General features: G+C 69.7%; 55 protein-coding genes (2 of these 55 running past the window's edge). 35 read left to right on the plus strand and 20 right to left on the minus strand.

Annotated elements, in window-relative coordinates:
* Window positions 1-623, minus strand: partial view of a 2-amino-3,7-dideoxy-D-threo-hept-6-ulosonate synthase gene (locus tag NZH93_RS24450; RefSeq protein WP_259625520.1) — the 5' portion only. The gene continues 190 nt to the left of window position 1, outside the view; only the first 623 of its 813 coding nucleotides appear in the window; it begins with the start codon at window positions 621-623; its stop codon lies off the left edge, out of view.
* 293 nt (window positions 624-916) lie between these two features.
* Here NZH93_RS24450 and NZH93_RS24455 point away from each other — a divergent pair, with 293 nt between their 5' ends.
* The 3 genes from NZH93_RS24455 to NZH93_RS24465 are packed head-to-tail and all read left to right on the plus strand — an operon-like array spanning window position 917 to window position 3,994.
* Window positions 917-1,516 (plus strand): flavodoxin family protein, encoded by a 600-nt coding sequence (locus NZH93_RS24455; RefSeq protein WP_259625729.1) that lies wholly within the window; start codon window positions 917-919, stop codon window positions 1,514-1,516.
* Entirely contained in the window at window positions 1,513-3,036 is a 1,524-nt protein-coding gene (locus NZH93_RS24460; protein WP_259625521.1) for an MFS transporter, read from the plus strand. The genes NZH93_RS24455 and NZH93_RS24460 overlap by 4 nt, the downstream gene beginning before the upstream one ends.
* A gap of 7 nt (window positions 3,037-3,043) precedes the next feature.
* Window positions 3,044-3,994 (plus strand): LysR family transcriptional regulator, encoded by a 951-nt coding sequence (locus tag NZH93_RS24465; RefSeq protein WP_259625522.1) that lies wholly within the window; start codon window positions 3,044-3,046, stop codon window positions 3,992-3,994.
* Here the strand turns inward: NZH93_RS24465 and NZH93_RS24470 are convergent.
* From NZH93_RS24470 to NZH93_RS24485, 4 genes are all read right to left on the minus strand, one after another.
* Entirely contained in the window at window positions 3,976-5,280 is a 1,305-nt protein-coding gene (locus NZH93_RS24470) for a sensor histidine kinase (RefSeq protein WP_259625523.1), read from the minus strand. The two genes, NZH93_RS24465 and NZH93_RS24470, sit on opposite strands and share 19 nt — an antisense overlap.
* Window positions 5,280-5,960 carry a response regulator transcription factor gene (locus NZH93_RS24475; protein WP_308214235.1) on the minus strand — a complete coding sequence of 227 codons (681 nt, stop codon included), beginning with the start codon at window positions 5,958-5,960 and terminating at the stop codon, window positions 5,280-5,282. Before NZH93_RS24475 ends, NZH93_RS24470 begins: the two co-directional genes overlap by 1 nt.
* Before the next feature lie 96 nt (window positions 5,961-6,056).
* Window positions 6,057-6,563, minus strand: coding sequence for a GNAT family N-acetyltransferase (locus tag NZH93_RS24480; RefSeq protein ID WP_259625524.1), 507 nt, complete (start codon window positions 6,561-6,563; stop codon window positions 6,057-6,059).
* On the minus strand, window positions 6,560-7,096 hold the full coding sequence (locus tag NZH93_RS24485; RefSeq protein WP_259625525.1) for an NUDIX domain-containing protein: 537 nt from the start codon (window positions 7,094-7,096) through the stop codon (window positions 6,560-6,562). Before NZH93_RS24485 ends, NZH93_RS24480 begins: the two co-directional genes overlap by 4 nt.
* A gap of 163 nt (window positions 7,097-7,259) precedes the next feature.
* Here NZH93_RS24485 and nucS point away from each other — a divergent pair, with 163 nt between their 5' ends.
* A complete protein-coding gene (gene nucS, locus NZH93_RS24490) occupies window positions 7,260-7,919 on the plus strand; it encodes an endonuclease NucS (protein WP_259625526.1) in 660 nt (219 codons plus the stop codon).
* Window positions 7,920-7,967: 48 nt separating this feature from the next.
* On the opposite strand, the gene NZH93_RS24495 is transcribed toward nucS, so the two are convergent.
* The 3 genes from NZH93_RS24495 to NZH93_RS24505 form a co-directional block, all read right to left on the minus strand.
* Window positions 7,968-8,636 carry a TetR/AcrR family transcriptional regulator gene (locus tag NZH93_RS24495; RefSeq protein WP_259625527.1) on the minus strand — a complete coding sequence of 223 codons (669 nt, stop codon included), beginning with the start codon at window positions 8,634-8,636 and terminating at the stop codon, window positions 7,968-7,970.
* Between the two features lie 152 nt (window positions 8,637-8,788).
* A complete protein-coding gene (locus NZH93_RS24500; RefSeq protein ID WP_259625528.1) occupies window positions 8,789-8,992 on the minus strand; it encodes a hypothetical protein in 204 nt (67 codons plus the stop codon).
* Window positions 8,993-9,040: 48 nt separating this feature from the next.
* Complete coding sequence (locus tag NZH93_RS24505) at window positions 9,041-10,090, minus strand: hypothetical protein (protein WP_259625529.1); 1,050 nt, start codon at window positions 10,088-10,090, stop codon at window positions 9,041-9,043.
* Between the two features lie 221 nt (window positions 10,091-10,311).
* On the opposite strand from NZH93_RS24505, the gene NZH93_RS24510 reads away from it, so the two are divergent.
* The 4 genes from NZH93_RS24510 (at window position 10,312) to NZH93_RS24525 (ending at window position 15,230) form a co-directional block, all read left to right on the plus strand.
* Window positions 10,312-12,003, plus strand: coding sequence for a sodium:solute symporter family protein (locus tag NZH93_RS24510; RefSeq protein ID WP_259625530.1), 1,692 nt, complete (start codon window positions 10,312-10,314; stop codon window positions 12,001-12,003).
* Between the two features lie 14 nt (window positions 12,004-12,017).
* A complete protein-coding gene (locus NZH93_RS24515) occupies window positions 12,018-12,290 on the plus strand; it encodes a hypothetical protein (RefSeq protein ID WP_259625531.1) in 273 nt (90 codons plus the stop codon).
* A 344-nt stretch (window positions 12,291-12,634) separates the two neighbouring features.
* Window positions 12,635-13,645 (plus strand): DUF3558 family protein, encoded by a 1,011-nt coding sequence (locus NZH93_RS24520; RefSeq protein WP_259625532.1) that lies wholly within the window; start codon window positions 12,635-12,637, stop codon window positions 13,643-13,645.
* 76 nt (window positions 13,646-13,721) lie between these two features.
* Window positions 13,722-15,230: an aldehyde dehydrogenase family protein gene (locus tag NZH93_RS24525; RefSeq protein WP_259625533.1), complete on the plus strand. Its 1,509-nt coding sequence runs from the start codon at window positions 13,722-13,724 to the stop codon at window positions 15,228-15,230.
* A gap of 75 nt (window positions 15,231-15,305) precedes the next feature.
* Here NZH93_RS24525 and NZH93_RS24530 read toward each other — a convergent pair whose 3' ends face one another.
* Window positions 15,306-16,316: an ABC transporter substrate-binding protein gene (locus NZH93_RS24530; RefSeq protein WP_259625534.1), complete on the minus strand. Its 1,011-nt coding sequence runs from the start codon at window positions 16,314-16,316 to the stop codon at window positions 15,306-15,308.
* A 141-nt stretch (window positions 16,317-16,457) separates the two neighbouring features.
* Between NZH93_RS24530 and dhaK the strand changes: the two genes are divergently transcribed.
* The 5 genes from dhaK (at window position 16,458) to NZH93_RS24555 (ending at window position 21,402) form a co-directional block, all read left to right on the plus strand.
* Complete coding sequence (gene dhaK / locus NZH93_RS24535; RefSeq protein WP_259625535.1) at window positions 16,458-17,459, plus strand: dihydroxyacetone kinase subunit DhaK; 1,002 nt, start codon at window positions 16,458-16,460, stop codon at window positions 17,457-17,459.
* A 5-nt stretch (window positions 17,460-17,464) separates the two neighbouring features.
* Window positions 17,465-18,103 carry a dihydroxyacetone kinase subunit DhaL gene (gene dhaL, locus NZH93_RS24540; RefSeq protein WP_259625731.1) on the plus strand — a complete coding sequence of 213 codons (639 nt, stop codon included), beginning with the start codon at window positions 17,465-17,467 and terminating at the stop codon, window positions 18,101-18,103.
* Window positions 18,100-18,798 (plus strand): dihydroxyacetone kinase phosphoryl donor subunit DhaM, encoded by a 699-nt coding sequence (dhaM, locus tag NZH93_RS24545; protein WP_259625536.1) that lies wholly within the window; start codon window positions 18,100-18,102, stop codon window positions 18,796-18,798. The genes dhaL and dhaM overlap by 4 nt, the downstream gene beginning before the upstream one ends.
* Before the next feature lie 103 nt (window positions 18,799-18,901).
* Window positions 18,902-20,677, plus strand: coding sequence for a 3-hydroxyacyl-CoA dehydrogenase family protein (locus NZH93_RS24550; RefSeq protein ID WP_259625537.1), 1,776 nt, complete (start codon window positions 18,902-18,904; stop codon window positions 20,675-20,677).
* Window positions 20,678-20,769: 92 nt separating this feature from the next.
* Complete coding sequence (locus tag NZH93_RS24555) at window positions 20,770-21,402, plus strand: DUF3558 family protein (RefSeq protein WP_259625538.1); 633 nt, start codon at window positions 20,770-20,772, stop codon at window positions 21,400-21,402.
* Here the strand turns inward: NZH93_RS24555 and NZH93_RS24560 are convergent.
* Window positions 21,399-21,605 carry an FmdB family zinc ribbon protein gene (locus NZH93_RS24560; RefSeq protein WP_259625539.1) on the minus strand — a complete coding sequence of 69 codons (207 nt, stop codon included), beginning with the start codon at window positions 21,603-21,605 and terminating at the stop codon, window positions 21,399-21,401. The genes NZH93_RS24555 and NZH93_RS24560 overlap by 4 nt on opposite strands.
* Before the next feature lie 37 nt (window positions 21,606-21,642).
* On the opposite strand from NZH93_RS24560, the gene NZH93_RS24565 reads away from it, so the two are divergent.
* Both NZH93_RS24565 and NZH93_RS24570 read left to right on the plus strand, forming a co-directional pair.
* On the plus strand, window positions 21,643-21,939 hold the full coding sequence (locus tag NZH93_RS24565) for an Rv1322 family protein (protein WP_259625540.1): 297 nt from the start codon (window positions 21,643-21,645) through the stop codon (window positions 21,937-21,939).
* Window positions 21,940-23,257: 1,318 nt separating this feature from the next.
* Window positions 23,258-23,695 carry an alpha/beta hydrolase gene (locus NZH93_RS24570; RefSeq protein ID WP_372506776.1) on the plus strand — a complete coding sequence of 146 codons (438 nt, stop codon included), beginning with the start codon at window positions 23,258-23,260 and terminating at the stop codon, window positions 23,693-23,695.
* Here NZH93_RS24570 and NZH93_RS24575 read toward each other — a convergent pair.
* From NZH93_RS24575 to ccrA, 3 genes are read right to left on the minus strand one after another with little or no spacing between them, the layout of a single operon-like run.
* Window positions 23,671-24,189 carry a GNAT family N-acetyltransferase gene (locus NZH93_RS24575; protein WP_259625541.1) on the minus strand — a complete coding sequence of 173 codons (519 nt, stop codon included), beginning with the start codon at window positions 24,187-24,189 and terminating at the stop codon, window positions 23,671-23,673. The genes NZH93_RS24570 and NZH93_RS24575 overlap by 25 nt on opposite strands.
* A gap of 29 nt (window positions 24,190-24,218) precedes the next feature.
* A complete protein-coding gene (locus tag NZH93_RS24580) occupies window positions 24,219-25,451 on the minus strand; it encodes a coiled-coil domain-containing protein (RefSeq protein WP_259625542.1) in 1,233 nt (410 codons plus the stop codon).
* A 54-nt stretch (window positions 25,452-25,505) separates the two neighbouring features.
* A complete protein-coding gene (gene ccrA / locus NZH93_RS24585) occupies window positions 25,506-26,852 on the minus strand; it encodes a crotonyl-CoA carboxylase/reductase (RefSeq protein ID WP_259625543.1) in 1,347 nt (448 codons plus the stop codon).
* 168 nt (window positions 26,853-27,020) lie between these two features.
* On the opposite strand from ccrA, the gene NZH93_RS24590 reads away from it, so the two are divergent.
* Both NZH93_RS24590 and NZH93_RS24595 read left to right on the plus strand, forming a co-directional pair.
* Window positions 27,021-27,389: an SPW repeat protein gene (locus NZH93_RS24590; RefSeq protein WP_259625544.1), complete on the plus strand. Its 369-nt coding sequence runs from the start codon at window positions 27,021-27,023 to the stop codon at window positions 27,387-27,389.
* A gap of 66 nt (window positions 27,390-27,455) precedes the next feature.
* Window positions 27,456-28,010: a TetR/AcrR family transcriptional regulator gene (locus NZH93_RS24595; protein WP_259625545.1), complete on the plus strand. Its 555-nt coding sequence runs from the start codon at window positions 27,456-27,458 to the stop codon at window positions 28,008-28,010.
* A gap of 101 nt (window positions 28,011-28,111) precedes the next feature.
* Here NZH93_RS24595 and mce read toward each other — a convergent pair whose 3' ends face one another.
* Window positions 28,112-28,561 (minus strand): methylmalonyl-CoA epimerase, encoded by a 450-nt coding sequence (gene mce / locus NZH93_RS24600; RefSeq protein ID WP_259625546.1) that lies wholly within the window; start codon window positions 28,559-28,561, stop codon window positions 28,112-28,114.
* A gap of 130 nt (window positions 28,562-28,691) precedes the next feature.
* On the opposite strand from mce, the gene NZH93_RS24605 reads away from it, so the two are divergent.
* The 6 genes from NZH93_RS24605 to NZH93_RS24635 all read left to right on the plus strand — a co-directional run bounded on the left by NZH93_RS24605 (window position 28,692) and on the right by NZH93_RS24635 (window position 36,982).
* Window positions 28,692-29,879, plus strand: coding sequence for an acetyl-CoA C-acetyltransferase (locus tag NZH93_RS24605; protein WP_259625547.1), 1,188 nt, complete (start codon window positions 28,692-28,694; stop codon window positions 29,877-29,879).
* A 3-nt stretch (window positions 29,880-29,882) separates the two neighbouring features.
* Window positions 29,883-30,848, plus strand: a complete 966-nt coding sequence (meaB, locus tag NZH93_RS24610) for a methylmalonyl Co-A mutase-associated GTPase MeaB (RefSeq protein ID WP_259625548.1) — start codon at window positions 29,883-29,885, stop codon at window positions 30,846-30,848.
* An 84-nt stretch (window positions 30,849-30,932) separates the two neighbouring features.
* Entirely contained in the window at window positions 30,933-31,358 is a 426-nt protein-coding gene (locus NZH93_RS24615; RefSeq protein ID WP_259625549.1) for a pyridoxamine 5'-phosphate oxidase family protein, read from the plus strand.
* Between the two features lie 97 nt (window positions 31,359-31,455).
* Window positions 31,456-33,129, plus strand: coding sequence for a GAF domain-containing sensor histidine kinase (locus NZH93_RS24620; RefSeq protein ID WP_308214236.1), 1,674 nt, complete (start codon window positions 31,456-31,458; stop codon window positions 33,127-33,129).
* 10 nt (window positions 33,130-33,139) lie between these two features.
* Window positions 33,140-33,796 (plus strand): response regulator, encoded by a 657-nt coding sequence (locus tag NZH93_RS24630; RefSeq protein WP_259625550.1) that lies wholly within the window; start codon window positions 33,140-33,142, stop codon window positions 33,794-33,796.
* Between the two features lie 78 nt (window positions 33,797-33,874).
* A complete protein-coding gene (locus NZH93_RS24635; RefSeq protein WP_259625551.1) occupies window positions 33,875-36,982 on the plus strand; it encodes an amidohydrolase family protein in 3,108 nt (1,035 codons plus the stop codon).
* A 42-nt stretch (window positions 36,983-37,024) separates the two neighbouring features.
* Here the strand turns inward: NZH93_RS24635 and NZH93_RS24640 are convergent, their stop codons facing one another.
* On the minus strand, window positions 37,025-38,608 hold the full coding sequence (locus NZH93_RS24640) for an alpha/beta hydrolase (RefSeq protein ID WP_259625552.1): 1,584 nt from the start codon (window positions 38,606-38,608) through the stop codon (window positions 37,025-37,027).
* Between the two features lie 206 nt (window positions 38,609-38,814).
* Here NZH93_RS24640 and NZH93_RS24645 point away from each other — a divergent pair, with 206 nt between their 5' ends.
* Entirely contained in the window at window positions 38,815-39,804 is a 990-nt protein-coding gene (locus NZH93_RS24645; protein ID WP_259625553.1) for a hypothetical protein, read from the plus strand.
* 271 nt (window positions 39,805-40,075) lie between these two features.
* Here the strand turns inward: NZH93_RS24645 and NZH93_RS24650 are convergent, their stop codons facing one another.
* Window positions 40,076-42,493 (minus strand): GH92 family glycosyl hydrolase, encoded by a 2,418-nt coding sequence (locus tag NZH93_RS24650; RefSeq protein ID WP_259625554.1) that lies wholly within the window; start codon window positions 42,491-42,493, stop codon window positions 40,076-40,078.
* A gap of 37 nt (window positions 42,494-42,530) precedes the next feature.
* On the opposite strand from NZH93_RS24650, the gene NZH93_RS24655 reads away from it, so the two are divergent.
* From NZH93_RS24655 to NZH93_RS24690, 8 genes are all read left to right on the plus strand, one after another.
* Window positions 42,531-43,514 (plus strand): LacI family DNA-binding transcriptional regulator, encoded by a 984-nt coding sequence (locus NZH93_RS24655; protein ID WP_259625555.1) that lies wholly within the window; start codon window positions 42,531-42,533, stop codon window positions 43,512-43,514.
* Entirely contained in the window at window positions 43,511-44,518 is a 1,008-nt protein-coding gene (locus tag NZH93_RS24660; RefSeq protein WP_259625556.1) for a class I mannose-6-phosphate isomerase, read from the plus strand. The genes NZH93_RS24655 and NZH93_RS24660 overlap by 4 nt, the downstream gene beginning before the upstream one ends.
* 11 nt (window positions 44,519-44,529) lie before the next feature.
* Window positions 44,530-45,291 carry an ATP-binding cassette domain-containing protein gene (locus NZH93_RS24665; RefSeq protein ID WP_259625557.1) on the plus strand — a complete coding sequence of 254 codons (762 nt, stop codon included), beginning with the start codon at window positions 44,530-44,532 and terminating at the stop codon, window positions 45,289-45,291.
* Entirely contained in the window at window positions 45,291-46,295 is a 1,005-nt protein-coding gene (locus tag NZH93_RS24670; protein WP_259625558.1) for an ABC transporter permease, read from the plus strand. Before NZH93_RS24665 ends, NZH93_RS24670 begins: the two co-directional genes overlap by 1 nt.
* Window positions 46,296-46,304: 9 nt before the next feature.
* Window positions 46,305-47,288, plus strand: a complete 984-nt coding sequence (locus tag NZH93_RS24675) for an ABC transporter substrate-binding protein (RefSeq protein WP_259625559.1) — start codon at window positions 46,305-46,307, stop codon at window positions 47,286-47,288.
* 117 nt (window positions 47,289-47,405) lie between these two features.
* Window positions 47,406-48,308, plus strand: a complete 903-nt coding sequence (locus tag NZH93_RS24680) for an ABC transporter ATP-binding protein (protein ID WP_259625560.1) — start codon at window positions 47,406-47,408, stop codon at window positions 48,306-48,308.
* Entirely contained in the window at window positions 48,305-49,354 is a 1,050-nt protein-coding gene (locus NZH93_RS24685; RefSeq protein WP_259625561.1) for an ABC transporter permease, read from the plus strand. The genes NZH93_RS24680 and NZH93_RS24685 overlap by 4 nt, the downstream gene beginning before the upstream one ends.
* 46 nt (window positions 49,355-49,400) lie before the next feature.
* Complete coding sequence (locus tag NZH93_RS24690) at window positions 49,401-49,718, plus strand: DUF3817 domain-containing protein (RefSeq protein ID WP_259625562.1); 318 nt, start codon at window positions 49,401-49,403, stop codon at window positions 49,716-49,718.
* Here the strand turns inward: NZH93_RS24690 and NZH93_RS24695 are convergent.
* Together NZH93_RS24695 and NZH93_RS24700 are read right to left on the minus strand one after the other, a co-directional pair.
* Window positions 49,700-50,791: an aminoglycoside phosphotransferase family protein gene (locus NZH93_RS24695; protein WP_259625563.1), complete on the minus strand. Its 1,092-nt coding sequence runs from the start codon at window positions 50,789-50,791 to the stop codon at window positions 49,700-49,702. The two genes, NZH93_RS24690 and NZH93_RS24695, sit on opposite strands and share 19 nt — an antisense overlap.
* A 41-nt stretch (window positions 50,792-50,832) precedes the next feature.
* Window positions 50,833-51,336, minus strand: a complete 504-nt coding sequence (locus NZH93_RS24700; protein WP_259625564.1) for a MarR family winged helix-turn-helix transcriptional regulator — start codon at window positions 51,334-51,336, stop codon at window positions 50,833-50,835.
* 48 nt (window positions 51,337-51,384) lie between these two features.
* Here NZH93_RS24700 and NZH93_RS24705 point away from each other — a divergent pair, with 48 nt between their 5' ends.
* Both NZH93_RS24705 and icmA read left to right on the plus strand, forming a co-directional pair.
* Window positions 51,385-51,684, plus strand: a complete 300-nt coding sequence (locus NZH93_RS24705; RefSeq protein WP_259625565.1) for an MTH1187 family thiamine-binding protein — start codon at window positions 51,385-51,387, stop codon at window positions 51,682-51,684.
* Window positions 51,685-51,755: 71 nt separating this feature from the next.
* Complete coding sequence (gene icmA, locus NZH93_RS24710; protein ID WP_259625566.1) at window positions 51,756-53,489, plus strand: coenzyme B12-dependent isobutyryl-CoA mutase large subunit; 1,734 nt, start codon at window positions 51,756-51,758, stop codon at window positions 53,487-53,489.
* A gap of 67 nt (window positions 53,490-53,556) precedes the next feature.
* Here icmA and NZH93_RS24715 read toward each other — a convergent pair whose 3' ends face one another.
* The gene (locus NZH93_RS24715; RefSeq protein WP_259625567.1) at window positions 53,557-54,318 is read right to left on the minus strand and encodes a hypothetical protein; all 762 of its coding nucleotides are present in this window, start codon (window positions 54,316-54,318) and stop codon (window positions 53,557-53,559) included.
* A gap of 419 nt (window positions 54,319-54,737) precedes the next feature.
* Here NZH93_RS24715 and NZH93_RS24720 point away from each other — a divergent pair, with 419 nt between their 5' ends.
* Complete coding sequence (locus NZH93_RS24720) at window positions 54,738-55,703, plus strand: tetratricopeptide repeat protein (protein ID WP_372506778.1); 966 nt, start codon at window positions 54,738-54,740, stop codon at window positions 55,701-55,703.
* Window positions 55,704-55,744: 41 nt separating this feature from the next.
* Here NZH93_RS24720 and NZH93_RS24725 read toward each other — a convergent pair whose 3' ends face one another.
* Window positions 55,745-56,087, minus strand: partial view of a neutral zinc metallopeptidase gene (locus tag NZH93_RS24725; RefSeq protein WP_259625569.1) — the 3' portion only. Its footprint extends 1,094 nt past the window's final position; only the last 343 of its 1,437 coding nucleotides appear in the window; its start codon lies beyond the right edge, outside the window; its stop codon occupies window positions 55,745-55,747.

Genomic DNA, 56,087 nt, shown 5'->3' on the forward strand with positions numbered 1-56,087 from the left:
CCGTCGGTCGGGCCGCCTGCCGCGAGCACCGGGACCGGTGAGTTCGCCACGACCTCCGCCATCCGCCGCACGGGCAGGGTCACCGACGTCTTCACGAGGTCCGCGCCGAGGTCGGCGGCGATGTTGACGACGTGCGCGAGCAGCGCCGGGTCGTGCGGGTCGACGATCCGCGGGCCGCGCGGGTAGATCATCGCGATCAGCGGGAGCCCCCAGGCCTCGCACGCGGTGGCCACCGCGCCGAGGTCGGCCAGTTGCCGCTCCTCGGTGTCGGACCCGATGTTCACGTGCACGCTGACGGCGTCTGCGCCCAGCCGCAGGGCGTCCTCGGCGTCGCCGACGAGCACCTTGGCGTTGGTGTCCGCGGCGTGGGCGGTGCCCGCGCTGAGGTGCACCACGAGCGCGCACGACGCCAGGATCGCGGGCGGCACCAGCCGCGCTCGTCCTTTGTGGACGATGATCGCGTCGGCGCCTCCCTCCACCAGGTCGCGGAGCAGGTCGTGCCACCGGTCGTGGGGCACGACCGGTCCGTCGGACACGCTGTGGTCCAGCGGGACGAACAGGTGCTTCCCGTCGTTCGCCGAGGACAACCGGCGCATCCGGAATAGCTTCCCGGTATTCGTCATGCCGTCTACACCTCCTTTTCAAAAACTGGATCAGCGAAGGAAGTGAATGGAATCGCTTGGTTCGCAAGGCTAGTCACGGCCGTTGGCGGCGGACAAATAACTCTTGCCGATAACTCGTCAGTTATGCCGGTTCACCCGAAACGACCCCTGTTTACGCCCGACGGGCGGCCGCGGGCTCCGTACCGCCATTCGGCGGGTTCACGACCATGTCGGAGTTCTAAGAAGTTTCTCATTTTCTGCTGGCAGATTCACGGTGTTCCCAAGTCTCGACGGAGCGGGAGAGTGCCTTGAGCGTGTCGACGGGTCCGGTGCACCTGGTCGTGGCGTGCCACGACGGGCGCGGCCACACGGGGAAGCTCGCCGCCGCCGTGCGGCGGGGCGCCAGTGAGGTCGCCGACACCGACGTCGTGTCCATCGCGGTGGACGAAATCACCCCTGAGCAGTGGTTCCAGCTCGACGACGCGGACGCGGTCATCTTCGGCGCCCCGACGTACATGGGGTCGGCGTCGGCCGCGTTCCACCAGTTCGCGGAGGCCAGCAGCAGGCGCTGGCTGACCCGGCGCTGGCAGGACAAGCTGGCGGCGGGGTTCACGAACTCGGGCGCGAAGGCGGGCGACAAGTCCGGGACGCTCGGATACTTCACCACCTTCGCCGCCCAGCACGGAATGGTGTGGGTGAACCTCGGTCTGCGTTCCGGGTGGAACTCCGCCAAAGGCAGCGAGAACGACCTGAACCGGCTGGGCTTCTCCCACGGCGTCGCCGCGCAGTCCAACATCGACGAAGGACCCGAACTGATGCACAAGGCCGATCTCGACACCGCCGAATACCTGGGCCGAAGAGTGGCGACCTACGCGCGGATCGTCGTCGAGGGCAAGAGGGCGCTAGCACGGTGAAAAGGGTTTCCGATGTCGCCGCGGAAGGGCGGCGGGTCACGCGGACGTGGGCGGTCGTGGCCGTCGCCGTCGCAGCCAACACGCTCCTGTGGCTCGACAACTCCATCCTCAACATCGCGCTGGAGACGCTCGCCGACCCGGTGCGCGGACTCGGCGCGAACGCGGGTGAACTGGCCTGGGCGGGCAGTTCGTACTCGCTGGTGCTCGCCTCGGCGATGTTCGCGGGCGGCGCGCTCGGCGACCGCTACGGCCCGCGCGCCACCCTGTTCGCCGGTCTGCTGCTGTTCTCGGCGGCGTCGGCGCTCGCGGCGTTCAGCACCAGCGCCGTCGAGCTGATCGTGACGCGCGGCCTGATGGGGCTGGGCAGCGCGCTGCTCATGCCCGCCACGCTGTCGATCATCGTCCGCACCACGTCGGAGGCCCAGCGGGCCAGGGCCATCGCGCTGTGGGCGTCGGCCAGCGGCATCGGCGTCGCGCTGGGGCCGGTGCTGGGCGGTGCGCTGCTGGCCCGGTACTGGTGGGGCTCGGTGTTCCTGGTCAACGTCCCGATCGTGCTGGCGTGCCTGATCGGTGTGGTGCTGTTCGTGCCCCGGCTGCGCTTCGCCGACCGGCGACCGCTGGACCCGCTCGGCCTGGTGCTCTCCGTGCTGGGACTGGGGAGCCTCGTCTACGGGATCATCGAGGGCGGTCAGCGCGCGGACTGGCTCGGCGTCGGCGTCCTGGTCCCGCTGGTGCTGGGCGTCCTGCTGCTGGTGTGGTTCGTGCTGGTGCAGCGGTCGGCCGAGCACCCGAGCTTCGACGTCAAGCTGTTCGCCGTGCGGCAGTTCTCCGGCGGCAGCATCGCGCTGCTGTTCACGTTCTTCGGCCTCACCGGCCAGCTCTTCGCCACCGCGTTCTACCTCCAGGGCATCCGGGGGCTCACGCCGCTGGGCGCGGGCCTGGTGATGGTCGCCGCCGCCGTCGGGATCGTGGTCGGCAACCTGGTGTCGCCCAGGCTCACCGGCGTCCTCACGGTCCGCTGGACGGTCGTCGGCGGGATGCTGCTGTCCATCGCCACGTTCGCGAGCTACCTGACGTTCGACCGGGGCACGCCGATCCCGCTGCTGGTGGTGCTGCTGCTGTTCCAGGGCTTCGGCATGGGCATGATCAGCGCGCCGATCACCACGGCGATGATGGCCGTCCTGCCGCCGCGGGTCAGCGGCGCGGGCGCGGCCATCAACAGCGCCATGCGGCAGGTCGGCGGCGCGCTCGGCACCGCCGTGCTCGGCTCGGTGCTGATCGCGAGCTACCACCGGCTGATCGCGCCGTCGCTGCCGCGGCTGCCGGAAGCCCTGCGCGAGCAGGCCGCGGAATCGGCGCAGGGAGCCAGGGCCGTGGCCGCCGCCGCGGGCGAGCCGTGGCTCGTCGACGCCGCGGACCACGCGTTCCTGCAAGCGATGTACACCTCCTCGATCTGGGCGACGCTGCTGTCGCTGGTCGGGGTCGCGTTCGTCATCAGGTGTTTCCGACCGGACAGGTGAGGGCGTCATGGAGTTGGGACTTCGGCACTTGCAGGTCGTCGTCGCCGTGGCGGAGGCGGGCAGCATCAGCCGGGCCGCCGCCGAACTGCGGATCGCCCAGTCCGGCCTCACCGCGCAGCTCGGCCGGATCGAGCGCGAACTGGGCGCGCCGCTGTTCATCCGCCGCCCGCACGGGGTCGAGCCGACCGAGCTGGGCACCCACGTCCTGCTCGGGGCGCGGGTGCTGATCGCGGGGTTCGACGACCTCATCGCGTCGGCCAGGACCCGCGCGCACAGCGGCGGCTCCGGCACGGCGGTCCGGTTGGGCGGCGTGGACAGCCCGTGGATCTCCACGGTCGCGGCCGCGCTGCGCGGACTGCTCCCGGACCACGAGCAGGTCACCTACGTCGAGGAGAACTCCGACTCCGTCGTGGACCTGGTGCGCACGGCCAGGCTCGACCTCGCGGTGATCACCGAGTACCCGGACGCCCCGGCGCCACGTCCGCACCGGCTCGTCGTCCGCGACCTCGGCGTCGAGCCGCTGCTGGTCGGCCTGCACGCCGACCACCCGGAAGCGGGCCGCGACCGGCTCCGGCTCGCGCACCTCGCCGACTACGACTGGATCGCGCCGACCGACAAGGCGGGCGGGCTCCGGCACAGCCTGCGCACGGCGTGCGAACGGGCCGGGTTCGCGCCGCGGTTCCGCCACTTCGGCGCCGACCACGGCACCGCCGCCACCATCGTCGGCTCCGGCACGACCGTCGGCCTGTTCCCGACCACCACCGGTCCGGTGCCCGGCGTCGTGTTCCGGCACCTGACCGACGAACCGCTGTGGTGCCGGACGATGCTGGTCTGGCAGCAGGGGTCGCCGCTGGCCGCCATCGCCGCCGAACTCGTCACCTCGGCGTCGGACGAGCGCTTCCGCACCCGGCGGCCGGTGACCCCGTTCCACGTCGTCGACTACCGCCGCGCTATGTGAACCCCGGCACCCCTGGCCCAGTAGAGCGCGGCCCGCGCCACCGACGCGGACTCGGCGCGCGGCAACGGGATCGCGGGTTCCACGGCGGGCAGGTCCACGGTGAACACCGCGCCCGCGCCCGGCACGCCCTCGGCGGACACCGTGCCGCGGTGGGCTTCCACGACCTCGCGCACCAGCGACAGGCCGATGCCGAACCGCTGGCCGCGCCCGTTCGAGCCGCGGCTGAAGCGCTCGAACAGCGACCGCCCGTCCGCCTGGTCGAACCCGACCCCGCTGTCGCGGACCGACAGCCGGACCGTTCCCGGAGCGGGCGCCTCCAGCTCGACGACGACCGTGCCGCCCGCGGGCGTGTGGCCGATCGCGTTGTCCACCAACGCGGTCACCACGCGGCGCAGCGCCGATTCCGCGCCGGGCACCAGGAACTGGCCCGGCTCGCGCAGCACCTCCAGCACCAGTCCCGTTTCGACGGCTCGCGCGTCCTCGGCCCTGACCACCTCGTCGGCCAGCCCGGCCAGGTCGACCACCTCCGTCCGCGGCTGCTCGCCGGAGATCGCCGAGCGCAGGAGGTCGTCGACCACGTCGCCGAGCTGCCGCGTCCCGTTGACCAGCCTGCGCATCTCGGCGGACAGGACCTCCGGGCACTCCATCGCGTCCGCCTTGCGCGCCAGCAGTTGCGCCCGCGTGTGGAGCTGGGTCAGCGGCGCGCGCAGCTCGTGGCTCGCGTCGGCGACGAACCGCCGCTGCCGTGTCAGCGCGTCGTTCAGCGGCGCGATGGCCTTCTCGCAGAGGAAGCGGCTCGCCATCGCGACGACGACGGCGACCGTGAGCGCCGTCAGCAGCAGCGCGAGCGCGAAAGCGAACAGCAGGTTCTCCCGTTCCATCAGGTGGAACCGCTCGTCGTAGACGACCTGCACGACCTCGTCGCCGCGCCGCTGCGTGAGGACGCTGTAGACCTGCCCGTCGCGGTGGACCTCCTCGAACTTCGGTCCGTCGGCGGTCCGCAGGCTCTCGGTCAGCGGGAAACCCGCGGGGAGACCGGGCGTCCCGGCGGCCACGCCGTCGCGTTCGACGACCAGCCAGGTGCACGCGGGCGGGCTGGAGATCGACGAGTGCGCCACCGTCCACAGCAGGTCCCGGCGGGTGTCGTTCTCGCGCATGTTCGCGGTGATGAGGTAGATGAGGCACTCGATGAGCAGCACGATCACCGTGGTCAGCAGCGTGAGCCGAGCGGTGATGGACCAGCGGGCCCTGCCGAGCGCGGCGCGTTCGGGCGCGATCACGGACATCAGACGCTCCCCGCCCGGTAGCCGAGACCGTGCACGGTCCGGATGGCCTCGCGCCCGAGCTTGCGGCGCAGGTAGTGCACATATGTGTCCACTATGGACTCCGAGGTGGCTTCCGGGAACACCTGCGTGCGCAGGTCGGTCCGGCGGCAGATGGCGTTGGGGGCGACGGCGAGCGTGCGGAGCAGGTCGCACTCGCGGGCGGACAGCTTGACCACGCCACCCGTCGACGTCAGGACTTCGCGGTGCCGAAGGTCGAGGTGGCCCTGGCCGAGCGGGAGGAGGTCGGTGTGCTCCAGGTGCCTGCGGTGCAGCGCCCGCACCCTGGCGATCAGCTCGTCCAGGTCGAACGGCTTGCCGAGGTAGTCGTCCGCCCCGGCGTTCAGCCCCTGCACCCGGTCGCCGACGGCACCGCGACCGGTCAGCACCAGGATCTTCGCGGTCACGCCGACCCGCCGCAACCGGACCATCAGGTCCAGTCCGTCGAGCGCGGGCAGACCCCGGTCCAGCACCATGATGTCCGGCTTGCGGCTCAGCGCGAGGTGCAGCCCCTGCTGCCCGTCCAGCGCCACGTCGACCTCGTAGCCCTCGCTCGCGAACAGTTCGGCCAGCATCGCCGCCGTCTCCTGGTCGTCCTCGACGACGAGCAGTCGAATGGGTTCCGGCGCCTCGGGGTTTGGCACGCTGACCACTGTGGCAGTTCCGCGCCTTGCCCACAGCCCCTATCTCACTCGGCGTCGCGGTGGTAATACGGACCGCTACGACCCTCGGACCTGCGCTTACCCGGTGACCACCCGGTACAGGACCGTAGTGGGCGCGAGTTTCCCTTCGGGATCGAGCGCGTAGTCCGGGATCACCCCTGCCGCCGTCCAGCCCAGGGACGTGTAGATCCCCTCGGCCGGGCTGCCCGTCTCGGTGTCCAGGACCAAAAGAGACGCTCCGGCCTCGGCCGCCCCGCGTTCGGCCGTGCGCACCAGTTCGCGGCCGATACCCCGGCCGCGGGCGGAGCGGTGCACGAGCAGCTTCGCCAGTTCCGCGCGGTGGCGGGCGTTCGGCGGGGTCGCCCGTCTCACCTGGACCGTGCCGACCACCCGGCCGTCCACCTCCGCGACCCACAGCAGCAGCGTGCCGTCCACGACGGCCGGTTCCAGGCGCGACCACCACTCCACGGCCTCGGCGCGCTCCAGGCCCGCCAGGAAGCCCACGGACGCGCCGCTCTCGACCGCGTCCACGAGCACGTCCGCGAGGTCCTCGGCGGGCACCGCCGTCGTCACCCGCCGGATCACGGCTGCGCGTGCTCGTGCAGCAGGAGCATCGTGTACGCGGCGATCGACTGCGCGTCGGTGATCTCGCCGCGGGTGATCATCGCCTCGAACTCGCCGCGCGGGAACCACGCCGAGCGCATGTCCTGCTCCTCGTGCTCCCGCTCGTGGAAGCCCTCGACGAGCCGCGTGGCGAGGAACACCCTGCCGCGCTGGCTCGTCATGCCCGGAGCCACGTCCAGCACGCCGAGCTCGACCAGCTTCCCGGCCCGCAGACCGGTCTCCTCGCGCAGCTCCCGCTCGGCCAGCACGGCGGGCGTCTCCTCGGCCCGGTCCGGTGCCGTGCCCTGCGGGAACTCCCACCGGCGCATCCCGATCGGGTACCGGTACTGCTCCACCAGCCGCATCCGCTCCCCGTCCAACGGGATGACCAGCGCGAAGTCCGGCTTGTCCACCACGCCGTAGATGCCGGTGCTGCCGTCCGCGCGGCGGATCGGGTCCTCCCGCACGGTCATCCACGCGTTCGCGTACACCTGACGCGATCCGAGCGAGTCCACGTTCACACTCCCCTTGCCGACGCCGACCGCCGACGCCCGTAGCCGAAGTACACCACCGGACCCGCGTTCCACGGCCTGGTGCGCGACAGCGGTTCGAGGACCGGCACGGCGAGCGACGGTACCTGGCTGTGGATCTCCCGTGGCACCCCGTAGCCTGTCGCGGGTGCGTCTCGTCATCGCTCGCTGCCAAGTCGACTACGTCGGCAGGCTCACCGCCCACCTGCCGATGGCCAACCGGCTCCTGCTGATCAAGGCGGACGGGTCGGTGTCCATCCACTCGGACGACCGGGCCTTCAAGCCGCTGAACTGGATGAGCCCGCCGTGCTGGCTCATCGAGGACCCCGGCATGTGGATCGTCCAGAACAAGGCGGGCGAGAAGCTGATCATCACCTTGGAAGAGGTGATGCACGACTCGAAGCACGAACTCGGCCCGGAGCCCGGTCTCGTCAAGGACGGCGTCGAGTCGGACCTCCAGAAGCTGCTCGCCGAGCACGTCCACACGCTCGGCGAGGGCTGGTCGCTGGTCCGCCGCGAGTTCCCCACCGCCATCGGTCCCGTGGACCTGATGTGCCGGGACGAGCAGGGCGTGTCCGTCGCCGTCGAGATCAAGCGGCGCGGCGAGATCGACGGCGTCGAGCAGTTGACGAGGTACCTGGAACTGCTGAACCGGGATCCGCTGCTGGCGCCGGTGCGCGGGATCTTCGCGGCGCAGCAGATCAAGCCGCAGGCACGGGTCCTGGCGGAGGACCGCGGGATCCGGTGCGTGATCCTGGACTACGACGCGCTGCGCGGCATCGAGTCGGACGAGTTCCGGCTGTTCTGACGAACGGCGAGGCCGATCCCCGCGCGGGGATCGGCCTCCGCGGTCAGCTCATCGCCGGTACCCGTTCCACGCCGTCCTGACGTCCACCGCCTGCTGGTAACCGGGCGGGGTCGGCTTCGGGGTCGCGGCGGGTGGCGCCCAGGCGGGCGTCGAGCGGATCGGGGTGGGCTCCGGGGGCGGGGTCGGTTCCGGCCGCGCGGTCGACGTCTGGGCCTTGATCAGCACCGTGAGCTGGGTGCGCACGTCGTCCAGTGGGCGCGTCGACGCCGCCGCCCGTGACAGCACGATGGCGCCCTCCAGTGCGCTGAGGGTGATCGTGGCCAGCGACGTCGCGGCGGACTGGGCCACGCCCGCGCGGACCAGGACGCCGGTGAAGCGGTTCTCCCACGCGGAGAACGCGCGGCCCGCGGCGGGCGACGGGGCCAGCGCGGCCGCGACCACGGGGCAGCCCGAGGTGTAGTCGGTGGAGCCCAGCTCCTGCTCCCACCAGGCGATCAGACCGTCGACCATGCTGATCGGGTCGTCGTCGAAGGTGTCCAGCAGTGCCACCATCTGCCGTCCTGCCTCCTTGGTGGCCTGTTCGACCAGTTCCGCCTTGCCACCGGGGAAGTGCTGGTAGATGGACTGCCGCGCGGTGGAGCTGTGGCTCAGGAGGTCGGTCAGGCCGGTGGCGTGGACACCTCTTCTGCGGATCAGGGCGATGGTGCTGTCGATCAAGCGCTCTCGTGGGCCTGCCGTCATGTCCCGTCCAAACTGTCGGCCGGTTCGGTCCTCCGGTGCTGGGTGGTGCTGGGGGAGGGGCTTGTCCTGGACAGGCGTCCGGATGTGCAGCATCGCGGTCGACGACCTCCGTTCCTCGTTCGGGTGGTTCAACTCGCTCTGGCTCGCTGTTGTCGCGGGTCCACCAGGTAGCGGTGGACCGGTAGGGGGCGCAGCCACTTCCCGATGGACTTGCGGACCCTGGCCACGGTGCGGCGGCGTATCCGTCTTCGGTGCAGTCGGCGGCTCAGCGCCGCTGCCGCCGCTGCCGCCGCCGCGACCAGCAGCGCGGAGATCACCCAGGAAGCCGTCATGGCGCCTCACCTCGTCGAGTGCCCCGACTCGAATGGCCTCTCCCGCGTTCAGGACGCCTGCCCGGACAGGTCGTCGGCCGCCGCGTGCGACGGCGTGCGCGCGTGCTTCATGACGCGCACCGTCGACGGCTGGTACAGCTCCTCCAGGACCCGGTAGACGGTGTCGCGCCCCAGGTCCAGGTGCAGGGACAGGTGGTCGGCCAGGTCGCCGAGGTCCGACGTCGTCGGCGAGCCGAGCCGGGACGCGAGCATCGCCGTCTCCTCGTCGGTGAGGTCCAGGCCGCCATCCCGCATGGCCAGCCTGGTCAGCACCCCGCCGATGACGTCGAGCTTGTGGTCGATGCCCGCGAGCCGCTGCTCGTGGTGCTCGAACTGGCGGCCGTTGAAGCTCTCACCGGCCACGCCCGCGCTCATCGACATGATCCGGTCGTACATGCGCTCCTGCTGCCACGGCTCCAAGCCCATGAGGAAGTCGTCTCCTTCGAAGGCGTCGAGATCGACGTACGCCTTGAGCAGGTCGGCCTCGATCCGGCCGGGGAAGATGCGCTCGCCGTCGGAGCGGTGGAACGCGATGCCGTCGCGCACACCGGTTTCCGGGCCACGCAGCACGAACCCCGCGGCAGCCCCGATGTCCTGGGCGACGTGCACGAGGTCGGCGTAGCCGGAGCACCAGGTGCGGTCGAAGCCGATGACGTCGGCGACGCCGTCGAGGTAGGAGAGCGCGGTGGACAGGGGGATCTCGTCGCGGTCGACCTCGTCGAGCCTGCGGTCGCAGGTGAAGATCAGGGGCAGGTTCTCGGGGTAGCCCTCGATGCGCGCGTCGGCGAGCGCGGCACGGGCGTGGGCCTGGCCCGCGTCCCAGCCGCCCGCGAAGTCGTCGGTGCCGACGCGGTGCCTCAACAGCACGATCCGGCCCGCCGCGCGGTGGCGGTCGAGCGAGCCGGGGTAGTGGCTGACGCACTTCGGGCTGGCGGGGTAGCCGATGCCGCGGATCAGGAAGCGGACGTCGTAGCCACCGCCCCTCGTGTACTCGTCCAACTCCCACGGGGTCAGTTCCCGTGCCGAGTACGCGGCACCGTTCGCGGTCAGGAGGGGCACACCGATCACCTCACGTCACTGTGGCGTTGGCTATGACCGGAAGTACGGGGATGTGCGGTGTCGCGTTCAAATCCCGACTCGGCGATCACTGATCAGCGCGCAGGTCCGGGGTGAACTAGCGTCCGGTCGAGGCGGTGGTGGCGCTCTGAGGTAGCGTCCACTCCTGATGTTTCTTGTTTGAGTTTGTTGGTTTGGTTGGCTCGTTTGGGAGGTGGGCGCTGGTGCCCGTACTGGCTCAGGCGGATCTTCGGCTGGACGCGAATCCGCTCGACTACATCCTGCTGGTCATCTACTTCGCGGTGGTCCTGGGCATCGGTGTGATGGCGAGACGCTCCGTCTCGACGAGCCTGGACTTCCTGCTGTCCGGACGATCACTCCCGGCCTGGGTGACGGGCCTGGCGTTCATCTCCGCGAACCTCGGCGCCATCGAACTGCTGGGCATGGCGGCGAACGGCGCCCAGTACGGCCTGCCGACCGTGCACTACTACTGGATCGGCGCGATCCCGGCCATGGTGTTCCTCGGCCTGGTGATGATGCCGTTCTACTACGGCTCGAAGGTCCGGAGCGTCCCCGAGTTCCTGCGCCGCCGCTTCGGCACCGGCGCCCACCTCGTCAACGCGCTGAGCTTCGCCCTCGCCCAGGTGCTGATCGCGGGCGTCAACCTCTACGCGCTGGCGCTGCTGCTGAACCTGCTGCTCGGCTGGCCGATCCCGCTGTCGATCGTCATCGCGGCGCTGGTCGTGCTGACCTACACCACCCTCGGCGGTCTGTCGGCCGCGATCTACAACGAGGTGCTCCAGTTCTTCGTGATCGTCGCGGCCCTGCTGCCGCTGACGATCGTCGGCCTGCACAAGGTCGGCGGCTGGAACGGGCTGGTCGACAAGCTGACCGCGAAGGGCGCGGGCGAGGAGCTGGGCGCCTGGCCCGCGACCGAGCTGACCGGCATCGCGAACCCGGTGCTCAGCGTGATCGGCATCGTGTTCGGCCTCGGCTTCGTGCTCTCGTTCGGGTACTGGACGACGAACTTCGCCGAGGTCCAGCGGGCCCTGTCGGCGAAGAGCATGTCCGCCGCCCGGCGCACGCCCATCATCGGCGCGTTCCCCAAGGCACTCATCCCGTTCATCATCATCATCCCCGGCATGATCGCCGCCGTGGTGATCCCGCAGGTCCAAGCCCTCAACGAGGGCGGCGACTCCGGTGGCATCACCTACAACGAGACGCTGCCGCTGCTCATCCGCGAGCTGCTGCCCAACGGAATGCTCGGCATCGCGATCACCGGCCTGCTGGCGTCGTTCATGGCCGGTGTGGCGGCGAACGTCAGCTCGTTCAACACGGTCTTCACCTACGACCTGTGGCAGGACTACGTCAAGAAGGACCGGCCGGACGAGTACTACCTGAGGGTCGGCAGGCTGGCCACGATCGGCGGCACGATCATCGCGATCGGCACGGCGTTCATCGCGTCGGGCTACGGCAACATCATGGACTACATCCAGGCGCTGTTCTCGTTCTTCAACGCGCCGCTGTTCGCCACGTTCATCCTCGGCATGTTCTGGAAGAGGATGTCCGCGGCGGCGGGCTGGATCGGCCTCGTGGCGGGCACGCTCGGCGCGGTCGCGGTCTTCGTCATGGCTGACCCGAAGCTGCTCGGCGTGCTCGACCTGCCGGGCCAGGGCGCCAGCTTCGTCGGCGCGAGCGTGGCGTTCGTGCTGGACATCGTGGTCAGCGTGGTCGTGACGATGTTCACCAAGCCGGTGCCGGAGAAGCAGTTGGGCGGGCTGGTCTACAGCCTCACGCCCAAGGCCGACCGCACGCACTCCACCACCGGTGACGACGCGGGCTGGTACCGCTCGCCCGCGCTGCTCGGCGGCGGGGTGCTCGTCCTGACCACCGCGCTCTACATCATCTTCGGCTGAGGGAGGTCGTGAACATGGCTGGGAAGAGCCACAGGGCGGGTCTGTTCGACCTCCGCCTGATCATCGCCGTGCTCTTCGGGATCTACGGCGTGGTGCTGACGATCGTGGGGTTCGGGTTCACCAGCGACGAGGACCTGGCCAAGGCGGACGGGTTGAACATCAACCTCTGGTCCGGGCTCGGGATGCTCGTGCTGGCCGCGTTCTTCGGCGTGTGGACGTTCACGAAGCCGCTGATCGTGCCGGATGAGGTTTCCGCGGAGGAGGAGCCCGCCGGGGGAGCGCACTGAGCCCTGGCGACGCTGCCAGACTCGTGACCGGTCGGGACCCCGGTGGTCCCGGCCGGTCTACCTGCGCTTGTGGTGCGGGTAAATCGGGTTGAAGGCCTCGACGGTCCAGTCGTCGATCCAGCGGACCGCGCGGCCGAAGGTGCGGCCGATCATCGAACGCGTGCTCCTGTGCTTGCCCAAGGTGTTCCTCTCGATCGGGATTTCCTGTCACCAAGTACATCGAGACGATCTTCTGAATCGTTCCCGAACCCGTTCGTGACCTCGCCCACGCCGTCCGTGTCCGGTTGGTATCGAAGTGCCGGTTCAGTCTGTACACGTCGGCGGCGCTCGCTACCGTGCACCTCGTGCCCCGTCTCGCCCGCCCCGTCCCCGCGGTCGCCGCCGCCCTCAGCGCGCTCGCCCTGCTCGTTGCGGGCTGCGGGTCGAACGCGCTCGCGAAGCAGCCGCCGTTCCCGCGCAGCACCATCCAGGCGAACGCGGCCGACCCGTCGGAGAAACCCATCACCGGGTCCCCCACCACGGGCGACCCGGTCGACCCGGCGTTCGCCGTGGACAAGCTGCGGCTGCTCGACCCGTGCAAGCTCCTGGACGACGACGCGCTCAAGGAGCTGGGCAAGCCGGACGACGCCGTGCCCGGCGGCTTCAGCCGCTGCTCCAACTTCATGAAGGACAAGGACGGCAAGGACCTCTCGATCACCGTCGAGGTCGGCCAGACCGTGACCAGCGAGATCAAGAAGGCGGACAAGAAGATCGCCGGGTACCGCAGCTACGAGCAGGTGCTCGAAGGCAGCGCGTGCTTCGTCTCGGTGATCACCCAGGACGAGCCGGGCCTCGCGTTCACCGTGCAGATCGGCTACAAGGACGGCGACGGCTGCGTGCCGGGCCGCAAGGTCGCCGAGTCCGTCGTGGCGCTGGCCAAGGGCAAGAACGCCTCCCGGACCGCCGCCAAGGGCTCGGTGATCACGGTCGACCCGTGCGCGCTGCCGTCGGACGCCGCCGTGCTCGAGGCGACGGACAAGTCCCCGCGCGTCTACCCGTACGGCCTGCACAACTGCTCGTGGGTCGGCGACGACGCCGAGATGACCCTCGACTTCCGCGGCGGGTTCGTCCCGAAGGACGACAAGTTCGACTCCAAGCAGACCGAGATCGACCTCGGAGGGGTGAAGGCGTACCAGGTCCAGACCACCACCTCGTTCCCGTCGTGCACGATCAAGTGGGTCCAGTTGAGGGGTGAGGACAACGACGGCGAGGTGGTCGAGGTGAAGTCCGCGGGACCGAAGAAGGCGGAGTTCGACCGCTGCGCCAAGGCCCAGTCGTTCGCCAAGGCGCTGCTCCCGAAGCTCCCGAGGGCCTGACGGGGGCTTACGGCGGCGCCGAATTCCCCTACTCTTGGGTAACCAGCCGCACCGCCGCAGCACCTCTGGAGGGCTCATGACGCAGACCGCCCCGGCCGAGTCCGCCGAAGCGGACGGCGAGCAGACGCGGTTCGCCTCACTGGACCCGCGCACGGGCGAGGTCGTCGGCCACCACCCGGTGCACACCGCCGCCGACGTCGAGGCCGCCGTGCTGCGCGCCCGCACGGCCGCCGCGGAGTGGGCCGCGCTGGGCTTCGACGGCAGGCGTGCGCGGATCACCGAGTGGCGCAAGCTCCTGGTCCGCAAGCTGGACGAGTTCCAGTCGCTGATCAGCAACGAGACCGGCAAGTCGGCCGACGACGCCCGTACCGAGCTGGCGCTGGTCATCGACCACCTGCACTGGGCGGGCAAGAACGCCAGCAGGGTGCTCGGCAAGCGCCGCGTGTCGCCCGGGATGCTCATGTACAACCACTCCGCGAGCATCGAGTACAAGCCGCTCGGCGTGGTCGGCGTGATCGGCCCGTGGAACTACCCGGCGTTCACGCCGATGGGGTCGATCGCGTACGCGATCGCCGCGGGCAACGCCGTGGTGTTCAAGCCCAGCGAGTACACGCCCGGCGTCGGCGAGTTCCTCGCCAGGACGTTCGCCGAGGCCTCACCCGAGCACGCCGCCCTGTTCCAGGTCGTGACGGGCTTCGGCGAGACCGGCGCGGCGCTGTGCCGGGCCGGGGTCGACAAGGTCGCGTTCACCGGGTCCACGCCGACCGGCAAGCGCGTCATGGCGGCCTGCGCCGAGACGCTGACGCCGGTGCTGGTGGAGTGCGGAGGCAAGGACGCGCTGATCGTCGCGGACGACGCGGACGTGAAGGCCGCCGCCGCGGCGGCGGTGTGGGGCGGGATCTTCAACTCCGGCCAGACCTGCGCGGGCGTGGAACGCGTCTACGTGGCCGAGGCCGTGGCCGACCAGTTCATCGAGCTGGTCACCAAGCAGGCGTCGAAGCTGCGGCCCGGTGGCGAGCCGAACGCCCCGTTCGGGCCGATCACCATGCCGCGCCAGGTCGAGGTCATCCAGGCGCACGTGCGGGACGCGCTGGACCGCGGCGGGCGGGCCGTCGTCGGCGGGCTGGACTCGATCCGGCCGCCGTACGTGGCGCCGATCGTGCTCGTGGACGTGCCGGAGGAGTCCACGGCCGTGACCGAGGAGACGTTCGGGCCGACGCTGGTGATCACCAGGGTGGCGGACGCGGACGAGGGCGTCCGGCTGGCCAACGCGCTGCGCTACGGGCTCGGCGGCTCGGTGTTCTCCCGCGGTCGCGGCGAGGAGTTGGCCCGCAAGATGCGCTGCGGCATGGTGTCGGTGAACGCCGTGCTGGCGTTCGCGGCGATCCCCGGCCTGCCGTTCGGCGGCGTCGGCGACTCCGGGTTCGGCCGCATCCACGGCGAGGACGGCCTGCGCGAGTTCGCCAGCCCGCAGTCCGTGACCCGGCTGCGCTTCCGGGCGATGCTGAACCCGATGACCTACGAGCGGGGCTCGCGCACCGTGCGCCACGTCGTCCGGCTCACCAGGATGCTCTACGGCCGCTGACCGGGGTGGCGCGACCACGCCACCCCGGAGCGGGGTGCCGGGCCCGGTGCGGAGACCTCCGCGCCGGGCCCCGGCTCACTTGGCGACCTGCTTCTCCAGGTCGGTCAGCACGGCCTCGGCGCCGATGACGCCCAGCCCGAGGAACCAGGTCTCGTCCGCGACCGGCTTCGCGTGACCCGCCTTCACCGCGGTCAGGCCCGCCCACAGCGGCCCGGCGAGGATCTCCTGCTGCGCGGTCTTCGACGCGTCGCCGTAGGTGGCGTAGAGGATCCAGTCGGCGTCGGCCTTGCCGATCTGCTCGGTGCTGACCTCCACCGCGAGGTCGTCGACCTGCTGGCTCTCCGGCTGCGGCAGCTTCGCGTCGATCAGGATCGTGCCGATGAACGACTTCTTGGCGTACAGCCGGGTCTTGCCCGCGAGGAAGCGGACCATGGAGATGGTGGGGCGCTTGCCGAACTGCTGCTCGATCTTGGCGCCGACGTCCTCGGCGTGCTTCGCGTAGTCGGCGAGCATCTGCTGGGCGTCCGCGACGCGGTCGAGCGCGGCGGAGTTGAGCCGGAAGTTCTCCTTCCACGGGTAGCCGGGGCGGATCGCGAACACGGTCGGCGCGATGGCGGAGAGCTTGGCGTACTGGGCTTCCGCGCGCAGTTGCGATCCGAGGATGAGGTCCGGCTGGAGCTTGGCGATGGCCTCCAGGTTGAGCGCGCTGATCGAGCCGACGTTCTCCGGCGTGCCCGCCCGGTCGCCGATGTAGGGCGGCATCGTCGGAGCGCCGTCGGGGAACGCGACGCCGACGGGCTTGATGCCGAGCGCGACGACGTTGTCCAGTTCGCCGCCGTCGAGCACGACGACCCGCTCCGGCTTCTTCTCCAGCTTCGTCTCGCCCATCGCGTGGCGGATCGTCCGGGGGAACTCGCCGGGCTTGGCGTCGGTGCCGAACGTCTTGCTCTTGTCGCCCGCCTGGCCGAACTCCGCTCCGCCCTGCGCCACGGCGGGCTGCCCGGCGGGTTGGGCCGTCTGGCCGCACGCGGTCAGGGTGAGCGCGCAGGCGACGGCCGCCGCCCACAGGGTCCTTCGCTTCGACACTGGGCGAATCCTTCGCTACTCAAGGTCACTGAACTGCGATTATTAGGTTCGCCTAACCCTAGTCGAGGTATTTGTGCCGTTACGACCGCTCGTGACGTGGGGTACTAATGGCATCGGTCAGCGGCGATCGGGAGGGCAACGATGAAGAAGATCATCAACGATCCGTCCACAGTGGTCGAGGAGTCCCTGAAGGGGATGGCCTCGGCGCACCCGGACCTCATCGAGGTCCAGCTCGACCCGGCGGTGGTCGTGCGGGCGGACGCCCCCGTGCCCGGCAAGGTGGCGATCATCTCCGGCGGCGGCGCGGGCCACGAACCCCTGCACGGCGGCTTCGTCGGCCGGGGGATGCTCGACGCCGCCTGTCCCGGCCACGTGTTCACCTCGCCCACCCCTGACCAGGTCCAGGCCGCCGTGCAGAAGACCGACGGCGGCGCGGGCGCCCTCCTCATCGTGAAGAACTACACCGGCGACGTGCTCAACTTCGAGACCGCCGCCGAGCTGGCCGAGGCCGACGGCGTTGCGGTCCGCAGCGTCGTGATCGACGACGACGTGGCCGTCACCGACTCGCTCTACACGGCGGGCAGGCGCGGGGTCGGCGGGACGCTGCTGCTGGAGAAGGTCGTCGGGGCCGCCGCCGAGCGCGGTGCCGACCTCGACGGCTGCGAGGCGTTGGCGCGCAAGGTGATCGGCCAGGTCCGGTCGATGGGCCTCGCGCTCGCGGCGGGCACCGTGCCGCACGCGGGCGAGCCCGGCTTCACCCTGGCCGACGACGAGATCGAGCTGGGCATCGGCATCCACGGCGAGCCGGGCAGGCGCCGGGTGAAGATCGGCACCGCCGACGAGATGGTCAAGAGCCTGCTGGACCCGATCCTGGACGACCTGCCCTTCGCGGCGGGCGACCGGGTCCTGCTGTTCACCAACGGGATGGGCGGGACCCCGCTCATCGAGCTCTACTTGGCGCACGGCATCGCGGAGCGGTTGCTGGCGGAACGGGGAATCGTGGTGGAACGGCGGTTGGTCGGTCCCTTCGTCACCAGTCTGGAGATGCAGGGCATGAGCCTCACCCTGCTGAAGCTGGACGACGAGCTGGTCGAGCTGTGGGACGCGCCCGTCCACACAGCCGCCCTCCGCTGGGGGGTCTGACCGTGGTGGCGTGTTCGGGGCACGGGGTGGCCGTCGCGATGCGGACGGCGGCCAAGGTGCTGGAGGAGCACCGCGACGAGCTGAGCAGGCTCGACCGCGAGATCGGCGACGGCGACCACGGCGAGAACATGCACCGCGGCTTCGCGGCGCTCGTGACGGCGATGGAGCGCGACGCCCCGGACTCACCCGGCGGGGTGCTGAAACTGGTCGCGATGACGCTGATCTCCAAGGTCGGCGGCGCGGCCGGGCCGCTCTACGGCACGGCGTTCCTGCGGGCCGCGACGGCGGTCAAGGACACCGGTGAACTGGACGCGCCCACCGTGGCGGTCGCCCTGCGCGCGGCGCTGGACGGCGTGGTCGCCCGCGGCAAGGCGGAGCGCGGCGACAAGACGATGGTGGACGCGCTGCTGCCTGCCGTGCTGGCCGCCGAGTCCGCTGCCGAACGCGGCGAGGACGTCCCCGCGCTGCTGCGGGCCGCGGCCGACGCGGCGGCCGAGGGCGCGGACTCCACCGTGCTCGTGCTGGCCCGCAAGGGGCGCGCGTCGTACCTGGGCGAGCGCAGCGTCGGGCACATGGACCCCGGAGCCCGCTCCACGGCGCTCCTGCTGCGCACCTTCGCCGACGTGGCGAGCGGCCACCGATGACCGCTCTCGCGCACCTGGTCGGGATGGTCGTCGTGTCGCACAGCCGGAAGCTGGCCGAGGGCGTCGCGGAACTGGCCGGGCAGATGGCCCCGGACGTCGTCGTGCTGCCCGCGGGCGGGGACGGCGAGGGCGGGCTGGGCACGGACTACGCCGCCGTCTCCGTCGCCATGGCCGAAGCGGACTCCGGCGCGGGCGTGGTCGTGCTCTACGACCTGGGCAGCGCCAAGATGGTCGCCGAGATGGCGGTGGAGGAGAACGACGACGGGCGGGTGCTCGTGGTCGACGCGCCGCTCGTGGAGGGCGCGGTGGCCGCCGCCGTGGCCGCACAGGGCGGCGCGTCGATGGCGGAGGTGGCCGTGGCGGCGGCGAGCGCAACGCCCGGAGCGCCGCCACCCGCCGCGCGCCGCCCGTCGCTGCGGCTGGTGACGAACGCGGCGAGCCTGGACGTGGTGCTGACCAACGAGGTCGGGCTGCACGCGCGGCCGTCGGCGCTGCTGGCCCGCACGGTCGCCGGGCTGGACGCGGACGTGCTCGTGCGGTTCGGCGGCGACGAGGCCGACGCGAAGAGCGTGCTGGCGCTGATGGGCCTCGGAGCGCCGGGCGGCGCGCGGATCGAGGTCGTGGCCAGCGGCGTGGACGCCGAGGAGGCGTTGCGGCGCATCGAGGAGCTGGCGGAGCGCGGTTTCGACGAGTGAACCGGTAACTTGCACGATCCCGATGGTGAACGTCACCCGGCAGAACACCCGGTCCGTGGCATAGTCGCCACAAGTTACCGTTCGGTAGCACCGGGAGGTCGTCGTGGCGCGCCAGTTCAGCACGGTCGGAGTGGTCGGACTCGGCACGATGGGCGCGGGCATCGCCGAGGTGTTCGCCCGCACCGGGCTCACCGTGATCGCGGTGGACGTGGACGACGAGGGTCTCGAACGCGGTCGCGGCCACCTGGAGCACTCGACCGCGCGGGCCGTCGAGCGCGGCAAGCTGGACGCGGCGGGCAAGGCCGAACTGCTCGGCCGGATCAGCACCGGCACGTCGCTCGGGGACCTCGCGGGCTGCGACCTCGTGGTCGAGGCCGTGCCCGAGCGCATGGACCTCAAGGCGTCCGTGCTCGCCGAACTCGACCGGATCTGCCCGCCCGACACCGTTTTCGCGTCCAACACGTCATCGCTGTCGATCACCGAGATCGGTGTCCACACCGGACGCCCCGGCAAGGTCGTCGGCCTGCACTTCTTCAACCCGACCCAGGTGCTCAAGCTGGTCGAGGTCATCCGGTCCGTGGTCACCGAACCCGACGTCGTCGCGGACGTCGTGGCGCTGGTGGAACGGCTCGGCAAGACCCCCGTCGTGATCGGCGACCGGGCCGGGTTCATCGCCAACGCGCTGCTGTTCGGCTACCTCAACCACGCCGTGCGGATGTACGAATCCCGTTACGCCACAAGGGAAGACCTCGACGCCGCCATGCGCTACGGCTGCGGCTACCCGATGGGCCCGCTGGCGCTGCTCGACCTCATCGGTCTCGACACGGCCTACGAGATCCTCGACACGATGTACCACCAGTCCCGCAACCGGTTGCACGCCCCGGCCCCGGTGCTCAAGCAGATGATCACCGCCGGGCTGCTCGGCCGGAAGTCCGGCCGCGGTTTCTACACCTACGACGCCCCCGACTCGTCCACCGTCGTCCCGGACGTGCACACGCCCGCGGCGGCCTCCGACGCGGTCCCGACGCGCGAGGTCCAGCGGGTCGGGGTCATCGGCACCGGCACGATGGCCACCGGCATCGTCGAGGTGTTCGCCAAGCGCGGCTACGACGTCGTGCTGCGCGCCCGCACGGTCGAGAAGGCCGAAAGCGCGCTGGCGAAGGTCCGCAAGTCGCTGGAGCGGGCCGTGTCGAAGGGGCGACTGTCCGAAGTGGACGCCGCAGCCGTGCTGGGCCGCGTCTCGCCCGCCGTGGAGTTCGAGGAGCTGGCCGACTGCGACCTGCTGGTCGAGGCCGTCGCCGAGGATCTGGCCGTCAAGAAGTCCGTGTTCCAGGCGTTGGACGAGGTCTGCAAGCCCGGCGCGATCCTCGCGACCACCACGTCGTCGCTGCCGGTCATCGAGTGCGCCGCGGCCACCGGCAGGCCCGGCGACGTCGTCGGCCTGCACTTCTTCAACCCCGCCCAGGTGATGAAGCTGGTCGAGGTCGTCGACACCATCTCGACGTCGGCCGACGTCGTCGCCACCGCGCGCCGGGTGTGCCTCGACCTCGGCAAGCAGCCGGTGCACTGCGGCGACCGGGCCGGGTTCATCGTCAACGCGCTGCTGTTCCCGTACCTCAACGACGCCGTCAAGATGCTCGAGGCCCACTACGCCGACGCCGACGACATCGACAACGCCATGAAGGTCGGCTGCGGCCTGCCGATGGGCCCGTTCGAGCTGCTCGACGTCGTCGGCCTCGACGTGTCGCTCGCGATCGAACGCACCCTGTACCTGGAGTTCCGCGAAGCGGGCTTCGCCCCGGCCCCGCTCCTCGAGCACCTCGTCACCGCGGGGCGACTCGGCCGGAAGACCGGCAAGGGTTTCCGCGACTACTCCTGATCTGCGGCTATGAGCTGGGGAGATGGGTCGGCGGCCACCGGTAACCAGTGGCCGCCGCACACGGGGGCGCCAACGTTTGGCATGGTGGTGGCATGCGGCGCGCGGTGATCTCGCTCTTGGTGGTGTTGCTCGGGTTGACGAGCGGATGTGCGTACTCGGTACGCGGCGCGGCAGTGGCGGAACCGGAACTCACCATCGACTCGCCGTTCTCACCGGGCGGCGAGTCCACCGACCCCTCCGTGGACCCGTCCGACGACCCCGACCCGTCGACCTCCGGCTCGCCCCCCACGTCGACGTCGGCCGACCCCGAGGCCGACCCGGTCAAGAACCTGTGCGGCCTGATGGGCTGGGCGGACCTCCCGTACACCGGCACCGACAAGACCGCCGCCCCCACCGCCCGCGACTACGACCCGACCTACGACCAGTCGTGCAAGTGGCAGACCAAGGCGGGCGAACTCGACGTCGGCGTCACCCTCCGGTACCGCGCGGGCAAACCCGTCGCGCTCCAGGAGAACTCCGGCGAGTACGACCTCAACGGCCGCAAGGTCACCTACCTGGACCGCACCACCGACACCGAGGTCCAGCCGTCCTGCGTGCTGGTGCTCGACTACGCGGGCGGCGGGCTGGGCATCATCGTGATCGACGGCTCGAACAAGTTCGGCACCATCTGCGACCAGGGCAAGCACCTGGCCGAAGTGCTGCTGGCGAAGGAACCCAAGAGCTAACCGCAACACCCTCCACCACAACACCCGCCACCCTGCGGCGCCTCCGCCGCGGCACCGGCCGTCGCCACCCCGACCACGGACAGCAACTTCACCGTGTCGGAGTGACCTTCAGGGCAGTCGGCGGGCTCGGACGACGCACTCATCGGCCGCTTGACGTCGAACGTCGAACCGCAAGCCTTGCAGCGAAACTCATAGGTGGGCACCAGACCATTCTCCCCACCCCCGGTAGCCTGGTCCCTCGTGCCACGCCGCAACCACCCCAAACGACCAGCGTCGGACGACGACCGACCACTGGGCGGCGGCCACGGCTGGGCCCGGACCGAGTCGGCCAGCGACGGCGAGTGGCTGGTGCGGAACGTGGCGGGGGCGCAGACGACGAAGTACTACCGGTGTCCTGGGTGTGATCATGAGATCCAGCCTGGGACGCCGCACGTGGTGGCTTGGCCTGCGGCGGATTACGGGTCGGTGGAGGAGCGGAGGCACTGGCACCAGGGGTGCTGGGGGTCTCGCACTCGGAGGCCTCGGAGGGGGTATTGAGGGGCGGGGGCCTGGGTGGGGTCCTGGTTGGTGGGGGTGGGGTTTTGGGTTGGGGGCCTGGTCTTTGTTCGGGGCTGGGGTTTTGGGTTGGTCGGGGGCGGTCTTTGTTCGGGCCGGGGTTTGGGTTGGTCTTGTGGCGGCTTGGGTTGGCCGAGGAGCCGGTCTTTGTTCGGGGCGGGGGTTTTGCCGGGCTGGGGGGCTTTGCGGCTGGGTGGTTCGCTCTGACTTGAGCTTGTCCGCTTCACGGGACCTGGCCGCCAGCCGTCCTTTGCCTTGACCTTGGCCGCACTCCACTTGACCTGGCCACCCACAACGCAACCCACGTGAGAAGCCAGCACCATCCCCAGCAGTACCCGACCACGACGGCACAGTTACCGCCTCACGAACCCGCACGAGCCCACACCCCGCCCTTGCCCCCGATCCCAAGCGCCTTCATGCCCGCTTTGCTTTGTCAAGGCATCTTTCCCGCCTTGACAAAGCAAAGCGGGCATGGAAACAATTGAGCGAGCGGGGGGAGGCTCCAAAGGTCAAACCAAACCTAAAACAGGCGTCCCCCATCGTGCAGGACCCCCCGACACATACGCTACGGCAGGCCACCGACAAAACCGGATCGTCGCAGCTCAAAGTCGCCGCAAACGTCGCCACAAGCATCACCGCAAAGCCAAAGATATCGTTGGAAGCTCTCAGGGTTCCCGCCTCCCCCCGCTCGCTAATTATTTCAATGTTTCGTTTAGCTTGTCAAGGCGGGAAAGATTCCTTGACAAGCTAAACGAAACACGAAGGCGCTCGGGATCGGGGGCAGGGGAGGGGAATGGGCTCGCCGGGGGGCCGCAGGCTTGGTGGTCCTGTTTGTTGTGTTCGGGCAAGCTAGTGCGGTGTGCCGGTTCGCTAGCTCGCTGGTGGCTCAGAAAGTCAGCAAGTCAGCGAGTCAACAAGTCGACATGAACAAAACAACAACAAAAACCCAACAACCCGGCGAAAAGGAGTAGCGACTGTGGCTGGGGAAGTCGTGAAGATCACTGCCAACACCGTCTTGCCCGCTGTTCGTGAGGCTGTCGTGTTGCGCACGTCCGACGGGTTGGACCTGGTCGGGGAGCTTGCCCTTCCTGTCGACCAGGTGCCGCGTGCCACGTTGGTCCTCCTCCACCCCCTCCCCACCCACGGCGGGATGATGGACTCGCACCTCTACCGCAAAGTTGCCTGGCGTCTCCCCGCCCTGGCCGGGGTCGCTGTTCTCCGGTTCAACACCCGTGGCACCGCCAGTGAAGCCGGTCGTAGCCAAGGGGTCTTCGACAGTGCTGTCGGTGAGCGGTTCGACGTGGCTGCCGCTCTCGACTTCGTCGGCTCGCGCGGTTTGCCGAACGTGTGGCTGGTCGGTTGGTCGTTCGGTACCGACCTGGCGCTCATGCACGGGTGCGCCCCGTCCGTCCAAGGCGCCGTGTTGATCTCCCCGCCGTTGCGCTGGAGTGCGCCCGAGCAGCTCCGTGCCTGGCAGACGTCCGGCAAGTCGGTCATCTGCCTGGTGCCCGAGTTCGACGACTACCTGGCGCCCGCTCAAGCGCGTGAGCGGTTCGGGGCGGATCTGCCCAGTGCTGAGGTGGTCACGTTCGAGAACGCGCGGCACCTGATGGTGGGGCAGACGGACGCGGTGCTGAACGCGATCGTGGAGGCCGTCGCGCCGGAGGTGTCCACGCCGCTGCCGCGCACCTGGGACGGGGCGTGGGAGAAGCGTCAGGTGACGATCGTCGAGTCGTGAACCCGGCGGTAGACGTGCATGGTGTCGTGGTCGGTGGTGCCGGTGCGGACGAAGCCCAGTTTTTCCGCTACGCGTTGGGACGGCTTGTTGTCCAGGCCCGTCAAGATCACCACGGGGCGGTCGGGGCGGGCGCTGGTGGCCCACGTGATCGCCGCGTCGGCCATTTCGGTGGCGTAGCCGAAGCCCCAGTGGGCGGGTGTGAAGCGGTAGAACAGGTTGAGGGTGGGTTCGCCGTCCAGGCCGTACGTGCGCAGGCCGCCGAAGCCGATGACCCGGCCGCGCAGTTCCACGGCCCAGTAACCGATGCCGTCCTCGGCCCAGTGGCGCAGCCACTCGGCCAACTGCACGGCTGTCCGCTCCGGTGTCGGGGTGCCGTCCGGGTTGTGGTGGTTCGTCTCGGGGTCGCTCATGATCGCCAGCGCCGCCGGCAGGTCCTCGGCCACGACCCTGCGCAGCCTGAGGCGTTCGGTGTGCACTTCGTCCGGTGGCGTCATGCCCCGACGGTAGCGCCGGGGTACGACGCTCAGCGCTTGGCCGCGGGAGCCTTCTGGGCCGGGCCGGGTTTCGCCAGGTCCACGGTCTCGCCGACGGGGGTCGGCTTGTCGGCGGGCACGGGTGCGGTGATCTTGGTGGTCGCCGCGGCCGAAGCCTGGGCGGCCTGCGCCTGAGGCGCCGAAGCCTGGGGAGCCTGCGCCTGGACAGCCTGAGGCGCCGGGGTGTGAACGGTCGGGGCCGCGTGCGGGGCCGCGGCTTCCTTCTCCACCTCCAGCGGCTCCAGCAGCGGGGCGATGTCGTGCAGCGCCGTGCGGGCGCTGCGGAGCTGCTGCGCCAGGCCGTTGCGCAGCTTGGCCAGCGCGTCGACCTGCTGCGTGGCCGCCGACACCCGGCGGTTCGACTCCTCGGTCGCCTCGCGCACGCGCCGGTTCGACTCGTCCGTCGCCTCCTGCACGCGAGCGGTGGCCTCGCTGATGGAGTCGTGCCGCCTGCGGTTCGCCTCCTCGGTCGCCTCGCGCACCAGGCGCTGGGCCTCGGCGTTGCTGGCGGCCTGCTCCTGCGAGATCTGCGAGCGGATCCGGTTCGCCTCGTCCTGCGACTCTCGCAGCCTGCGGTCCGCCTCGGCCTTGCTGGCGGCCTCCGCCTCCGCGAGGGTCTTCATCGACTCGACCCGGCGCGCGGCCATCGCGATCTCGAAGTCCTCCTCGACGGTGAGGCGGCGCTGCTCGGCCTCCTGCACCACGACGGCCGCCGCGGCCTTCGCGTCCTCGATGACCTTCTCGGCGTCGGCGCGCGCCTTCTCCAGCACGCCCCGGTGCTCGGCCTCCAGGTCGGCGCGCCGCTGGTCGAGTTCCGCGATCAGCTTCTCGTAGCGGGTGCGGAGCACACCCGCCTCGCCCTCGGCCTTGGTGCGGATGTGCCCGCCCTCGGCCTCGGCGCGCGACTTGATCTCGGTCGCCTCTTCCTGGGCGAGGCGCAGCATGCGCTGCAACCGTTCGCTCAGGCCTTCCAGCGTGGTCGGCGGCATGGAGAGCCGTTCGACCTGGCCCCGCATCTCCGCGATCTCGGACCGAGCGGCTTCGAGCTGGCGCGCGAGGTCGTTGGTCTGGGACACCGCGGCGTCACGGTCGGCAGCCAGCAGGCGGAGGTCCGAGTCGAGCCGTTCGAGGTGGTCCTCGACCTGGCCCTTGTCGTACCCCCGCTTGGCGATGTCGAAGCCGGATCCCAGCGGGACGAGGTCACGATCGTCGGCGAGGCCCATGCCCCCCACGCTACCCGTTCGTGGTGAACGCGGGGCACCCCGCTGTGGACTTCCCTACACGCCGCGGAAGCGGTTGATGCCGCTCAGGTGTGCTGCCCGCAGGGCGTGGTCGCGGACGCCGAGTCCTTCGGACGGAGCCAGGCACAGCACGCCGACCTTGCCCTGGTGGGCGTTGCGGTGGACGTCGTGCGCGGCCTGCCCGGTGTCCGCCAACGAGTACACCTTGGACACCGTGGGGTGAATCTTCCCCTTGGCGACCAAACGGTTCGCCTCCCAGGCCTCGCGGTAGTTCGCGAAGTGCGAGCCGATGATCCGCTTGAGGTTCATCCACAGGTAGCGGTTGTCGTACTGGTGCATGAACCCGCTCGTGGACGCGCAGGTGACGATCGTGCCGCCGCGCTTGGCGACGAACACGCTGGCGCCGAACGTCTCGCGGCCGGGGTGCTCGAACACGATGTCCGGGTCGTCGCCGCCGGTCAGCTCGCGGATCCGCGCGCCGAACCGCTTCCACTCCTTGGGGTCCTGCTCGTTCTCGTCCTTCCAGAACCGGTAGCCCTCGGCGCTGCGGTCGATGATCAGCTCGGCGCCCATGGACCTGACCAGCTCCGCCTTCTCCGGGCTGGACACGACGCAGATCGGCGTCGCGCCGCCGTTGAGCGCGAACTGCGTGGCGTACGAGCCGAGTCCGCCGGACGCGCCCCAGATCAGCACGGTGTCGCCCTGCTTCATCGCGGCGCCGTTGGTGGACACGAGCTGCCGGTACGCGGTCGAGTTGACCAGGCCGGGCGACGCGGCTTCCTCCCACGTCAGGTGGTCGGGCATCGGCATGAGCTGGTTGGACTTCACCAGCGCCAGCTCGGCGAGCCCGCCGAAGTTCGTCTCGAAGCCCCAGATCCGCTGCTCCGGGTCGAGCATCGTGTCGTTGTGCCCGTCCGCGTGCTCCAGTTGCACGTCCAGGCAGTGCGCGACGACCCGGTCGCCGGGCTTCCACGCGTTCACGCCGGGACCGGTGCGCAGCACGACGCCCGCCAGGTCGGAGCCGACCACGTGGTAGGGCAGGTCGTGCTTCAGCGCGAGCGGCGAGGACTTCCCGTAGCGCTTGAGGAACCCGAACGTCGACATCGGCTCGAAGATCGACGTCCACACGGTGTTGTAGTTGATGGCGCTGGCCATCACCGCGACGAGCGCCTCGCCGGGACCGAGTTCCGGCGTCGGCACCTCGTCGAGGTGCAGCGACTTGCGGGGGTCCTTGTCCTTCGTGGCGAGGCCCTCGAACATGCCCGTCTCGTCCTCGTGCACCGTGATGCCCCGGTACGTCGTGGGCACGGGCAGGGACTCGATGGCGTCGAGTTCGTCGGCCAGGATCGCGTCGAGGATCTTCTGCACGGCGTGTCCTCCCATGTGAGGAGTATCGAGCTGGGGGGCGAAAAGCGCTGGGTGCCGGAGGTTACCGACGAGTAACCGATTCAGAACGACCGATGTGAGGCAGGGCACGGAAAGAATGTTGACCGGGCGGCCAATCAAGGCGGACCATCGGAAGTGTCCCTCTCAGGACACGGAGGTAAGGACATGGACAAGGCTTGGACCAGGTGGCAGGACTGGGCGGAAGTCGTCCTCGGCGTCGTGGTGCTGTTGGCCCCGCTCGTCGTCGACACCACCAACGGCGCGATGTGGGCGATGATCGTGCTGGGAGCCCTGATCGCCGCGGACGGACTGGCGTCGCTCGCGGCGCCCGCGATGGTGTACGGCGAGTGGTTCCAGATGGTGCTGGGCGTGTTGCTGTTCATCTCGCCGTTCGTGATCGGCTACACCGACCTCACCGGCGCCGCGTGGACGTCGTGGGTCGGCGGCGTGCTGACCGTCGCGGCGGGGGCCATCGCCCTCCCGGCGGCGAACAGCGCCCACGCGGGGCGCTCGGGGCTGGCGGGCCAGCACTGACAGCAGGAATCGTTGGGGCCCACAACCTCGGGGTTGTGGGCCCTCTGATGTGCGAGGAGGCCGATCGTGGCTGAGGACGGGTCGGCCAGGGAACGCATCCTCGTGGCCGCCGAGGAGCTGTTCGCCGAACTGGGGTTCGACGCGACGCCCACGTCGCGCATCGCCGAACGGGCGGGCGTGCCGAAAGGGCTCGTGCATTACTACTTCCGCCGCAAACCCGACCTGCTGGCCGCGCTCGTCCAACGGCTGCCCAGCGGCGCCGTCGACCTGGGCCAGGTCGTGGTCGACGGCGACGTCGCGTCGAGCCTGGCCGAACTGGTCGCCGTGCTGGACGCCAGGAGCGACGCGTCCCCGCTGCTCTCGCACCTGCTGTGGCGCGAGGCGGACACGCACCCGGACGTCCGCGACGCACTGCACGAACGCCACCGCGCCGTGGCGGACCAGGTCCGCGACGTCATCCTCGCCGCGGGCGGCCCGGCCGTGGCGGACAAGGACGTCGACAGCGCCGCCGCGCTGGTCGCGCTGGCCGTGAGCTACCGGCACTCGGTGGCGCGCCACAGCCCGGACGACGACCGCCTGATGGACCGGGAGCTGGCCTTCGTGGCAGGCGCGCTTGCTTAGGGAGGCGGATGCCACGGCCCGCGGGGCGAGTTGGCCGGGTGGTCCCGCTGTGGGGGTCGGCTCTGTCGCTCCGCGGGCGGGTAGGTCGGGAAACGCAGGGGTTAGTGGGCGTCCTTCGCGGGTTCCACCAGTTCGACGAGGACGCCTCCGGCGTCCTTGGGGTGCACGAAGTTGACCCGGCTGTCCGACGTGCCGCGCCTGGCCTCCTCGTACAGCAGTCGCAGGCCCTTGGCCCGCAGCGCGGCGGCCGCGGCGTCCACATCGGACACCCGGTACGCGAGCTGCTGGAGGCCGGGGCCGGAGCGGTTGATGAACTTCGCGATCGTCGACGTCTCGTTGAGCGGCGCGAGGAGTTGGACGGCCGGGCCGGTGCCGTCGTCGCCGGGGGCGCGCAGCATGGCTTCCCGGACGCCCTGCTCCTCGTTGACCTCGGTGTGCGCGACCTCGAGGCCGAAGTTGTCGCGGTGGAACGCGATGGCGGCGTCGAGGTCCGGCACGGCGATGCCGACGTGGTCGATGGCGGTGACGAGACCGCGGAGTGCTTCCTGCATCGGCTCAGCGTAGTGACGGAATCGGTGCAGGGGCGGTTGTGCGACGCCTCACAGGCACATCGCGGGCGTACCGCCTGGTAACCCTGGGTATCGTGCGAAGTTAACGTCCGCTCACCGCCTGGAGGCTGTTGTGTCCGGTTCCGTCATCGTCGCCGGTGCCCGTACCCCGATGGGCAGGCTGCTCGGGCAGCTCAAGGACTTCTCCGGCGCGCAGCTCGGCGGCGTCGCGATCAAGGCGGCGCTCGAACGGGCCGGTGTCGCCCCCGACCAGGTGCAGTACGTGATCATGGGCCAGGTGCTGACGGCCGGGGCTGGCCAGATCCCGGCCCGCCAGGCCGCCGTGGCCGGTGGCATCCCGATGTCCGTGCCCGCGCTGACGATCAACAAGGTGTGCCTGTCGGGCGTGGACGCCATCGCGCTCGCCGACCAGTTGATCCGCGCGGGCGAGTTCGACGTCGTCGTGGCAGGCGGCCAGGAGTCGATGACCCAGGCGCCCCACCTGCTCCAGAAGTCGCGCGGCGGCTTCAAGTACGGCGACGTGACGATGATCGACCACATGGCCAACGACGGCCTGTTCTGCGCGTTCGACCAGGTCGCCATGGGCGCGTCGACGGAGAAGTACAACAGCCGCTACGAGCTGACCCGCGAGCAGCAGGACGCGTTCGCCGCCCGCTCGCACCAGCGGGCCGCCGCGGCGATCGAGAACGGCCTGTTCGCGCAGGAGATCGCGCCGGTCAGCATCCCGCAGCGCAAGGGCGACCCGGTCGTCGTCAGCACGGACGAGGGCGTGCGGCCGGACACGACCGTGGACACGCTCGGCAAGCTGCGGCCCGCGTTCGCCGCGGACGGCACGATCACCGCGGGCTCGGCCTCGCCGATCTCCGACGGCGCGGCGGCCGTGGTCGTGATGAGCAAGGCCAAGGCCGAGGAGCTGGGCCTGGCCTGGATCGCCGAGATCGGCGCGCACGGCGTCGTGGCCGGTCCGGACGCGAGCCTGCACGAGCAGCCCGCGAACGCGATCAAGGCCGCCTGCGCCAAGGAGGGCATCGACCCCTCCGACCTCGACCTGATCGAGATCAACGAGGCCTTCGCCGCCGTCGGCATCGTGTCGGCCCGGCAGCTCGGCGTGTCGGAGGACAAGGTCAACGTGAACGGCGGCGCCATCGCGCTCGGCCACCCGATCGGCATGTCCGGCGCCCGCATCGCGCTGCACCTCGCGCTGGAGCTCCAGCGCCGCGGCGGCGGTGTCGGCGCGGCGGCGCTGTGCGGTGGCGGCGGTCAGGGCGACGCCCTCATCGTGCGGGTCCCTAAGGTCTGACGTGTGACGCGGACTGTTGAGGTATCCGACCTGGTCGACCGCGCGCGGGACGGTCAGCCCCGCGCGGTCGCCAGGCTGATCTCGCTGGTCGAGGACGCGAGTCCACACCTGCGCGAGGTCGCCGAGGTGCTGGCGCCGCTGACCGGCCGGGCCCGCGTGATCGGCCTGACCGGTCCGCCGGGCGTCGGCAAGTCGACGTCGACGTCCGTGCTGGTGTCGGCGTTCCGCGAGCAGGGCAAACGGGTCGGCGTGCTCGCGGTCGACCCGTCGTCGCCGTTCTCCGGCGGCGCGCTGCTCGGCGACCGGGTGCGGATGCAGGAGCACGCCACCGACCCCGGCGTCTTCATCCGCTCGATGGCCACCCGCGGTCACCTCGGCGGCCTGTCGTGGGCCACGCCGCAGGCGCTGCGCGTGCTGGACGCGGCCGGGTTCGACGTCGTGCTGGTCGAGACCGTCGGCGTCGGCCAGTCCGAGGTCGAGGTCGTGTCGCTCGCGGACAGCACGCTGGTGCTGCTCGCGCCCGGCATGGGCGACGGCATCCAGGCCGCGAAGGCGGGCATCCTGGAGGTCGCGGACGTGTTCGTGGTGAACAAGGCCGACCGCGACGGCGCCGACGCGACCGCGCGCGACCTCAAGTACATGATCTCGCTGGGCAGGCGCGACCGCGAAGGGCCGTCGTGGCGGCCCCCGATCGTGAAGACCGTCGCCGCCAGGGGAGAGGGCGTCACCGAGCTGGTGGAGGCCGTCGACGCGCACCACGCGTGGATGACCGAGCACGGTGAGCTGGAGCGCAGGCGGGCCCACCGGGCGGCGAGCGAGGTCGAGGCCATCGCCGTCGCCCAGCTCCGGTCCCGCATCGGCGACCTGCGCGGCGGGGCCGCGCTGGAGCAGCTCGCGAAGCGCGTCGCCATCGGAGAACTTGATCCCTACGGCGCCGCCGATCACCTGATCGAGGGGCTGCAAACGTAGGGCAGGCCTTCCGACTCTAGGCAACGGTCGGGTGAACGGCCGACCGTTGGGGGTTCGAGCCCAGCCCCGAGAGAGGTGCCGATAGTGGATTCCGCGGACGTGGATTCCGCAGGCTTGGAAGTGCTCTCCCGGCAGGACTGCCTCGGGCTCCTCGCCTCGGTGGCCATCGGCAGGCTGGTGTTCACCGACCGGGCGCTGCCCGCCGTGCAGCCCGTGGCGTACGTCCTGCACGACGAGGGCGTGGTCGTGCGGCTGGCCGAGGGCAGCCCGGCGCTGGCGGCCGGTGACGCCATCGTGGCGTTCGAGATCGACAACATCGCGCACGACCTCCGCGAGGGCTGGACCGTCACCGTCGTCGGCCACGCGCACGAGGTTCGTGACGCGCGGTGGCTGAGGAGGCTGGCCGATCTGCGGCTGCCGTCCCGAGGTGAGGGCACCACTGACCGTTACCTCGTCATCACGATCGAGATGGTGACCGGTACCCGAATACCGATGCCCCGCCTGGGCTGACTTCCAGGTTTCAGCGGGGTGGACACGGGTGTGGCACTCCCGCTGACTACGGAGAGGAGTTACTCTCGTTCCCGTCCCCACGAAAGGGATGGGTCACGTGGTCAGTTCGGGCGGATCGCACGCGCACGCACTGCGACTGGACGGCCTCCTGCGCAAGCTGACCGAACGCACCACGGAGGCGTTGGTCTCGCAGGAACGGCTGCACCTGCTGCTCAGCGCGGTCGTCTCCTTGGCGAGCGATCTGTCCCTCCCGGACGTGCTGCGGCGCGTGGTCGAGTCCTCGTGCAGCCTGGTCGGCGCGCGGTACGGAGCGCTCACCGTCGTCAGCCCCAATCGCCGCCTGCTGGAGTTCACCTACGTCGGCTCCGACGGCGACGAGGGCGCGGACCGCGACGCGCTGCCGCGGGTGCGGCCCCAACTCGACTCGACCTGCTCCGACGCGGGCCCAGTCGGCACCTACCTCTACCTCCCGGTGCACGTGCGCGGGCAGGTCTTCGGCAACCTGTACCTGACCGACAAGGAGGACGGCGGCGAGTTCACCGAGGTGGACACCGAGATCGTCACGACGGTCGCCGCGGCGGCGGGCATCGCCATCGAGAACGCCCGCCTCTACGAGCAGACCCGGCAGCGCGAGGTGTGGCACCGCGCGTCGAACGAGGTCACGCTCGCGCTGCTCAGCGGCATCTCCGGGCGGGACGCGCTCAGCCAGGTGGCCGCGCAGGCCCGTGGCGCGGCGGACGGGATCGTGGCCGCGCTCGTCCTGCCGGACAACCGGGGCGAACTGGTGCTGGAGGTCGTCGACGGGATCCTCGGCCGCCACGCGAAGGGCTTCACCGTGCCCGACACGGCGTCCTCGTGGGAGGTCTTCACCAACGGCAAGCCGAAGGTGATGGACAACCTGGTGCAGGTCGGGCTGTGGCCGGAGGGCGTCAACCCCGGCCTGGTCGAGGACTTCGGCCGGATCGGCCCGATCGTGCTGGTGCCGATGGCCGCGGGTGAGCGGGTGCTCGGCGTCCTGATGGTGGCCCGGCCGCGCGGGCACCACCCGTTCGACGCCGCCGACGTGGAGCTGGTGGAGTCGTTCGCCTCGCAGGCGGCGCTGGTGCTGGAGTTCACCCGCGCGCAGGAGGACAGCAGGCGGCTGGCGATCCTGGAGGACCGCGACCGCATCGCGCGCGACCTGCACGACCTGGTGATCCAGCGGCTGTTCGGGCTGGGACTGGGGTTGCAGGGCCTCAACGGCTCGGTGGACCAGCCGGTGGTCGCGGCCAGGCTGGCCGGGTTCATCGAGGAGGTCGACCACACCATCCGCGAGATCCGGCGGACCATCTTCTCCCTGCACGAGCCGCCCAGCGGCGGTGTCAGCCTGCGCGGGCAGCTACTGCGGGAGGTGCGGGAATCGGCGCGGCTGCTGGGGTTCGAGCCGACGGTGGCGCTGGACGGGCCGCTCGACTCGGTCGTGCCGGACCCGGTTCGGCCGGACCTGCTGGCGAGCCTGCGGGAGGCGCTGGCCAACGCCGCCAGGCACGCGGGCGCGACGACCGTCTCGGTCTCGGTCACGGTGGACCGTGCGGCCACGTCGGTGGAGCTGGTCGTGCGCGACAACGGGAAGGGCCTGCCCGAGCGCCAGGTCCGGCACAGCGGTGGACTGGTCAACATGTCCGCGCGAGCCGACCGGTGGTCCGGGCGGTGCGCGGTCGACTCCGAATCGGGGCGGGGCGTGTCCGTGGTCTGGTCGGTTCCCCTGGTCCAGCACTACGACTTCGGCTGAGGAGGCGGGGATGGCGATCACCGTGCTGCTGGTGGACGATCACGAGATCGTGCGCCGCGGTCTGCAACAACTGCTGGCGGTCGAGGCGGACGTGACCGTGGTGGGCGAGGCGGACACGGCCGCGGCGGCGGTGGCCGCGGCCCCGGTGCTGAAGCCGGACGTGGTGATCATCGACGTGCGGCTGCCGGACGGCAACGGCGTGACGGTGTGCCGGGAGATCCGGTCGTCCACGCAGCCGCCGCCCGCGTGCCTGATGCTCACCTCGTACTCCGACGACGAGGCGCTGTTCGGCGCGATCATGGCGGGCGCGGCCGGGTACATGCTCAAGCAGGTGTCCGGCAACGACCTCGTCGCCGCCGTCCGCACGCTGGCCGCGGGCGGGTCGCTGCTGCACGCGGGCGTGACGGCGACCGTGCTGCAACGGCTGCGCAGCGGGCCGGAGGAGGACCCGAGGTACGCGACGCTGAGCCCGCAGGAGCGGCGGATCCTGGACCTGATCGCCGAGGGCCTGACGAACCGGCAGATCGCGCACCGGCTGTACCTGGCGGAGAAGACGGTGAAGAACTACGTGTCGTCGTTGCTGCACAAGCTGGGGTTCGACCGCCGCACGGAGGCGGGCGTGTACGCGGCGCGGCGCAGGGACAACGGCTCGCACTCGCCACTGTAGGAGGAAAACAGTCCGAGTGACACGTCAACCTGGGTACGGTGGCGGAGGATCATCGTCGCTCATCCTCGGGGGACTGGCATGGACTCTGATCAGACGAAGCTGAGCCGCCGCGGCCTGTTCCGCGGCGCGGCCGTGCTCGGCGGGGCCGCGATCGTGGGCACACCGACCGCCGCGTCGGCGGACGAGGAACTGTCGGAGGCGGGCGGGCAGCGGTTCACGGCCCGAGAGGGCACCGGCATCTCGGCCACGCTGTCGCCGGACGGCAAGCTGATCGCGATCGACCTGTACACCGCGATCTGGGTGCTGCCCGCCGGTGGCGGCCGGGCGCGCAGGCTCACCGGTGACGACCAGGACGCCACCCGGCCGCACTTCTCGCCGGACTCGAAGTCGCTCGTGTTCCAGTCCTACCGGGACGGCAACTACCACCTGTGGACCATCGGCGTCGACGGCGGCACCCCCCGGCAGTTGACCACCGGCCTCAACGACCACCGCGAGCCCCGGTTCTCCCCGGACGGCAGGCGGATCGCGTTCAGCGGTGACGCGGGCGGCAGCTACGACCTGTGGGTGCTCGACCTGCGCACCGGGCAGCAGACCAGGGTGACCAGCACCGACCTCGACGAGGCCGAGCCGAACTGGTCGCCGGACGGCACCGCGCTCGTGTGCACGGTCGACGGGACCGCGATCGACGCCGTCGACCTCTCGGGCGGCAGGCGGCGGCTGGTCGAGCCGGTCGCGGACACCCGCCTGTTCGGGCCGGGCCACGCGCCGGGCGGCGGGCTGAGCTACACCACGCTGCGCGGGGCCGTGACGGAGATCGTCGTCGACGGTCGGGTCGTGACGAAGGGCGAGGACCTGTTCGGCTTCCCGGTCGCGTGGGCCGGCGCGGGCACGATCCTCTACACCGCCGACGGCGGCCTGCGCACCCGCGACCTCGCGGGCGGCACCAAGTCCTCGGTGCCGTTCGACGCGACCGTCGACCACCGGCGGCACGTGAACCGGCGTGCGAAGCGGAACGTGTCGGCGCGCGCCTCGCAGCCGGTGAAGGGGATCGCGGGCCCGGTGCTCTCGCCGGACGGGAAGTCGGTCGCGTTCCGCGCGCTCAACGCCCTGTGGCTGCTGCCCGTCGGTGGACGGCCGCGCGCGCTCGTCGACGACGGGTTCTTCAACTCCGACCCCGACTGGCACCCCGACGGCGGGTCGCTGGTCTACGCGAGCGACCGGAGCGGCACGGCGGCGCTGTGGCGGCACGACCTCGCGACCGGCGAGCAGGCGCGCCTGACGACCCTTCCCGGCGCGCAGATCACGCCCCGCTGGTCGCCGGACGGCTCGCGGATCGCCTACCAGGACGCCGACGGCGCCACCTGGGTGTTCGACGTCGCGTCCGGCACGGCGTCCCGGCTGCTCCCGGCCCTGTTCCAGCCCGGCCGCCCCACCTGGTCGCCGGACGGGAAGACCATCGCGCTGGCGGCGGTGAAGCCGTTCAGCAGGCGGTTCCGCGAGGGCACCAGCCAGGTCCTCACGGTCGGGCTGGACGACGGCGTCGTCCGCTACACCGAGCCGATGCCGTACCGGTCGCTGTCCACCAGGGGTGACGACGGCCCGGTGTGGTCGCCGGACGGCAGGTGGCTCGCGTTCGTCGTGGAGAGCGTCGTGTGGGTCGTGCCCGTCGACGCGCGCGGGGTGTTCACCGGCGAGCCGAGGCAGCTCACCCACGAGGCGAGCGACGCGCCGTCGTGGAGCGGCGACTCGAAGACGCTGCTGTACCTGAACAACGGCCGGTTGAAGCTGATCGGCGTCGACGGCGGCCGGGCCAGGACCGTCGAACTGCCGCTGACGTGGACCCGGTCCCGGCCGAGCGGCCGTTCCGTCGTGCGCGCCGGAGCGCTCTGGGACGGCAAGAGCCAGTCGCTGCGGCGCAACGTCGACGTGCTGCTCGACGGCGACCGGATCGCGGGCCTGCACGACCGGCGGAACTGGTCCGGGCTGTCCGTCGTGGACGCCTCCGGGCTCACGGTGATGCCCGGCCTGATCGACGCGCACAACCACTGGCACCTGCGCGGACGGCAGTGGGGCGACCGCCAGGGCAGGCTGTGGCTGTCCTACGGCATCACGACCACGCGCTCACCGGGTGATCCGGCGTACCAGATGCTGGAGACCAGGGAGGCGCTCGACTCGGGCGCCCGCGTCGGTCCCCGGTACTTCGCCACCGGCGAGGCCGTGGACGGCGGCCGGGTCTACTACAACTTCATGCGCCCCACCCGCGGCGAGGACCAGTTGGCGCTGGAGCTGTCACGGGCCGTCGAACTCGACTACGACATGATCAAGACCTACGTCCGGCTGCCGGTGGCGTCGCAGCGGAAGGTCGTGGAACTGGCCCACCGCAAGGGGATGCCGCTCAGCTCGCACTACCTGTACCCGGCGGTCAACGTCGGCATGGACGGCATGGAGCACGTCGGCGCCACGAACCGGCTCGGCTACTCGCACACCACCAGCAGGCTGGGCCGCAGCTACCAGGACGTGACCGGCCTGTTCGCCGCGTCGGGCATGTCGGTCACGCCGACCCTGTTCCACTCCGCGATCCTCTACGCCGACGACCACTCGCTGCTGGACGACCCGCGCACCGAGGCGCTGCTGCCGCCGTGGGAGTACGCGCGGTTCGTGCAGAAGGTCGCGGACGCCGCGAAGGACACCCCGGCCAACCAGTTGTCCCACGCCGCCCTGCCCGGCTGGGTGGCGATGCTGCTGGCCGTCCACCGCGGTGGTGGCCTCGTCATCTCCGGTACCGACGCCCCGCTGGACGACGTGGCGCTGAGCCTGCACCAGAACCTGCGGGCGATGGTCCGCCACGGGTTCACGCCGTACGAGGCGCTCACGACCGCGACCCGCAACCCGGCTCGTTGGCTCGGTCTCGCCGACCAGTTGGGGACCGTTGAGCAGGGGAGGCTCGCGGACCTCATCGCCGTGCGCGGGAACCCGCTCGTGGACATCAAGGCCGCGGCGGCGGTCGAGGTCGTCGTGGCGGGTGGTGTGGTGCACCGGGTGGCTGATCTGGCTGGGCCGTTCACGGCGTCGGTCGCTCCGGCGGTGCAGGGTGTGGGGCGTGTTGGTGCCGACTACCCGAGTGCTGATCCGGATTTGTTCTGGTGGCACGGGGAGCCGGAGTGGGCTGTGCACCACTGCCACTAGGGGGAGGTGGGGACCCCGGTGGTCGGGGTCCCCACCTTCCGTTTACTCCAGCAGGCCCGCGTACTTCTGCAACGGGTTGCCGACCGCGTGCGCGGACTGCGTCGACAGGCCGGAGGCGGGTTCCGGCAGTGGTATCCCGGCGCAGGAGAGGTCACGGCCGGGGACTACGTCGTCGACGATGAACGACTCGACGACGTCGTCCACGCAGGTGTTGCCGAACGCGTAGATGCCGTGGTCGCCCTCGTCGGTGACGGTCAGCAGCCGTGAGCCCGCGAACTTCGCGTGGGCCCGCTGCGCGCCCTCCAGCGGGGTGGCCGGGTCGCGGACGGACTGCACCATCAGGATGGGTGGCACTCCGCGCCCGGTGGGCGTCTTGAGCTGCAACGGCGGCCGGTCCCAGAACGCGCACGGCGCGGCGATGACGTACCAGCCGATCAGCGGGTACAGCGCGCCCTGCCGGGCGGATTCCCGGACGAGGTAGTCGCGGCCACCGCGGAACGGCGTGTCGTTGCAGATGACCGCGTGCAGGGTGCCGTTGGACGCGTCGGCGAACCGGCCGAGCGAGGCGACCGATTCCTGCCCGTTCACCACGATCTGCCTGAGCTGCGAGAACTGCTCGGCGGCGGGCTGGAAGTTGTACTTGGAGTACTGCGCCCGGAACAGGAACAGGTCGAACAGGATCGGCGTGAGCAGTGAGCCGTCCGGTAGCGGCAGCGGGTTGGCGGACAGCTTGGCGCGGACGTCCTCGTAGTTGCGCCGGACGGCTTCTGCGGTCGTGCCGAGGTGGTAGAGCGAGTCGTACTTCGCCACCCACGGCAGGAAGTCGGTGCGGAAGCGGCGTTCGAAGGCGTAGCCGAAGGCGCCGAAGATCGTCTGGAACGTCGAGGTGAACTCGGTGTTCGAGTCGATCACGAACTTGCCCACGCGGTTGGGGAAGTAGGTGGCGTAGTAGGCGCCCATCCAGCTCCCGCCGGAGTAGCCGATCCAGTTGATCTTGTCTCGGCCCAGCAGGTGGCGCAGGAGGTCGAGGTCTCGAACGGTCTGCTCGGTGTTGACGACCTCGCCGAACTCGCCGGAACTGGTCTGGCAGGCCCGTGCCTGCTGCTCGGCGGCGTTGAACAGGAGTTTCAGGTTGTCCCGGCTGCGGTCGCGGGGGTCGGTGATGCCGACCCAGTCGTAACCGCCGCAGGTCACGTTGGTGCTGTCACCCGTGCCTCGGACGTCGATCCCGATGATTTCCTGGTCGGCCAGGAGTTTTGGTTGGCTCAGGAAGAGGAGTGGGAAGGTTCGGCCTGGACCGCCTGGTCCGCCGGGGTTGGTCAGGACGCTTCCCCTGGCTGTGCCGGTTGCCGGTCGTAACCGGCTCACGGCGATGGTGATGTCCTTGCCCTGCGTCGTCCGCCGCCAGTCCTGCGGCGCCAGGTAGGTGCCGCACTCCAGCCGTTCCCCGCCGGGAGGCAGTCCCTCCGGCGGGTTCTGCGCGTCGAAGCAGGGTTTCCAGTTGATGTGCTGCGCCAGGTACCTGTCCGGAACCGGTGCTTCCCGCGCTTCCCGCGCCTGTGCGGGCAGGCTTCCGCCGACCAGCGCCCCGATCAGCGCGATCACCAGCAGTGGTGCTCTTCGCATTGATCCCCCTCAGAATGTGCGAGCCCCTAGCTCATCGCTGAGGTGAGGTCCGCCACAACCACCGAAAGTAGAAGGCCGGCTACCCCCGAAGGACTACGCCATTTCCGTCGAGGGGATCGGGTGGGGTTCCCGCTGAGACGACCTGGGCAGGTTGGTCCTGGGTAAGTACTGTTCTTGGGGTGGGGATCTTTCGAAGGAAGCGCCCGGTGGCGGTCGCCCGCGAAGTGATCAGGGATCACACCTACGACGACCCGATCGTCGACATCGCGGCTGAGGAGATGGACGCGGGGCACCTGCGTGCGGCCACGACGGTGTTGGCCGAGTGCCGGGATCAGCCTGAGCTGCGTGCGCTGCGGTTGGAGGTGCTGCGCGATCACGCGGTGGGGCATGCCGATGAGTTGCTGGAGTTGGCGAAGTCCGCGAACGATCCGGATCTGTGGTTGTTGGCCGGGGCTTCGTTCATCGGTGAGGCCTGGGCGGTTCGGGGGACCGGGCGGGCTGATGACATCGGTGAGGATCGGTTCAAGATGTTCTTCGCGACGCTGAGGAAGGCTGTGGCGCCGTTGCACGAGGCGGCTGCGTTGTTGCCTTCCGACGCGGTTCCGTGGGCTCAGCTCCAGACCACCGGGATGGGGTTGCAGGTGGATCGGGGGCAGAAGGACGAGGTGTGGCGGGAGATCGTGAAGCGGGCTCCCTCGTTGTACCCCGCACATTGGGTGCGGGCTCAGATCCTGGCGCCGAAGTGGGGTGGGTCCACGGAGGAGATGATGGCTTTTGCCAAGGGGAGCGTGGATGCTGCCGCTCCTGGGGATCCTGTGGTGGCGATGCTTCCGTTGGCGCATTTTGAGGTTTTTTTGGAGAGGTTTGCGGAGGCTGTTCAGTCTCGTAGTGCTTTGAAGGTCGCTTCGTTGAAGATTCGGTATTTTGGGAAGGTGCACGAGGAGATTGCCGAGGCCGCTGATAAGTGGGATGTGGCTGTGCCTCGGGCGCATCCTCGGGCTTTGCAGGCTCATAATTTGTTCGCGGCGGCTTTTGCTTTGGCGGATGATGGGCCTCGGGCTAAGCGGCATTTGATCGGGATGCGGGATCATGTGCATGATGTGCCGTGGACGTATGTGGCGTATTTGAAGGATGATGTGGAGAAGGAGTATACGGAGTTGGCTAATAAGTATTTGGGGGAGTCGGCTAAGGGGTGAGGGGTGAGGGGGGCATGTGGGGGTGGCTGCCGGTTCCGGCGTGGTCACCGGGTGGATAGCTGCGGTTCCGGCGTGGTCGGCGGGTGGGTGGTCGCGTTCCAGCGTGGTGTGGCCGATTTGACTTGGGGCCCCTAGATTCGACCCTTCGCCGGGCACTAAAGGGCAGAGGGTGAAGCTGCCGCCCGGCGCAAGTTTAAGGGTCGAATCCCCCAAGTAAAATCGGCCACGGTTTTAGGGCTGCTGTTGGCTGCGGTGGGTTGTGGGTTGGTTTTTAGTGCACTAGTGGTGGTGGGGTGCTGTTGTTGGTGGTGGCCCAGGTGGCTTGTTGTGGTTCGGTTGTCAGGGTGAATTGTAGTGTGGTGTTGTTGCGTAGTATTTCTAGTGTTGTGTAGGCCTGGTTTGTGGGTGTTTTGTTTATTGTGAGGGATTGTACGTATTGGATTGTTGTTGGTGTGGCGTTCTTGGCTTCGATTGTTAGGTCGCCTGTGTTGAGGTGTAGTACTGCTCGTTCGTATCTGGGGGCGTGTAGGAGGAATTGGCCTGTTCCTGGGGTTGTGGGGTAGATCCCTAGTGCGCTTAGGACGTACCAGGCTGACATCTGGCCTAGGTCGTCGTTGCCGGTTACGCCTGCTGGGCTGTCGGTGAAGAGTGTGTGGGCTGCTGTGATCACGGCTGATGTTTTCCAGGGTTGGCCCATCAGTACGTACATCCACGGTGCGTGTAGGTCTGGTTCGTTGTTCGGGTTGTACCTGAACTGGTTGTAGTACTCGTAGGCGCCTACTACCCACTTGTTCCTCGCTGTGCCTTCCGGGTCTGTGATTAGGTCCTGGTAGGCGAAGAAGTCGTCCAGTCTTGCTGTCGCTGCTGTGGGGCCGCCCAGGAGGGTTGTCAGGCCTGGTGCGTCCTGTTGCACCAGCCATTGGTACTGCCACGCTGTGCCCTCGTGGAAGCCGGCGTCGCTCTGCGGGGTGGAGGTGGGTAGCCAGGTGCCTTCGGCGGTTTTTGGCCTGGGGAAGCCTTGGAAGCCTCGGTCGGTGATGTCTTTGTCCCAGAGCTTCTTGTAGTTCAGTCCGCGTTCTCGTAGTACCGCGGCGTCCGCTGTGTGGCCCAGTGCTTCTGCCATTGCTGAGAGGGCGGCGTCGGCCAGGGCGTATTCGAGTGTTGCTGAGGCGCCGTGGTGGGGGTCTACGTCTTGGCCCTTGCGGGGGAAGTTCTTGTCTTGCTGTACGAAGCCGTGTTTCAGGTAGTTCGGGTTGCCTGCTCGTCCGTTGAACGGGGAGGTTGGTGTGGGGATGCTGGTGGCGTTCTGCCACATGGCGTTGTAGGCCTGGTTCTCCAGGCCTTCCAAGGCGCCGAAGCGCCACAGGTCTACCAGGAATGGGGTGACCGGGTCGCCGGTCATGGTGTTGGTTTCCTGGTTGGCGTAGGCCCAGCGGGGTAGCCAGCCGCCCTGTTCGTGTACTGCCAGTAGGGAACGGGCTATGTCTCGTGCGCGGTCGGGGCGTAGTAGGGCCAGTAGTTGGTTGTGGCCGCGGTAGGTGTCCCAGAGGGAGAAGTATTCGTAGTAGGTCCAGTTTGTTGCGGTGTGTATCTGGCCGTCGAAGCCGCGGTAACGGCCGTCGATGTCGGTGGCCGTCAGTGGTTGCAGCAGGACGTGGTAGAGGGCTGTGTAGAACACCGTTCTGTCCACAGTGGATGCGCCCTGGATGTCGATCGACGAGAGTTCGTGGTCCCAGGCTTCTTCCGCCAACTCGCGGAGCGCGTCGAACGGTTTGTCCTTCGCCTCGGCCAGGTTCTTGGTTGCGCCGTTCAGGTCTACCTGGGACAGCGAGGTGGCGGCGGTGACCGGGCCCGGTGTGAAGGTGGCCCAGGCGCCGCGTAGGCCGGAGGCGCCTGAGGGGCCGCCCCAGGTGCCGGAGCTCTTGAACGGTCGGTCGAACGTGGTTGCGAAGTGGGTGACGTAGGGCTTGCCGCCGCAGAACGCTTGGGCGGTGATGGTGCCGGTGATGGTGTGGTCGTCCACCACCCTGACCGCGCTGGCGAAGACGGGTTCCTTGTCGTTCGCCTGGCCCACGTTGACCATCACCGTGCCGGCTACGCCGTCGGGGAAGGTGAACCGTTCCACGCCGCAGCGCAGTGTCGCTGTGCACTCCGCGGTGATGCCGCCCGCGAGGGTGACGCGGTAGTAGCCGGGTTTGCCGACCTCGCCGTCGTGGGTGTAGCGGGCTCCGTAGACCTTGTGGTCGAACGAGCGGGGGACGTCGACCACGGGCAGGATCGAGACGAGGCCGCCCTGTTCCCAGCAACCCGCGCCGGAGAGGAAGAAGTGGCCGAAGCCCCTGATGACCGGGTCGTCGTAGCGCCAGCCCGCGTAGTGCGAGCCGATCGGGCTCGACTGGGCCTTGCCGAACGGCATCGACGCGCCGGGGAAGGTGTTGCCGTCGTCCTTCGTCCCGATGAACGTGTTCACGGCCGCGCGGGGTGACGTCATCAGGTCATTATGGTCCTGCGGCGGTGTGCGGATGCTCCTCGGTTTGACACCGTTGTCCACCGCCGCCCGCACCAGTCGGTCTGCGACGGATGGCCCCTTGACCAGCTTTATCGGTACCGAAACGTTGACAGGACCCGTCTGATCGGTGTGAAATGCCGCCACTATGACAACGTTGTCCGCGAATGGTGCGCCCGCCATGGCGAGCGCTGCTGGGCGCAAGGTGCGTCGCGCGACGATGAACGACGTCGCACGGCTGGCAGGCGTCAGCATCAAGACCGTGTCCCGTGTCGTCAACGACGAGCCGGGTGTGCACCCGGCGACCGCCGAGCGCGTGCTGGCGGCCATCGACCAGCTCGGTTTCCGCCGCAACCTCAGTGCGCGCAACCTGCGCCGCGGGTCGTCGACGGGCACGATCGGGCTGGTACTCGAAGACGTCGCGAACCCCTTCTACTCCGGTGTCACCCGCGCGGTGGAGGAGATCTCCCGCCTGCGCGGTCGTCAGGTGATCACCGGCTCGTCCGACGAGGACCCCGCTCGTGAACGGGAGTTGGCGCTGGAGTTCTGCTCCCGCCGGGTCGACGGGCTGCTGATCGTCCCCGCCGGGCTCCAGCACGGGTACCTGGTGCCCGAGATGAGAGCGGGCACACCCGTGGTCTTCCTGGACCGGCCCGCCGGTGACGTCGTCGCCGACACGGTGCTGGTCGACAACATCGGCGGCACGATCGAGGCCGTCTCGCACCTGGCCGCGCACGGCCACCGCCGGATCGCGTTCCTCGGTGACGCGCCGGACATCTTCACCGCCAACGAGCGGCTGCGCGGGTACCGCGAGGGCTGCGTGCGCTCGGGTGTCGGCTACCAGGAGGACCTGGTGGTCATGGGGCCGCACGACGAGCGCAGCATCGCCGCGGCGCTGCGCCGCCTCGGTGGCTTCCGCGAGCCGCCGACGGCGCTGGTGACCGGCAACAACCGGATCACCGTGTACGTGCTGCGCGCGCTCGCGGGCACCGTCGACCGGCCCGCGCTGGTCGGCTTCGACGACTTCGAACTGGCCGACCTGCTCTCCCCACCGGTGACCGTGATCGCGCACGACGCGAGCGCGCTCGGCAAAGCCGCCGGTGACCTCCTCTTCGCCCGTCTCGACGGCGACAACTCGCCACCGCGCCGCGTCGTGCTGCCGGTGCGCTTGGTAGCACGTGGATCAGGGGAGGTTCGTGCGTGAGTTCCGGTGACAGGCCCGTCGTACTACCGGCCAACCAGCCCAAGCAGTTCTACCGGGGTGGTGCGTCGATAGCGGCGTTGAGGGGCGACGAGTCGGCCGACTTCGGCCCGGAGGACTGGGTCGCGTCGACCACGACGCTCTACGGCCGCGACGACGCGGGGCTCTCCACGCTGCCGGACGGCACGCTGCTGCGCGACGCCGTGGCCGCCGACCCGACCGCGTGGCTGGGGGAGCGGCACGTCGCCGAGTTCGGCGCCGACACCGCGCTCCTGGTGAAGCTGCTGGACGCGGGGCAGCGGCTCCCGGTGCACTGCCACCCGTCGAACGAGTTCGCCTCGACGCACCTGAACTGCCGCCACGGCAAGACGGAGTCGTGGATCGTCGTGGGCACCAGCGGCGACGAGCCGACCGTCTACATCGGATTCCGCGAGGACGTCTCGCCGGAGCTGCTCGAGGGCTGGGTGGCGGCCCAGGACAACGATGACATGCTCGCTGCGCTCAACCCGGTGCGGGTGGCGGCGGGCGACACCGTCTTCGTCCCCGCGGGTCTGCCGCACGCCATCGGTGAGGGTGTCTTCATCGTGGAGCTCCAGCAGCCGACGGACTTCTCCGTCACGTTGGAGTGGAAGGGTTTCCTGGCCAACGCCGACATCGGCCACCTGGGGCTCGGCTACGACGCCGCGCTGGGCTGCGTCGACCACAACGGCTGGGCCAAGACCCTCGACACGCTGATCCGGCGCACGGCGGGTGACACCGCCGAGGTGGTGCCGCTGTTCTCGGAGCAGGCCGACCCGTTCTTCCAGGCCGACCGGCTCCAGGTGTCCGGCTCGCTGACCCTCGAGGCGTCGTTCGCGGTGCTCGTGGTGCTGGAGGGCGAAGGGAAGCTCGGAGACGTGCCGCTGCGCAAGGGCAGCACGGTCGTCGTTCCGCACGGCGCTGGTGAGGAGGTGCTCAACGGTGAGCTCGTCGCGATCCGATGCAGGCCGCCGAGGTTGGCGGGCTGAGCGGGGGGTCCATGGCTGACCCGCTGCTCGAGGCCAAGGACCTCGCCAAGCACTACGGCAGCGTGGAAGCGCTGAGGGGGGCCTCGTTCACGGCGTTCGAGGGTGAGGTCGTCTCGCTCATCGGTGACAACGGCGCGGGCAAATCGACGCTGGTCAAATGCCTGTCTGGCGTGCAGCGGCCCGATTCGGGCACGCTCGTGTTCGGTGGCCGCGAGGTCGTGCTGGACTCGCCCGTCGCCGCGAGGGCGCTGGGGATCGAGACGGTCTTCCAGGACCTGGCGGTGGCACCGGACCTCGACCCGGCGGCCAACCTCTACCTCGGCCGGGAACTCCGCAAGCCCGGCGTGCTGGGGATGTTGGGGGTGCTGGACAAGAAGGAGATGCGCAGGCGCGCCATCGCCTCCTTCGAGGACCTGGGCGTCACGCTCCAGAGCATCGACGTGCCCATCGGTTCGCTGTCCGGCGGCCAGCGGCAGAGCGTCGCCGTGGCCAGGTCGGTGGTGTGGGCCAGCAGGCTGGTCTTCATGGACGAGCCGACGGCGGCGCTCGGCGTGGTGCAGCGGGAACGCGTCCTGGACGTCATCCGCCGGGTCCGCGACCAGGGCATGGCCGTCGTGCTGATCAGCCACAACATGCCCGAGGTGCTGGCCGTCTCCGACCGCGTCGAGGTGCTGAGGCTGGGCAGGCGGGTCGCGAAGTTCCGCGCGGCCGACACGACGGTCGAGGAACTGGTCGGCGCCATGACCGGTGCGCTGTCCCAGGAGGACGCCTGATGACGACTCCACAGCGGAAGCCGCTGCTCCAACGCCTGGCGGGTACCAACACCCTCTGGATCGCGCTGGTGCTGCTGCTCCTGATCGCCGTCTTCGGAGCGTTGCGGCCGGACGCCGTCCTCACCGTCTTCACCCTCCAGACCACGCTCGTGGAAACGGCCGTGCTGCTGGTGCTGGCCGTTGGCATGACGTTCGTGATCATCACCTCGGGCATCGACCTGTCGGTCGGGTCGGTGCTGGTCTTCTCCGGCGTCACGTCGGCCATGACGATGAACGCCCTGAGCGGTGGTGACGCCACGAACGCCGGCTGGGGCGTGGTGGCCGTCGGCCTGCTGGTGGCGCTCGTCAGCGGGGCGGCCTGGGGGCTCCTCAACGGCGTCCTCATCGCCAAGGCCAAGATCCCGGCGCTGATCGTCACGCTCGGCTCGTTCGGCGCGGCGCTCGGCGCGGGCCAGTTGATCTCCAACGGCTCCAACGTCAGCGGCGTCCCGAACGTCCTGAGCAACAACCTGGGCACGGGCACCACGTTCGGCGTCCCCAACCTCGTCATCCTGGCCGCCGTCATCACCGCCGCGGGCGCGCTCCTGCTGGGCACGACCAGGTTCGGCAGGCACACGTACGCGATCGGCTCGAACGAGGAGGCCGCGCGCCGGGTCGGCATCTCCGTGACCCGCCACCTGATGACTGTCTACCTGCTTGCGGGGGTGCTGGCGGGCCTGGCGGGCTTCATGGCGACGGCCTACTTCCGGGTCGCCTCCATCACCGGCCACGACACCGACAACCTCAACGCCATCGCGGGCGTGGTCCTCGGCGGCACCTCACTGTTCGGCGGCGCGGGCTCCATCGTGGGCACGATCTTCGGCGTCTTCATCCCCGCGGTCCTCCGAAAGGGTTTCGTGATCGTCGGCGTCAACGTTTACTGGCAGCCCATCGCGGTGGCGATCGTGCTAGTCGCCGCGGTGTGGTTCGACCAGTCCCGTCGCAAGGCACGTGATCAACGCTAGGAGCGGAACATGTCAACGAGGACGGTTCGCACTTTGGGCTTAGTCGCCGCAGCCGCGCTGCTGGCGGCTTGCGGGAGCGGCGGGCAGATCGGCGACTCGGGAGGGTCGGCCCCGACCGCGGTGAAGAAGATGGTCCTCATCCCCGGTGTCGCGGCGGAGCCCTTCTACATCTCGATGGAGTGCGGCTTCCGCGAGGCGGCGAAGGCGGCGGGCTACGAGGTGGACGTCCAGGCGCCCGCCAAGTTCGACGCCCCGCTGCAAATCCCGATCGTCACCGGCGTGCTGGCCAACAAACCGGGTGCGGTGCTGATCGCGCCCACGGACGACAAGGCCCTCGCGGGCCCCATGAAGCAGTTGAAGGACGCGGGCGTCAAGGTCGTCGAGGTCGACACCAAGCTCCAGGACACCTCGATCGCCGAGTCCAGCATCTCCTCCAACAACGCGCAGGGCGGCAAGAAGGCGGCCGAGACGCTGGCGAGGCTGGTGGGTGACAAGCAGGGTTCGGTGCTGGTGCTCAACACCAAGGCGGGCACGTCCACGACGGACGCCAGGGCGAAGGGCTTCGAGGACGCCATCAAGGCCTTCCCCAACCTCAAGTACCTTGGCCAGCAGTACACCGACAACGAACCGGACCAGGCGGCGTCGAAGGTCACCGCGACCCTCTCCTCCGACCCGGACCTGATCGGCGTCTTCGCCACCAACCTCAACACCGGTGAGGGCGCGGCCACCGGCCTGCGCAACGCGGGCAAGACCGGCGCGGTGAACCTGGTGGGCTTCGACGCCAGCCCGAAGCAGGTGCAGGACCTGCAAGCGGGCGTGGTGCAGGCGCTCATCGCCCAGGACCCCGCCACCATCGGCAAGACCGGTGTCGAGCAGGCGGTGGCGGCCATCGAGGGCAAAGAGGTGAAGCGGAACATCGAGACGGACCTGGTGGCCATCACCAAGACCGACGCGGCTGGCAGCGAGAGGTACTTCTACAAGCAGGCCTGCTGACCGATCCCGGTCGAACGGCTCTCCGGCCGTTCGACCGGGACGTCCAAAGTCTTGGAACGTCAACGACTTTCGTCGTTCGCCGCGCTTTCACGCCCCCCGATCACCTACGGTCCACCCATGACAGACGCCGTGGTCGTGACCGACATCCGCAAGTCGTACGGTGACCTCAACGCCGTGGACGGCGTGTCCTTCACGGTCGCCGAGGGCGAGTTCTTCGGCATCCTCGGACCGAACGGGGCGGGCAAGACCACGACGCTGGAGATCGTGGAAGGCCTGCGCGAGCCCGATTCCGGCACCGTGGAGCTGCTCGGGGTGAACCCGTGGCCGCGCAACCCGGAACTGCTGCCGCGCGTCGGCGTGCAGCTCCAGGCGTCCAGCTTCTTCGAGCGGCTGACCGCGCGGGAGCAGCTCGAGACCTTCGGCTCCCTCTACGGCGTCGGCACGGCGAAGGCCGGGGAGATGCTGGAGCTGGTGGGCCTGACGGACAAGGCCGACGTGCAGGAGAACAAGCTGTCCGGCGGCCAGCGCCAGCGCCTCTCGATCGCCTGCGCGCTGGTCCACGACCCGGACGTCGTGTTCCTCGACGAGCCGACGGCCGCGCTGGACCCGCAGGCCCGGCGCAACCTGTGGGACGTCCTGCGCGCGATCCAGGCCCGCGGCAAGACCATCGTCTACACCACGCACTACCTGGACGAGGCCGAGATCCTCTGCGACCGGGTGGCCATCATGGACCGCGGCAAGGTGCTGGCGCTGGACTCGCCCGCGGCCCTGGTGCGCGGACTGGACGCGCCGACGCGCATCCTGCTGCAACCCGGCGCGCTGCCGCTGGACACCGCGCGCGAACTGGAGGGCGTGGACACCGCGGCCGAGGACGAGGTCAGCCTGACGATCTCGACCCGCAAGCCCGCGCGGGTCCTCTCGACCCTCGCCGAGCGCGGCACCCTGGACGGGCTCCAGGTCCGCACCGCCACGCTCGAGGACGTCTTCCTCGACCACACCGGACGGGAGTACCGCGCATGAGCACCACCGCGTTCAAGAGCCTCTCGACGGCCATGTTCAAGGGTTTCGTCCGCGACAAGATGTCGCTGTTCTTCATGTTCTTCTTCCCGCTCATGTTCCTGGTGGTCTTCGGGCTCCTGCTGGGGGACTCGGGCGAGGACAAGATCAAGATCGCGGTGACCGGCGACGGCCCGGTCGTCGCGGCGCTCGACCAGACCGGCGCCGTGGAGATCCAGCGGTTCGACGACGAGCGGGCGGCGCTCGCCAAGGTCGAGGACGGCGACCTCCCGGCGGCGATCATCCTGCGCGGCAACGCCATCCAGTTGCGGTTCGCCGCCAGCGACCAGGTGGCGGCGGGAACGGTGAACGGCCTGGTGTCGGGCGTGGTCGACAAGCTCAACCTGAGCGCGACCGGTCAGCCCGCGGCGTTCAGCCTCCAGCAGCAGCCGGTCGAGGACGCGTCCCTCAAACCGATCCAGTACCTCACCCCCGGCATCCTGTCCTGGGGCATCTCCATCTCGGCCGTCTTCGGCGCCGCGCTGACCATGGTGTCCTGGCGCAAGAAGCAGGTCCTGCGCCGCATCCGGCTCGCCCCGGTCAGCGCCTTCACGGTCCTCACCTCGCGGCTGACCGTCAGCGTGGGCATCGCGATCGTCCAGGCCATCACGTTCGTGCTGGTGGCGTTGACCCCGCCGTTCGGCCTCAAGCTGTCCGGAAGCTGGTACCTCGCGCTGCCCCTGCTGGTCCTCGGCACCCTGGCGTTCTTCGCCATCGGCATGCTCGTGGGCGCGTTCTGCAAGACGGAGGAGGCGGCCAGCGGCGCGGCGAACATCCTGGTGATGCCGATGTCGTTCCTGTCCGGCTCGTTCTTCCCCATCGAGAACGCGCCCGGCTGGCTCCAGGCGGTCTCGCAGGCGTTGCCGCTGCGGCACATGAACGACGGCATGCTCGACGTCCTGGTGCGGGGCAAGGGGATCGAGGCGCTGCTGCTGCCCTGCTCGGTGCTGATCGCCTTCACGGCGGTGGTCGGCTTCGCCGCGGCCAAGATCTTCCGCTGGGAGGATTAACACCCCAAAACGCCCGTGAGCCCGCTCACGCAGCACAATGGAGGTCATGCTCTCCACCTCGGCAGGCCGCTTCCGCCTCTTCGCGCAGGCAGAGGCGGTGTCCTGGGCCGGTCTGCTGATCGGCATGCTCTTCAAGTACGTGCTGTCGGACAACGACCTCGGGGTGAAGATCTTCGGCCCGATCCACGGGTTCATCTTCATCGTCTACATCTTCACGGCCCTGTTCGCGGGCGTGGCCCAGAAGTGGGAGCGCCGCACGACGGTCTTCGCGCTGCTGGCGAGCATCCCGCCGTTCGGCACGATCGTCTTCGAGCGCTGGGCCCTGCGGACCGGCAGGCTGAACGTTCAGGTCAACGCGGCCTGAGCCTTCCGGATCTCGTACTCGGGGTCCCCGAAGTGGTAGACCTGCTCGCTCTCCTCGATGTTCGCCAGGAACTCGCGGTAGCGGATCGCGTTGAACACGTGCACGAGCGGGACGGCCAGGTCGAGCGCGGTGGCCGGGTCGCTGTCCGGCACGTGCTCCAGCCACGCCGCCGTCCACACCTCGGCGAGCAGCGGACGCTGCTCCGGGGCGAGGTACGTCCACAGCCGGGCGGCGTCCAGCGCCGGGTGGCCCAGGTGCGAGTCGGCCCAGTCGATCACCTGGGTGGTGACGCCGTCGGACTGCCAGTTGCCGGGGTGGAAGTCGCCGTGCAGGAGCGTCGGCGGCAACCCGGTGGCGAGCAGCGCGTCCGCCCGTTCGCGGGAACCCTCCACCTCGGATGACCACATCGGCACCTCGGGCAGGTCGGGGTGCTCCTCGTGGGCGAGCGCGGCCTGGACGGCCACGAGCCGCGGCACCACCGACCGGATCTGCTCCGGCGTCGGCTCCCAGCAGGGCTCGCCGGGCGCGTCGGCCATCAGCACCCGCAGCGGTGCGGTCGCGATCACCTCGGGAACCAGCGTCGGGTCCAGCGCGGACACCAGCCGCAGCGCGATGAGCTCGGCCGCGAAGAACGGCGGCAGCTCCTTCACCCACACCCGTCCGGCGGCGGTGTCGATCCGGAAGACGCACGACAGGTTCCACGTCTTCTTCTGCCGAACCTCACCGGTCCGGGTGACGTGCTCCTCCGCCCACGCCAGCAGCGCGGCGGTGCCGCCCGGTTTGGCCCACGGCAGCCGCAGCGGCGTGTCCGGGAACGTGTGCACGGGCTCGGTGACCAGCGCGGCCAGGTCCGGCGTCCCGTGCGCTTCGACCTGGTAGGTCGCCGTGCCCCCGTGCGTGCCCTCGCCGACGCCCTCCACGAGCCGCAGCACGCTCGTCGGCACGCCGAGCACCCGGTCGAGGTGCGCGGTGACGTCCTCGACCTGCGACCACCACCGGCTCTCCACGGTGAACGGCCCGAGCGACCCCACGTACTCGCCGTCGACCGTGACCAGGGCTATGACCTCGCGCATCCGCACAGGGTGGCTGATCGACCCCGGCCCGCGCGACCGGTTTAGTCCTCGAAGTCCCCGACCGCGCGCCGCACCTTGGCCAGCAGGTCCGTGAGCTGCTCGGTCTGCCGTTCCGTCAGCCCGCGCAGGCCGAAGTCCACCCCGGTCACGGCTTCGGTGGCGGTCTCGCGCCGGGCCCGGCCGTCGGCGGTGATCTCGACCAGCGTCGTCCGCCGGTCGGTCGGGTGCGGGTTGCGCCGCACCAACCCGTCGGCCTCCAGCCGGTCCACGATGTTCGTGACGCTGGTGGGGTGGAGCTGGAGCCGCTCGCCCATGACCCGCATCGGCAGGCTGCCCGCCTTTGAGAAGGTCAGCAGCACCAGCGCCTCGTAGCGGGCGAACGTCAGCCCGTGCGGCTTGAGCGCCGCGTCGACGGCCGACTGGATGATTTGCTGTACCCGCATGACGCTCGTGACCGCCGCCATCGCCGTCGACGGTCCGATGCGCTTCTCCCACAGCTCGGCCGCGCGTGCGATCGGGTCGAACGGCAGTGGCTGGGGCGTCATGCAGGCGAAGCTACCAGTGGGTACAAGTCGATGGTCCAGGAGGCACGCGTGCTCATCGCGTTCAGCGTCAGCCCGCTCGGCGGGGAGTCCGACAGCGTCGCGGAGGCGGTCGCGGAAGCCGTCCGCGTCGTCCGCGAGTCGGGTCTGCCCAACGAGACCAACGCCATGTTCACCCTCGTCGAAGGGGAGTGGGACGAGGTGATGGCCGTGGTCAAGAAGGCGACCGAGGCCGTGCAGGCCGCCGCGCCGCGGGTCAGCCTGGTCCTCAAGGCCGACATCCGGCCCGGCTTCACCGGTCAGATGGCCGCCAAGGTCGAGCGCGTGGAGGCCCACCTGCGCGAGCTGTGACAGGTGACACGATGGCGTCAGATAGTCGGACATCCTACTATTTAGGGATCGACGACGATGCGGAGACCGCCATGCCTGCTCCCGGCTACGACGAGAACCAAGCGGACCACGAGGCCGGTCGTCAGCGCTGGCAGGCCGCCTACGCGAAGGCCGAGGCGACCGGCCGGGTCCGCGACGCCGACTTCACCACGCTCTCCGGTGTCGAGGTCGACCCCGTCTACGGGCCTCAGCCCGGTGAGGTGGTCGAGGGCTTCGAGCGCATCGGCTGGCCCGGCGAGTACCCGTTCACCCGCGGCCTGCACCCGACCGGGTACCGCGGCAAGAACTGGACCATCCGGCAGTTCGCCGGCTTCGGCAACGCCGAGCAGACCAACGAGCGCTACAAGATGATCCTGGCGCGCGGCGGCGGCGGGCTGTCCGTCGCCTTCGACATGCCGACGCTGATGGGCAAGGACTCCGACGACCCCCGGTCGCTCGGCGAGGTCGGGCACTGCGGCGTGGCGATCGACTCGGCCGCCGACATGGACGTGCTGTTCGGCGACATCCCGCTGGAGCAGGTCACGACGTCGATGACGATCTCGGGGCCCGCCGTGCCGGTGTTCGTGATGTACCTCGTGGCCGCCGAGCGGCAGGGCGCGGACATCGGGAAGCTCAACGGCACGTTGCAGACGGACATCTTCAAGGAGTACATCGCCCAGAAGGAGTGGCTGTTCGCGCCCGAGCCGCACCTGCGGCTCATCGGCGACCTGATGGCCTACTGCCAGGACAACATCCCCGCGTACAAGCCGCTGTCGGTGTCCGGGTACCACATCCGGGAGGCCGGGGCGACGGCCGCGCAGGAGCTGGCGTTCACGCTCGCCGACGGGTTCGGGTACGTCGAACTGGGGCTGTCGCGCGGGCTGGACATCGAGAAGTTCGCGCCGGGGCTGAGCTTCTTCTTCGACTCGCACCTCGACTTCTTCGAGGAGATCGCGAAGTTCCGCGCGGCCCGGCGGATCTGGGCCCGGTGGATGCGGGACGTGTACGGGGCCCGCACGGCCAAGGCCCAGCAGCTCCGGTTCCACACGCAGACCGCGGGCGTGTCGCTGACGGCCCAGCAGCCGGACAACAACATCGTCCGCACGGCCGTCGAGGCGCTGGCCGCCGTCCTGGGCGGCACGAACTCGTTGCACACCAACGCGTTGGACGAGGTGCTGGCGCTGCCGTCGGAGAAGGCCGCGCAGATCGCGCTGCGCACGCAGCAGGTGATCATGGAGGAGACCGGGGTCTCGAACGTCGCGGACCCGCTGGGCGGGTCGTGGTACGTCGAGGCGTTGACGGACAAGATCGAGGCCGAGGCCGAGAAGGTGTTCGACCGGATCAAGGACATGGCGCGGGTCGCCGTGCCGTCCGGTGAGCACGAGATCGGGGAGATGACGTCCGGGATCCTGCGGGGGATCGAGGACGGCTGGTTCACCGGGGAGACGGCGGACTCGGCGTTCGTGTACCAGGTGGCGCTGGAGAAGGGTGACAAGAAGGTCGTCGGGGTGAACGTCCACACGGAGTCGCTGTCGGAGAACCTGGAGATCCTGCGGGTCAGCCACGAGGTGGAGCGCGAGCAGAACCGCGTGCTCGCCGCCCGGCGGGCGGGGCGGGACCAGGCGGCCGTCGACCGGGCGCTGGCCAGGATGGTCGAGGTGGCGCGGACCGACGGGAACCTGATCGAGCCGATGCTGGCCGCGGCTCGGGTGGAGGCGACGCTCGGGGAGATCTGCGGGGTGCTGAAGGACGAGTGGGGCGGTTACACGGAGCCCGCCCGGTTCTGATCGCTCCGGTCACCGTGGTCGTCGAGGGCCCGACAGCCTCCCGGTTGTCGGGCCTTCGACGTCCGGGCTACTTGGTGTTGTAAGCGATCAGGACGCCGACGGCCGTGACCGTGATGGCGATGGTCTGGAGAATCGACTTGACCCTGCTGGACGAGGTGGAGAAGTGCGTCTCCCGCAATTCCTTGAGCGTTAACGGGTAGACGATCGCCCCTTTCGTCGAGATGAGGCGGAGGAACAGGAAGTAGCCGACGCCGATCGCGGAGGCCCAGGCGATGCTGACTTGGTCGACCCAGGCTGTCTCCTCGTCGAAGTTCTCCTTCTTGGGGTGGTACGCGTAATAGATTTCGACCGCCATCAGCGTCAGCGGGAGCGAGCAGGCGAGGAAGAGGAAAGAGGTGAAGACCTTGAACCCGCGGTTGGTGATGCCGCTGTGCCGCTGTCGCCTGCCCCGTGCCCACCTCAAGACCACGTCGACCATGTTCGAATACTCGGCGGACGACGTCAGCCCCTTGTCCAGGAACATCGATGCCTTCCTCTTGTCCAGCAGCACCCAGAAGGAATCGTCGACGACGACCACGAGGGACGAGAGTTCCGGTTTCGGCAACCGGGCGATGTCCTCGACGCTGTCCAGGCTCTCCCAGGTTTCATCCCGTTTGTCGGGGTGCTCCGTGCGGTAGTGGAGATGCGGTCGATGTCCCGTCGAGGAGGTCAGGAGATTCAGCAGCAGGTCGACGTCGTCCAGCGTGACGACGAGGTGACCGAGCTTCCACCGCGCTTGCTGCGTGAGATTGCCGTGAACGTTGATCGGGCTTGACGTCTTTTGTTCCATGGCACCGGTATACCGCAAGATCGATAATGCCTGCCGAAGGGAACTCGCGGACGTGATTCACGTGGGTGAATCGTGATCGATTGGCATATTCGCCGATCGTGACCTCATTTTTGCGGACGTGGGAAGAGGGCTTTTTCGACTTTCGTCGAAATACGATTGCCTCATCCTGTTCACGTTCATCGGGAAATGGTGGGCCACCGCCCGCGCTCATCGGCGAGCGGTAACGCCTCCATCCTCACCGCGCCTCCTCTTCGACCAGGAGGCCGCGGGGAACCCCGGTCGTTTCCCGTCCTCCAGGAGAACTCCGGCCGCCGCGGGCCCCACGGATCGGTGAACGCGAAGAGCCGTGTGGCGCAATCCATCGCGACTCACCCCGGTCCGTGCACCCGGCCGTGGGGACTCGTGCCAGGATGGACGGCGTGACAAGGCCAGACCCTCGCAAAACCGCAGCTCTGTCCGCAGCTCTCTCCGGGGCGGTGGACCTCGGCGCGCTCAAGGCGCGTGCCGACGCGGCCCGTCAGCGCCCCGCAGCGCCGACCTCCGCGCCCGGTGCCGCCTCGTCGGGCGGTCCCAGTCCGTGGGTCCTCGACGTCACCGAGGCCACGTTCCAGTCGGTCGTCGAGCGTTCGACGGAGGTTCCCGTTGTCGTCGAGCTGACCGCCACGTGGAGCCCGGAGGCGCAGCAGCTCTCGCCGATCCTGGAGACCGCGGCCCGCAACGGCGGTGGCGCGTGGATCCTCGCCAGAGTCGACCTGGACGCCAGTCCGCGCATCGGCCAGGCGTTCGGCGTGCAGTCGGTGCCGACCGTGGTCGCGGTCGCCGCTGGGCAGCCGATCGACGCGTTCGCCGGTCCTCTGCCGCAGGCGGAGTTCGACCAGTGGATCGTCCGCCTGCTGGACGCGCTGCGCGACAAGCTGCCCGGCATCGCCGCGGCCCAGGCCGGTGGCGCGCAGGGCGCCCCGGTCGAGGAGCCGGAGGACCCGCGCTTCGTCGCGGCCGAGGAAGCCTTCGAGCAGGGCGACTTCGCCGCCGCCGAGGCCGCGTACGAGGCGATCCTGGCCGTGGAACCGGCCAACGAGGAAGCCAAGGCGGCACTGGTCCAGGTCCGGTTCACCGCCCGCGCGGAAGCCGTCGACCAGGACGCGGTCACCCGCGCCGACGCGGCTCCGGACGACCTGGACGCGCAGCTCGCCGCCGCGGACCTCCAGATCGTGAACCAGGACGTCGAGGGTGCGTTCAAGAGGCTGGTCGACACGGTTCGGCGGGTCTTCGGCGACGACCGCAACAAGGTCCGCGAGCACCTCGTCGGCCTGTTCGAACTCTTCCCGGCGGACGACCCCAGGGTCGCCGCCGCCCGGCGGAACCTGGCCAGCGCGCTGTTCTAGTCGAGTGGGGGGGAGCGGGTGCTCCCCCCATCACCCGCGGGTCACGAGTACTTCCGCGTGCACACGCCGTTGCCGCCGTCGAAGAAGCCGTCCCGGAACGCCTCGACACGGGCGAACCCGGACGGCACCACGTCACCGTTCACGTCGGCGGCGATCAGGCTCTTGTCCGCCAGCAGTTCCGCCACGGCCTCGTCCAGGTCCCCTGCGGACAACCGAAGCTTCGACGTGCTCTTCGTGGTGGTCCCGGCCCACGCCCCGGTGAGGCAGGCGGTCCTCAACCCGGCGGCGGGCCCGTCCAGCGGGTACCCGGTCGCCTTCTGGATCGACAGCGTGAACCTCGACGCGATCTCGGCGAACGCCGCGAAGTCCCCGATCCCGCCCTTC

The sequence above is a fragment of the Umezawaea endophytica genome, from assembly GCF_025061645.1.
In the GTDB taxonomy this organism is placed as follows: domain Bacteria; phylum Actinomycetota; class Actinomycetes; order Mycobacteriales; family Pseudonocardiaceae; genus Umezawaea; species Umezawaea endophytica.

Bases quoted from the DNA above. Each gene is read 5' to 3' on its own strand.
- NZH93_RS24465 (WP_259625522.1), top strand. From the start codon at position 3,044: ATGGAGTTGGGACTTCGGCACTTGCAGGTCGTCGTCGCCGTGGCGGAG.
- NZH93_RS24470 (WP_259625523.1), bottom strand. From the start codon at position 5,280: ATGTCCGTGATCGCGCCCGAACGCGCCGCGCTCGGCAGGGCCCGCTGG.
- NZH93_RS24500 (WP_259625528.1), bottom strand. From the start codon at position 8,992: ATGACGGCTTCCTGGGTGATCTCCGCGCTGCTGGTCGCGGCGGCGGCA.
- NZH93_RS24515 (WP_259625531.1), top strand. From the start codon at position 12,018: ATGGCTGGGAAGAGCCACAGGGCGGGTCTGTTCGACCTCCGCCTGATC.
- NZH93_RS24525 (WP_259625533.1), top strand. From the start codon at position 13,722: ATGACGCAGACCGCCCCGGCCGAGTCCGCCGAAGCGGACGGCGAGCAG.
- dhaK (WP_259625535.1), top strand. From the start codon at position 16,458: ATGAAGAAGATCATCAACGATCCGTCCACAGTGGTCGAGGAGTCCCTG.
- dhaM (WP_259625536.1), top strand. From the start codon at position 18,100: ATGACCGCTCTCGCGCACCTGGTCGGGATGGTCGTCGTGTCGCACAGC.
- NZH93_RS24555 (WP_259625538.1), top strand. From the start codon at position 20,770: ATGCGGCGCGCGGTGATCTCGCTCTTGGTGGTGTTGCTCGGGTTGACG.
- NZH93_RS24575 (WP_259625541.1), bottom strand. From the start codon at position 24,189: ATGACGCCACCGGACGAAGTGCACACCGAACGCCTCAGGCTGCGCAGG.
- NZH93_RS24580 (WP_259625542.1), bottom strand. From the start codon at position 25,451: ATGGGCCTCGCCGACGATCGTGACCTCGTCCCGCTGGGATCCGGCTTC.
- ccrA (WP_259625543.1), bottom strand. From the start codon at position 26,852: ATGGGAGGACACGCCGTGCAGAAGATCCTCGACGCGATCCTGGCCGAC.
- NZH93_RS24590 (WP_259625544.1), top strand. From the start codon at position 27,021: ATGGACAAGGCTTGGACCAGGTGGCAGGACTGGGCGGAAGTCGTCCTC.
- mce (WP_259625546.1), bottom strand. From the start codon at position 28,561: ATGCAGGAAGCACTCCGCGGTCTCGTCACCGCCATCGACCACGTCGGC.
- NZH93_RS24630 (WP_259625550.1), top strand. From the start codon at position 33,140: ATGGCGATCACCGTGCTGCTGGTGGACGATCACGAGATCGTGCGCCGC.
- NZH93_RS24635 (WP_259625551.1), top strand. From the start codon at position 33,875: ATGGACTCTGATCAGACGAAGCTGAGCCGCCGCGGCCTGTTCCGCGGC.
- NZH93_RS24640 (WP_259625552.1), bottom strand. From the start codon at position 38,608: ATGCGAAGAGCACCACTGCTGGTGATCGCGCTGATCGGGGCGCTGGTC.
- NZH93_RS24650 (WP_259625554.1), bottom strand. From the start codon at position 42,493: ATGGCGGGCGCACCATTCGCGGACAACGTTGTCATAGTGGCGGCATTT.
- NZH93_RS24655 (WP_259625555.1), top strand. From the start codon at position 42,531: ATGAACGACGTCGCACGGCTGGCAGGCGTCAGCATCAAGACCGTGTCC.
- NZH93_RS24665 (WP_259625557.1), top strand. From the start codon at position 44,530: ATGGCTGACCCGCTGCTCGAGGCCAAGGACCTCGCCAAGCACTACGGC.
- NZH93_RS24670 (WP_259625558.1), top strand. From the start codon at position 45,291: ATGACGACTCCACAGCGGAAGCCGCTGCTCCAACGCCTGGCGGGTACC.
- NZH93_RS24675 (WP_259625559.1), top strand. From the start codon at position 46,305: ATGTCAACGAGGACGGTTCGCACTTTGGGCTTAGTCGCCGCAGCCGCG.
- NZH93_RS24680 (WP_259625560.1), top strand. From the start codon at position 47,406: ATGACAGACGCCGTGGTCGTGACCGACATCCGCAAGTCGTACGGTGAC.
- NZH93_RS24685 (WP_259625561.1), top strand. From the start codon at position 48,305: ATGAGCACCACCGCGTTCAAGAGCCTCTCGACGGCCATGTTCAAGGGT.
- NZH93_RS24690 (WP_259625562.1), top strand. From the start codon at position 49,401: ATGCTCTCCACCTCGGCAGGCCGCTTCCGCCTCTTCGCGCAGGCAGAG.
- NZH93_RS24695 (WP_259625563.1), bottom strand. From the start codon at position 50,791: ATGCGCGAGGTCATAGCCCTGGTCACGGTCGACGGCGAGTACGTGGGG.
- NZH93_RS24700 (WP_259625564.1), bottom strand. From the start codon at position 51,336: ATGACGCCCCAGCCACTGCCGTTCGACCCGATCGCACGCGCGGCCGAG.
- icmA (WP_259625566.1), top strand. From the start codon at position 51,756: ATGCCTGCTCCCGGCTACGACGAGAACCAAGCGGACCACGAGGCCGGT.
- NZH93_RS24715 (WP_259625567.1), bottom strand. From the start codon at position 54,318: ATGGAACAAAAGACGTCAAGCCCGATCAACGTTCACGGCAATCTCACG.